The 55,118-nt window shown below is 57.9% G+C and carries 57 protein-coding genes and 3 tRNA genes (1 of these 60 running past the window's edge); 22 read left to right on the top strand and 38 right to left on the bottom strand.

Translation table 11 applies throughout. The features are described 5' to 3' along the window. Positions 1-498: the 5' portion of a 2-oxo-hept-4-ene-1,7-dioate hydratase gene (gene hpaH / locus ACFFFR_RS05670; RefSeq protein WP_377458594.1), read on the bottom strand. It extends 288 nt beyond the left edge of the window; 498 of the gene's 786 nt are visible here — the first part of the coding sequence; its start codon is at positions 496-498; its stop codon lies off the left edge, out of view. A 264-nt stretch (positions 499-762) separates the two neighbouring features. Between hpaH and gdhA the strand changes: the two genes are divergently transcribed. Further along, the gene (gene gdhA, locus ACFFFR_RS05665) at positions 763-2,109 is read left to right on the top strand and encodes an NADP-specific glutamate dehydrogenase (RefSeq protein WP_377458593.1); all 1,347 of its coding nucleotides are present in this window, start codon (positions 763-765) and stop codon (positions 2,107-2,109) included. A gap of 26 nt (positions 2,110-2,135) precedes the next feature. Here gdhA and ACFFFR_RS05660 read toward each other — a convergent pair whose 3' ends face one another. The 4 genes from ACFFFR_RS05660 to ACFFFR_RS05645 form a co-directional block, all read right to left on the bottom strand. Further along, positions 2,136-2,591 (bottom strand): acyl-CoA thioesterase, encoded by a 456-nt coding sequence (locus tag ACFFFR_RS05660; protein WP_377458591.1) that lies wholly within the window; start codon positions 2,589-2,591, stop codon positions 2,136-2,138. Continuing rightward, positions 2,588-3,703 (bottom strand): App1 family protein phosphatidate phosphatase, encoded by a 1,116-nt coding sequence (locus ACFFFR_RS05655; RefSeq protein WP_377458590.1) that lies wholly within the window; start codon positions 3,701-3,703, stop codon positions 2,588-2,590. Before ACFFFR_RS05655 ends, ACFFFR_RS05660 begins: the two co-directional genes overlap by 4 nt. A gap of 87 nt (positions 3,704-3,790) precedes the next feature. Beyond that, entirely contained in the window at positions 3,791-5,221 is a 1,431-nt protein-coding gene (locus ACFFFR_RS05650) for an MFS transporter (RefSeq protein WP_377458588.1), read from the bottom strand. After that, entirely contained in the window at positions 5,218-5,739 is a 522-nt protein-coding gene (locus ACFFFR_RS05645; protein ID WP_377458587.1) for a MarR family winged helix-turn-helix transcriptional regulator, read from the bottom strand. The genes ACFFFR_RS05650 and ACFFFR_RS05645 overlap by 4 nt, the downstream gene beginning before the upstream one ends. A 152-nt stretch (positions 5,740-5,891) precedes the next feature. Between ACFFFR_RS05645 and ACFFFR_RS05640 the strand changes: the two genes are divergently transcribed. Next, positions 5,892-6,785, top strand: coding sequence for an inositol monophosphatase family protein (locus tag ACFFFR_RS05640; protein WP_377458586.1), 894 nt, complete (start codon positions 5,892-5,894; stop codon positions 6,783-6,785). An 85-nt stretch (positions 6,786-6,870) separates the two neighbouring features. Further along, complete coding sequence (locus ACFFFR_RS05635) at positions 6,871-7,305, top strand: pyridoxamine 5'-phosphate oxidase family protein (RefSeq protein ID WP_377458639.1); 435 nt, start codon at positions 6,871-6,873, stop codon at positions 7,303-7,305. A 12-nt stretch (positions 7,306-7,317) separates the two neighbouring features. Here the strand turns inward: ACFFFR_RS05635 and ACFFFR_RS05630 are convergent, their stop codons facing one another. After that, entirely contained in the window at positions 7,318-7,728 is a 411-nt protein-coding gene (locus ACFFFR_RS05630; RefSeq protein ID WP_377458584.1) for a DUF202 domain-containing protein, read from the bottom strand. Beyond that, positions 7,725-8,120 (bottom strand): YidH family protein, encoded by a 396-nt coding sequence (locus ACFFFR_RS05625; RefSeq protein WP_377458583.1) that lies wholly within the window; start codon positions 8,118-8,120, stop codon positions 7,725-7,727. The genes ACFFFR_RS05630 and ACFFFR_RS05625 overlap by 4 nt, the downstream gene beginning before the upstream one ends. 89 nt (positions 8,121-8,209) lie before the next feature. On the opposite strand from ACFFFR_RS05625, the gene ACFFFR_RS05620 reads away from it, so the two are divergent. Then, a complete protein-coding gene (locus tag ACFFFR_RS05620; RefSeq protein ID WP_377458581.1) occupies positions 8,210-9,307 on the top strand; it encodes a VIT1/CCC1 transporter family protein in 1,098 nt (365 codons plus the stop codon). Positions 9,308-9,522: 215 nt separating this feature from the next. Here ACFFFR_RS05620 and ACFFFR_RS05615 read toward each other — a convergent pair whose 3' ends face one another. The 8 genes from ACFFFR_RS05615 to ACFFFR_RS05580 all read right to left on the bottom strand — a co-directional run bounded on the left by ACFFFR_RS05615 (position 9,523) and on the right by ACFFFR_RS05580 (position 17,990). Next, on the bottom strand, positions 9,523-10,680 hold the full coding sequence (locus ACFFFR_RS05615; RefSeq protein WP_377458579.1) for an LOG family protein: 1,158 nt from the start codon (positions 10,678-10,680) through the stop codon (positions 9,523-9,525). Between the two features lie 131 nt (positions 10,681-10,811). Further along, the gene (locus tag ACFFFR_RS05610; protein WP_377458578.1) at positions 10,812-12,287 is read right to left on the bottom strand and encodes an aspartate ammonia-lyase; all 1,476 of its coding nucleotides are present in this window, start codon (positions 12,285-12,287) and stop codon (positions 10,812-10,814) included. A 199-nt stretch (positions 12,288-12,486) separates the two neighbouring features. Continuing rightward, on the bottom strand, positions 12,487-13,653 hold the full coding sequence (locus ACFFFR_RS05605) for a M20 family metallopeptidase (RefSeq protein WP_377458577.1): 1,167 nt from the start codon (positions 13,651-13,653) through the stop codon (positions 12,487-12,489). Positions 13,654-13,690: 37 nt separating this feature from the next. Then, a complete protein-coding gene (locus ACFFFR_RS05600) occupies positions 13,691-14,368 on the bottom strand; it encodes a DUF1028 domain-containing protein (RefSeq protein ID WP_377458575.1) in 678 nt (225 codons plus the stop codon). A gap of 71 nt (positions 14,369-14,439) precedes the next feature. After that, on the bottom strand, positions 14,440-14,850 hold the full coding sequence (locus tag ACFFFR_RS05595) for a RidA family protein (RefSeq protein WP_377458573.1): 411 nt from the start codon (positions 14,848-14,850) through the stop codon (positions 14,440-14,442). Next, positions 14,851-16,305, bottom strand: coding sequence for a 4-hydroxyphenylacetate 3-hydroxylase family protein (locus ACFFFR_RS05590; RefSeq protein WP_377458572.1), 1,455 nt, complete (start codon positions 16,303-16,305; stop codon positions 14,851-14,853). Positions 16,306-16,342: 37 nt separating this feature from the next. Continuing rightward, positions 16,343-16,924, bottom strand: a complete 582-nt coding sequence (locus ACFFFR_RS05585; protein ID WP_377458570.1) for a flavin reductase family protein — start codon at positions 16,922-16,924, stop codon at positions 16,343-16,345. 145 nt (positions 16,925-17,069) lie between these two features. Continuing rightward, entirely contained in the window at positions 17,070-17,990 is a 921-nt protein-coding gene (locus tag ACFFFR_RS05580) for a LysR family transcriptional regulator (RefSeq protein WP_377458568.1), read from the bottom strand. A 143-nt stretch (positions 17,991-18,133) separates the two neighbouring features. Between ACFFFR_RS05580 and ACFFFR_RS05575 the strand changes: the two genes are divergently transcribed. Further along, positions 18,134-19,294 (top strand): M20 family metallopeptidase, encoded by a 1,161-nt coding sequence (locus ACFFFR_RS05575; protein WP_377458567.1) that lies wholly within the window; start codon positions 18,134-18,136, stop codon positions 19,292-19,294. A gap of 104 nt (positions 19,295-19,398) precedes the next feature. Here ACFFFR_RS05575 and sucD read toward each other — a convergent pair whose 3' ends face one another. The 4 genes from sucD to ACFFFR_RS05555 all read right to left on the bottom strand — a co-directional run bounded on the left by sucD (position 19,399) and on the right by ACFFFR_RS05555 (position 24,697). Next, a complete protein-coding gene (gene sucD / locus ACFFFR_RS05570) occupies positions 19,399-20,313 on the bottom strand; it encodes a succinate--CoA ligase subunit alpha (protein WP_377458565.1) in 915 nt (304 codons plus the stop codon). A 15-nt stretch (positions 20,314-20,328) separates the two neighbouring features. Continuing rightward, on the bottom strand, positions 20,329-21,492 hold the full coding sequence (sucC, locus tag ACFFFR_RS05565; RefSeq protein WP_377458564.1) for an ADP-forming succinate--CoA ligase subunit beta: 1,164 nt from the start codon (positions 21,490-21,492) through the stop codon (positions 20,329-20,331). Positions 21,493-21,653: 161 nt separating this feature from the next. Beyond that, complete coding sequence (gene pcrA / locus ACFFFR_RS05560; RefSeq protein ID WP_377458562.1) at positions 21,654-24,119, bottom strand: DNA helicase PcrA; 2,466 nt, start codon at positions 24,117-24,119, stop codon at positions 21,654-21,656. A 38-nt stretch (positions 24,120-24,157) separates the two neighbouring features. Continuing rightward, a complete protein-coding gene (locus ACFFFR_RS05555; RefSeq protein ID WP_377458561.1) occupies positions 24,158-24,697 on the bottom strand; it encodes a DUF1697 domain-containing protein in 540 nt (179 codons plus the stop codon). A gap of 81 nt (positions 24,698-24,778) precedes the next feature. Here ACFFFR_RS05555 and ACFFFR_RS05550 point away from each other — a divergent pair, with 81 nt between their 5' ends. From ACFFFR_RS05550 to ACFFFR_RS05535, 4 genes are all read left to right on the top strand, one after another. Then, positions 24,779-25,474: a hypothetical protein gene (locus ACFFFR_RS05550; RefSeq protein WP_377458559.1), complete on the top strand. Its 696-nt coding sequence runs from the start codon at positions 24,779-24,781 to the stop codon at positions 25,472-25,474. Then, positions 25,471-25,746, top strand: coding sequence for a hypothetical protein (locus ACFFFR_RS05545; RefSeq protein ID WP_377458557.1), 276 nt, complete (start codon positions 25,471-25,473; stop codon positions 25,744-25,746). The genes ACFFFR_RS05550 and ACFFFR_RS05545 overlap by 4 nt, the downstream gene beginning before the upstream one ends. Positions 25,747-25,777: 31 nt before the next feature. Beyond that, positions 25,778-25,853, top strand: a tRNA-Arg gene (locus tag ACFFFR_RS05540). A 123-nt stretch (positions 25,854-25,976) separates the two neighbouring features. Beyond that, positions 25,977-27,239 carry a hypothetical protein gene (locus tag ACFFFR_RS05535; RefSeq protein ID WP_377458555.1) on the top strand — a complete coding sequence of 421 codons (1,263 nt, stop codon included), beginning with the start codon at positions 25,977-25,979 and terminating at the stop codon, positions 27,237-27,239. Positions 27,240-27,245: 6 nt separating this feature from the next. On the opposite strand, the gene ACFFFR_RS05530 is transcribed toward ACFFFR_RS05535, so the two are convergent. Then, positions 27,246-28,451 carry a CapA family protein gene (locus tag ACFFFR_RS05530; RefSeq protein ID WP_377458553.1) on the bottom strand — a complete coding sequence of 402 codons (1,206 nt, stop codon included), beginning with the start codon at positions 28,449-28,451 and terminating at the stop codon, positions 27,246-27,248. Between the two features lie 74 nt (positions 28,452-28,525). Between ACFFFR_RS05530 and ACFFFR_RS05525 the strand changes: the two genes are divergently transcribed. Beyond that, positions 28,526-29,416, top strand: coding sequence for a siderophore-interacting protein (locus ACFFFR_RS05525; protein ID WP_377458551.1), 891 nt, complete (start codon positions 28,526-28,528; stop codon positions 29,414-29,416). An 8-nt stretch (positions 29,417-29,424) separates the two neighbouring features. Here ACFFFR_RS05525 and fdhD read toward each other — a convergent pair whose 3' ends face one another. The 8 genes from fdhD to ACFFFR_RS05485 all read right to left on the bottom strand — a co-directional run bounded on the left by fdhD (position 29,425) and on the right by ACFFFR_RS05485 (position 36,438). Next, positions 29,425-30,255: a formate dehydrogenase accessory sulfurtransferase FdhD gene (fdhD, locus tag ACFFFR_RS05520; protein ID WP_377458550.1), complete on the bottom strand. Its 831-nt coding sequence runs from the start codon at positions 30,253-30,255 to the stop codon at positions 29,425-29,427. Positions 30,256-30,258: 3 nt separating this feature from the next. Next, entirely contained in the window at positions 30,259-31,518 is a 1,260-nt protein-coding gene (locus ACFFFR_RS05515; protein WP_377458549.1) for a molybdopterin molybdotransferase MoeA, read from the bottom strand. Further along, positions 31,518-31,805 carry a DUF6457 domain-containing protein gene (locus ACFFFR_RS05510; RefSeq protein ID WP_377458547.1) on the bottom strand — a complete coding sequence of 96 codons (288 nt, stop codon included), beginning with the start codon at positions 31,803-31,805 and terminating at the stop codon, positions 31,518-31,520. Before ACFFFR_RS05510 ends, ACFFFR_RS05515 begins: the two co-directional genes overlap by 1 nt. 36 nt (positions 31,806-31,841) lie before the next feature. Continuing rightward, positions 31,842-32,507, bottom strand: coding sequence for a molybdenum cofactor guanylyltransferase (mobA, locus tag ACFFFR_RS05505; protein WP_377458545.1), 666 nt, complete (start codon positions 32,505-32,507; stop codon positions 31,842-31,844). Positions 32,508-32,517: 10 nt separating this feature from the next. Further along, positions 32,518-33,021 (bottom strand): HNH endonuclease, encoded by a 504-nt coding sequence (locus ACFFFR_RS05500; RefSeq protein WP_377458544.1) that lies wholly within the window; start codon positions 33,019-33,021, stop codon positions 32,518-32,520. A 204-nt stretch (positions 33,022-33,225) separates the two neighbouring features. Then, the gene (locus ACFFFR_RS05495; RefSeq protein ID WP_377458638.1) at positions 33,226-34,092 is read right to left on the bottom strand and encodes a C40 family peptidase; all 867 of its coding nucleotides are present in this window, start codon (positions 34,090-34,092) and stop codon (positions 33,226-33,228) included. 485 nt (positions 34,093-34,577) lie between these two features. Continuing rightward, the gene (locus tag ACFFFR_RS05490; RefSeq protein WP_377458542.1) at positions 34,578-35,540 is read right to left on the bottom strand and encodes a M23 family metallopeptidase; all 963 of its coding nucleotides are present in this window, start codon (positions 35,538-35,540) and stop codon (positions 34,578-34,580) included. A 196-nt stretch (positions 35,541-35,736) separates the two neighbouring features. Continuing rightward, positions 35,737-36,438: an iron-dependent transcriptional repressor DtxR gene (locus ACFFFR_RS05485; protein ID WP_377458540.1), complete on the bottom strand. Its 702-nt coding sequence runs from the start codon at positions 36,436-36,438 to the stop codon at positions 35,737-35,739. Positions 36,439-36,646: 208 nt separating this feature from the next. Here ACFFFR_RS05485 and serC point away from each other — a divergent pair, with 208 nt between their 5' ends. Continuing rightward, entirely contained in the window at positions 36,647-37,777 is a 1,131-nt protein-coding gene (gene serC / locus ACFFFR_RS05480) for a phosphoserine transaminase (RefSeq protein ID WP_377458538.1), read from the top strand. Between the two features lie 84 nt (positions 37,778-37,861). Here the strand turns inward: serC and ACFFFR_RS05475 are convergent, their stop codons facing one another. Both ACFFFR_RS05475 and ACFFFR_RS05470 read right to left on the bottom strand, forming a co-directional pair. Beyond that, positions 37,862-38,308 (bottom strand): DUF3027 domain-containing protein, encoded by a 447-nt coding sequence (locus tag ACFFFR_RS05475; protein ID WP_377458536.1) that lies wholly within the window; start codon positions 38,306-38,308, stop codon positions 37,862-37,864. Next, positions 38,292-38,675, bottom strand: coding sequence for a cold-shock protein (locus ACFFFR_RS05470; RefSeq protein WP_377458534.1), 384 nt, complete (start codon positions 38,673-38,675; stop codon positions 38,292-38,294). The genes ACFFFR_RS05475 and ACFFFR_RS05470 overlap by 17 nt, the downstream gene beginning before the upstream one ends. Before the next feature lie 121 nt (positions 38,676-38,796). On the opposite strand from ACFFFR_RS05470, the gene ACFFFR_RS05465 reads away from it, so the two are divergent. The 4 genes from ACFFFR_RS05465 (at position 38,797) to ACFFFR_RS05450 (ending at position 41,941) form a co-directional block, all read left to right on the top strand. Then, positions 38,797-39,042, top strand: a complete 246-nt coding sequence (locus tag ACFFFR_RS05465) for a cell division protein CrgA (RefSeq protein WP_377458532.1) — start codon at positions 38,797-38,799, stop codon at positions 39,040-39,042. Positions 39,043-39,120: 78 nt separating this feature from the next. Beyond that, complete coding sequence (locus tag ACFFFR_RS05460; protein ID WP_377458531.1) at positions 39,121-39,831, top strand: response regulator transcription factor; 711 nt, start codon at positions 39,121-39,123, stop codon at positions 39,829-39,831. 15 nt (positions 39,832-39,846) lie between these two features. After that, on the top strand, positions 39,847-41,496 hold the full coding sequence (locus tag ACFFFR_RS05455; RefSeq protein WP_377458529.1) for a sensor histidine kinase: 1,650 nt from the start codon (positions 39,847-39,849) through the stop codon (positions 41,494-41,496). 154 nt (positions 41,497-41,650) lie between these two features. Then, a complete protein-coding gene (locus ACFFFR_RS05450; protein ID WP_377458528.1) occupies positions 41,651-41,941 on the top strand; it encodes a WXG100 family type VII secretion target in 291 nt (96 codons plus the stop codon). An 82-nt stretch (positions 41,942-42,023) separates the two neighbouring features. Here the strand turns inward: ACFFFR_RS05450 and phnE are convergent, their stop codons facing one another. The 3 genes from phnE to ACFFFR_RS05435 are packed head-to-tail and all read right to left on the bottom strand — an operon-like array spanning position 42,024 to position 44,565. Then, positions 42,024-42,857 (bottom strand): phosphonate ABC transporter, permease protein PhnE, encoded by an 834-nt coding sequence (gene phnE / locus ACFFFR_RS05445; RefSeq protein WP_377458526.1) that lies wholly within the window; start codon positions 42,855-42,857, stop codon positions 42,024-42,026. Beyond that, positions 42,854-43,645, bottom strand: coding sequence for a phosphonate ABC transporter ATP-binding protein (gene phnC / locus ACFFFR_RS05440; protein ID WP_377458524.1), 792 nt, complete (start codon positions 43,643-43,645; stop codon positions 42,854-42,856). The genes phnE and phnC overlap by 4 nt, the downstream gene beginning before the upstream one ends. Next, on the bottom strand, positions 43,642-44,565 hold the full coding sequence (locus ACFFFR_RS05435; RefSeq protein ID WP_377458522.1) for a PhnD/SsuA/transferrin family substrate-binding protein: 924 nt from the start codon (positions 44,563-44,565) through the stop codon (positions 43,642-43,644). The genes phnC and ACFFFR_RS05435 overlap by 4 nt, the downstream gene beginning before the upstream one ends. A gap of 142 nt (positions 44,566-44,707) precedes the next feature. Here ACFFFR_RS05435 and ACFFFR_RS05430 point away from each other — a divergent pair, with 142 nt between their 5' ends. Continuing rightward, a complete protein-coding gene (locus ACFFFR_RS05430) occupies positions 44,708-45,613 on the top strand; it encodes a DUF4031 domain-containing protein (protein ID WP_377458521.1) in 906 nt (301 codons plus the stop codon). Positions 45,614-45,726: 113 nt separating this feature from the next. Here the strand turns inward: ACFFFR_RS05430 and groL are convergent, their stop codons facing one another. The 3 genes from groL to ACFFFR_RS05415 form a co-directional block, all read right to left on the bottom strand. After that, entirely contained in the window at positions 45,727-47,364 is a 1,638-nt protein-coding gene (gene groL, locus ACFFFR_RS05425) for a chaperonin GroEL (RefSeq protein WP_377458520.1), read from the bottom strand. A gap of 287 nt (positions 47,365-47,651) precedes the next feature. Continuing rightward, positions 47,652-48,359: a LytR C-terminal domain-containing protein gene (locus ACFFFR_RS05420; protein ID WP_377458518.1), complete on the bottom strand. Its 708-nt coding sequence runs from the start codon at positions 48,357-48,359 to the stop codon at positions 47,652-47,654. 89 nt (positions 48,360-48,448) lie between these two features. Beyond that, positions 48,449-48,697: a DUF3263 domain-containing protein gene (locus ACFFFR_RS05415; RefSeq protein ID WP_377458517.1), complete on the bottom strand. Its 249-nt coding sequence runs from the start codon at positions 48,695-48,697 to the stop codon at positions 48,449-48,451. A gap of 148 nt (positions 48,698-48,845) precedes the next feature. On the opposite strand from ACFFFR_RS05415, the gene ACFFFR_RS05410 reads away from it, so the two are divergent. Continuing rightward, the gene (locus tag ACFFFR_RS05410) at positions 48,846-49,538 is read left to right on the top strand and encodes a uracil-DNA glycosylase (protein ID WP_377458636.1); all 693 of its coding nucleotides are present in this window, start codon (positions 48,846-48,848) and stop codon (positions 49,536-49,538) included. An 85-nt stretch (positions 49,539-49,623) separates the two neighbouring features. Here the strand turns inward: ACFFFR_RS05410 and ACFFFR_RS05405 are convergent, their stop codons facing one another. Further along, positions 49,624-50,211 (bottom strand): helix-turn-helix transcriptional regulator, encoded by a 588-nt coding sequence (locus ACFFFR_RS05405; RefSeq protein WP_377458515.1) that lies wholly within the window; start codon positions 50,209-50,211, stop codon positions 49,624-49,626. Positions 50,212-50,325: 114 nt separating this feature from the next. Here ACFFFR_RS05405 and ACFFFR_RS05400 point away from each other — a divergent pair, with 114 nt between their 5' ends. The 3 genes from ACFFFR_RS05400 to ACFFFR_RS05390 all read left to right on the top strand — a co-directional run bounded on the left by ACFFFR_RS05400 (position 50,326) and on the right by ACFFFR_RS05390 (position 53,071). Beyond that, positions 50,326-51,426, top strand: a complete 1,101-nt coding sequence (locus tag ACFFFR_RS05400) for an aromatic ring-hydroxylating dioxygenase subunit alpha (protein WP_377458513.1) — start codon at positions 50,326-50,328, stop codon at positions 51,424-51,426. Positions 51,427-51,437: 11 nt separating this feature from the next. Continuing rightward, positions 51,438-52,424: a PDR/VanB family oxidoreductase gene (locus tag ACFFFR_RS05395; RefSeq protein WP_377458511.1), complete on the top strand. Its 987-nt coding sequence runs from the start codon at positions 51,438-51,440 to the stop codon at positions 52,422-52,424. A 176-nt stretch (positions 52,425-52,600) separates the two neighbouring features. Continuing rightward, positions 52,601-53,071: a DUF3237 domain-containing protein gene (locus tag ACFFFR_RS05390; protein WP_377458509.1), complete on the top strand. Its 471-nt coding sequence runs from the start codon at positions 52,601-52,603 to the stop codon at positions 53,069-53,071. A gap of 20 nt (positions 53,072-53,091) precedes the next feature. On the opposite strand, the gene ACFFFR_RS05385 is transcribed toward ACFFFR_RS05390, so the two are convergent. Then, positions 53,092-53,165, bottom strand: a tRNA-Val gene (locus ACFFFR_RS05385). Between the two features lie 119 nt (positions 53,166-53,284). Between ACFFFR_RS05385 and ACFFFR_RS05380 the strand changes: the two genes are divergently transcribed. Continuing rightward, positions 53,285-53,358: transfer RNA gene (locus tag ACFFFR_RS05380), tRNA-Thr, on the top strand. Positions 53,359-53,466: 108 nt separating this feature from the next. After that, positions 53,467-55,020: a vWA domain-containing protein gene (locus ACFFFR_RS05375; protein ID WP_377458507.1), complete on the top strand. Its 1,554-nt coding sequence runs from the start codon at positions 53,467-53,469 to the stop codon at positions 55,018-55,020. Positions 55,021-55,118 lie beyond the last annotated feature (98 nt).

The raw sequence follows: 55,118 nt of genomic DNA, 5'->3' as shown, positions 1-55,118 counted from the left end.
GACCATGACGCCCATGGCGGCGTTGTCGGAGATGGTGTCGATGATGGAGCGGCCTTCCATCTCAATCCGGGAGTCGAGGATTTCTAGGGCTGGTACCACGTATTCGGTGGCGCGCAGCACGTCAAAGATGGTGCAGTTAGGCCCGGCGAGTTCGTCTTTGAGCACGAATGCCAGTTCCATCTCAACGCGCGGGTGCGTGTAGGCGTCCCATTCCAGGGTGCACCCGGTCTCGAAGACCATGTCATCGAAGATGACCCCGTAGTCCGGTTCAGTGATGCCCGTGGCGTCCTGCATGGCCTTGGAGGTCAAACCGATTTTGTGGCCAACTTTTTTGCGGCCCGCTTCGATCTGACGCTCGGCCCAGATCTTTTGGATGGCGTAAGAGTCCTCTACCACCATGCCCTCGTACCGGGCGGTGAGCAGCGGGACGGGGGTACGGCTGCGGCCGGCCTCGTGTAATTCATCTGCAATAGCGACGTGGACCCTGTGGTCAAGCATCGTGACTATTTCCTCTCTTCTCCCTTGAGATCACGCGATCACCCGAGAAATCAAGGCACCCCGGGTGGCACGCACTTATATCCTACGCATGATGCAACAGATTTGCGCATGGCTGGCGCGTGCGTAGTAAAGTGGAACCATCGACTTAGAGCCGCAGCGGCGCGGATGGGTTCGCAAATTCTGTTGACCCTACGCACCAGTAGCGGCTTTCTTTTTGCCGTAGCTGGGCGACCAAACCGGCTATAGCCATGTGGAGGAGATTTTATGGACGCACGTCTGGCAAGACTTCGTGAGGAAGTTTTCCGCCGTAACCCGGGTGAGAGCGAGTTCCACCAGGCGGTTACCGAAGTCTTCGAATCTCTGGATCCCGTGGTTAACAAGTACCCGGAATACGCCGAGGCCGGGATCCTCTCCCGCATGTGCGAGCCGGAACGGCAGATCATTTTCCGTGTCCCGTGGATGGATGATCAGGGTCAGGTCCACATCAACCGTGGTTTCCGCGTCGAGTTCAACTCCGCGCTGGGCCCTTATAAGGGTGGGCTTCGGTTCCACCCGTCGGTGTATTTGGGCACCATCAAGTTCCTCGGTTTTGAACAGATCTTCAAGAACTCCCTGACCGGTATGCCCATCGGTGGCGCCAAGGGTGGTTCTGACTTTGACCCGGCTGGGCGCTCCCAGAACGAGGTCATGCGTTTCTGCCAGTCCTTCATGACGGAGCTGTACCGCCACATCGGCGAGTACACCGACGTTCCGGCCGGTGACATCGGCGTGGGTGGCCGCGAGATTGGCTACCTGTTCGGCCAATACAAGCGCATCACCAACCGTTACGAGTCCGGGGTACTCACCGGTAAGGGCGTCTCTTGGGGCGGTTCCTTGGTGCGCCCGGAAGCCACCGGTTACGGTGCGGTGATCTTCACCGAGCAGATGCTCAAGACCCGTGGCCTGTCCATGGACGGGCAGACCGTTGTGGTCTCCGGTTCCGGCAACGTGGCGATCAACGCCATCGATAAGGCTCAGGAGCTGGGAGCCAAAGTGGTCACGGCTTCGGACTCTTCCGGTTACGTCTACGACGAGGCCGGCATCGACGTGGAAACCTTGCGTCAGATTAAGGAAGTCGAGCGCGGCCGCATCAGCGAGTACGCGGTCCGTCGCGGCTCGTCCGTGAAGTTCGTTCCTGCCGGCGACGGTAAGGTCTGGGACGTGGATGCCACGGTTGCACTGCCGTGCGCCACCCAGAATGAGCTGAACCGCGATGATGCCAAGCACCTGATCAACTCCGGTCTGGTGGCGCTGGCTGAAGGCGCAAACATGCCGTGCACCGCCGACGCCATCGCCGCATTCCAGCAGGCTGGGGTGCTGTTCGGCCCGGGTAAGGCAGCCAACGCCGGTGGCGTGGCCACCTCCGCACTGGAGATGCAGCAGAACGCCTCCCGCGATGCGTGGAGCTTCGAGCATACCGCCGAGCGTCTGCACGAGATCATGACGGACATTCACGACCGTTGCTACGAAACCGCTGACGAGTTCGGTATGCCGGGCAACTACGTTGCCGGTGCGAACATCGCCGGCTTCGTGAAGGTTGCCGACGCCATGATGGCCTTGGGCGTCGTCTAAAGAATTACTGCGGCAACGGGAACGGCTTACACCAGATAAGGTGCGAGCAGTTTCCGCTGTTGTGCGTTAATGCGCTGGGGGCGACCCTCGTGCACGAATGCCAGCGTGGTGCTAGCGCGCACACATTCTTCGCCGGTGACGGCATCGGTGAAGGAATATCCCAGCACGACGGAGGCCCCAGAGAGTTTCTGCACCCACACGCGAACCGGGGTCGGTTCGTTCCGGTATTCCAACGGTCTGCGGTAACGAACCCGATGCTCGACAACTAAGACTTGGGTGCCCTCGGGGACGGCTCCGAACAGGTCGATCTCGGCTTCGATCCCAGCCGCACCCGTTCCTCCGGGCACACCTAGGGCAGCGATACGGGCTTCTTCCATCAACCGCACGATGTTCACGTTGTTGATGTGACCGTAGGCGTCCATGTCCGCCCAGCGCAGCGGGACGGTGACCTGCAGACCGACGTTCTTCTCGTCTTGGCTCACAGCTTCGGACCTGCCGTACGGGGCTGTTCCCTACTCGGGCTCTGATCCATGCTTGGTTCCAACACCGGATCCTGCTCGTCAACCGGAAGCAGTCCCAGCTCGATGAGTTGCTCGGACAGACGGGCACCATCGGGTGCGTAGGCCCACGGTGCCTCGGTCTGGAAAGCAGCTGCCAAGTCGGTACGCCCACCGGCGAGGACCGCTTCGGAAGGGGTCAGCTGGCGGATGATGATGGCCTTGACGTTATCCGGGTAGCGCTGGGCGAACTCCGAGTAGATTTCCGGGTCATGCTGACCGTCGTCACCAATCAAGAGCCAGCGAATGTTCGGGAACTCAACGGCGAGACGCTTCAGCTGCCGGATCTTGTGTTCGCGACCCGAGCGGAACCAACGTTCCTCCGTCGGCCCCCAATCGGTGAGCAGCAGGGCCCCATATGGGTAGAGGTGTCTGCGCAAGAACCGGCTGAGCGTTTGCGCGACGTTCCAAGAACCCGTGGATAGGTACAGCATGGGCGCGTGATCATCTTGGGCGTGCAGCAGGCGCTGGGTCATCACGGCCATTCCCGGGGTGGCTGAACGAGCATGTTCATCCAGCACGAAGGAGTTCCACGCGGCCAGCATGGGGCGTGGCAGCGCAGTCACGAGCACCGTGTCATCGATGTCGCAGACGATACCGCTTTGGGTGCCGTCGGCCACGATGTACACATCGGTGTGTGAGGTGACTTGGTCTTTGCTGATGAGCTCGACGCGATGCCATCCCGGTTCCATCTGTACCTTGACGCGCATGTCAATGATGCCGCCACGATCGGCTTTGAGTTGGTACGACTGACCGTTGATGATGGCCGTCACCGTGGTGAAAGGAGCAGTCGGAGAGGTGAAGTTCCGCCAGCCACGCACGCCGTCGGCGACAAGCTGGGCACGCCAGCGTCCATCTTCGAACCAGCCGTCCTTGGCCATGACTACGCGGGCAAAGATGCGCACCCATTGTTGTGAACCGTAGCCGGTAAAGGACAGAACGGTCTCGAGTAGACCCTTCTTTTGGGCGGATTTGTACCGCCACGCATGCCAGGAGTCCTCAATTTTCGCCGCGACATTAGATTTTTGCTGCACCATGGCATTTATTCTGCCCTATTGAGGTCACTGAACCTATTGTTGAGCAAGCAGTTTCGCCCATGGACAACGCCCCAAAAACTACGGGGTCTAGACGGTACGCCGGAGTGGGACTTCCTTGATAGCCCACGTGGCGAACATCCCGGGCAGCGTGATGAGCATTGTGATGAAGAACAGGGTGCCGGTGCCTTCGGCGTAGAGGGTGCGGGCCGAGGCTGTGCCGACGGCGACGCCGGCGACCTGCATGGCCATGACCGCGCCGAGGACAACGTTTCCGGTGGCACCGCCTAGGGTGCGGAAGAACGCGATCGCGGCGGAGGCCGCCCCAATTTCGGTGACCTTGACGGTGTTTTGAACCGCCAACATGAAGTTCTGGATGACCATGCCCAACCCGAGACCTTGCAATCCGATCAGTACACCGATGAGCCACAGTGGGGTGGCCTCGTCGATGAAAGAGAGGGCCAGTGAGGTGGCCGGCAGCAATGCGGTACCGATCACGAGGAAGATCTTCCAGCGACCGTACTTGGTAATGAGCATTCCCGCGCCAGTGGAGCCGGCGAGGTTGCTGAAGATCATCGGCAAGAGCATCAGCCCCGAAGCCGTGGGGGAAAATCCGCGCCCCAACTGAAAGTACTGCCCCAGGTAGGCGGGGATGCCGAACATGGTCACGGCCACCGACGCAGAAGCGATGACGGCCAGCAACGTGGTGCGCGAGGTGAGCATCTTCAGGTTCATGACCGGCTCTACAGCCCGGCTTTCAACGAAGATAAACAGAATGACGGCAACCAGCACAACGCCCAGCAGTATGAAGGTCTGCCATGACAGGAAAGGAAAGAAGTCCGGGTTGTTGACGAACGATACCCAGATCAAGAAGGTTGAGGCTGCCGTCGTCAACAAGAATGCGCCGAGATAGTCCAGCTGGACCTGCCGCCTCACGACGGGCAGTTTCAGGGTCCGAGCGATCACGATCATGGCGATGAGCGCGAACGGGATGCCGATGAAGAAGGTCCACCGCCAGCCGAATGCATCCACAACCAGACCGCCGATGAGCGGACCAGCCGCGGTTGCGGTCGCCATGGTGGCACCCATGTAGCCCGCGTACCGGCCGCGATTTCTCGGTGCGATGATCGTGCCCATGATGGCCATGGACAAGGCGGCGAGTCCACCCATGCCCAGACCCTGGATCACTCTGGCACCAATGAGCATGGCCATGCTGGTGGCGAAGAAGGCCACGATGGAGGCAATCATGAAGATGACAATGGAGATCTGGATGAGCCGCTTCTTGTCCATCAGGTCGGCCAGTTTGCCCCAGATGGGCGTGGAGGCTGCGTTGGCCAGCAAAGCCGCCGTCAGCACCCACGAGTATTCAGTCTGGTTTCCGTCGAGTTCGGTGATGATGACCGGAAGCGCTGTCATGACCACGTTCAACGCGAGCATGGACGCAAAGAAGGCTGCCAAGATGCCGCTGAGGGCACGCAGGACATCTTTGTGGCTCATCGGTTCTTCACTCTGCACGGTCATGCGTCCTCCTCTTCCTGTTGCATTGGCTGCGGGTGGGATGTGGGTTGGTCGAGAATGTCTTCCTGAAACAGCAGTACCTGGTCGCGGACTCGTTCCAGATATGTGCGAGCTTGTTCAAGGTCGGCCGTTGACCAGTCGGCAAAGATGCGGTTGAACAACGCACGCCGACGGTCAACTAGGGCTTGGATGACCCGTTCACCGTGCTCGGTGGTGCGGATCAATTGCGCTCGAGCATCCTCAGGATCGGGCGCCCGCTCAATGAGCTGCTCATCTTCTAGCTCGACAATTTGTCGGCTACACGGCCCCGGTCCAATCGCCAGATACTGCACCAGTTCGCGGGCGCGGATGGGTTGGTTGCGATAAATCATGCCCAACATGATCTGCAGGTGATGCGGCGGATCCTCCTGGCTGGAGTGGGTGCGGAAGAGAAAGCCTGTCGTCCGCTGCAGGGAGAACAGGGAGGAGAGCAGATCAGATGCGGGTTCCAAAGGTCCTGGCTCAGTTTTCTGCTCTGACATGCTCACTCCTTTTATCGACCCTAAGTTGACGAATAGTTGCTTGGGGCAACTATTCCCTGATGGATACTTTATAGGTGAAATGTCACCGACGCCAGCCAAGCACCGCACTGGGCCGACGTAGAGTCACGCGCGCGACGCATATACTGGCGATCATGAGCGCCGACCGCATTGAGCATTCCGTTCGAACACGACTTTTTCTGCTGACGACCTTTGAGGAAGTAGCCGCGACGATTCGCCAGCAGTTCCGCGGGGACGTCACCGCTCGACACAAAACAAATCCGCACGATGTTGTGACTGATCTAGACCAGCAGGTTCAACGCGATCTCGAGCGCAGACTTACGCACTATTTGCCGGGCTCAGCTGTCTTCGCGGAAGAAGACTTTCAAAATGTCCCCATCTCCGCGCTGAGTGGCGCGTTCTCTGAGGCCGTGAACGAAGATCAGGCCGTATGGATTGTTGATCCGATCGACGGGACCAGCAATTTTGTGCACGGGTTTCCTTTTTTCGCGATCTCCGTGGCGCTGTGGCAACACGGCGAGCTCGCCGCTGCCGTCGTGCTAAATCCGATCAGCCAGGAAGCATTCTCCGCTGACCTCACGCGGGCCTACCGGCACAGCCCAGAGTCTGCTGAGCAGGTCTTAGCCTCCTCGCCAGGACGCGAACAAGCCCGCGCCGCCCTGTCCACATCGCATCCTGCCGCTGAAGTCTTGAATGAGGACGCAACCAAACAGCTTGCGATTTTCGCAGACCTGGTGACCGGGTTCGCGACGGTGCGCCGTCCGATCTGTGCCTCTTTGGAGCTGTGTTATGTCGCTGCCGGCTACTCCGATGCAACCCTAGCGGTTGATTCAAGGCCGTGGGACGCCGCGGCCGGAGCGCTCATCGCTCAACAGGCGGGAGCGACGTTGCACCCGTATTGGTATGGCCCGGCACTACCCCAGCCTGCTTTCGCGGCACCGTGCTATATCGCTTCAGCGAAGCCTTATCCCCTGCTGCAAGAAGCTGCCGAGCGGATCGCTTTGTTGCGCGCTGAGGCCGAAATGTGACACCGGAAAATCAGTCTGCAGCGGAACCTGCAGCGACCGCGTTGATTACGGTGACGGAACGCATAAGAATAAAAGTATGGCCGAGATGATGTTTGAACACGCTGAAAACGAACCGATCCTAGTACTCAATGATGAGCAATGCTGGAAGCTGTTGGAGCACACCAAGCATGGACGCTTGGTGCTCACCGCTGCCGGTGAAGCAGACATCTTCCCTATCAATTACAAGGCGTCCGAAGGCGCGATCTACTTCCGCTCGGGCGCCGGCACTAAGGTTGCCGAGCTCACGGTCAACGATCAGGTGCTTTTTGAAACCGACGGGATTCTCTCTGACCAAGCATGGTCCGTTATTGTCCGTGGTACCGCTGAAGTACTTGAGACCGCATCGGACATCGAACACGCTCGCAAGCTGGGGATCTCCCCGTGGGTTCCGACGGTCAAAGACTTCTACGTGAAGATCACTCCGACCTCGGTCTCTGGCCGCCACTTCCAGTTTGGTCAGCACCCCGAAGCCGAGATCTAAACAGGCACAGTCTCAGGCGTACAAGAGTGTGAAGACCATGATGGCGAGCACACTTAGCGCCATCGCGACGATGAGGCCCGTCAGCGCAACGACGGCCCAGACGTCGGCATGCACTCGCTCAACGGCAATGCCCAAACCCTGTTTTTGGTAGCGAACCCGCTGGGTCGCGTAAATGGCTCCGGCGGTCAGCATCGCGGTACCTAGCGGGATGAGCACCCACGCCCCGTGGTAGGGCCACCAGCGCAAGTACAGGCAGCTGACGACTGCCAGGGCCATCATGGTGCGACCCCAGCTCATGACGGTGCGTTCCGGCTGCAGGCCGGGATCCCGGTGTGGGCGGTGGCTTGAACGGTGTTGATATAGCCGGTACTGGTAGGCCAACACCCGGCGCATGCGGCGCGAGCGTTGAGTCATGTTGGTCATGAGAACCAGCCAAAGAGGAACATCAGGAAGCCGAGGATTGCACCGGCTAGGGCCAGAGTGATCAGCGGGACGAGCACCGGCAGTGGCAGAGCCCTGCGGTGGCGCAGCGCGCGTTCCACTTGGAGCCATCGCATGGCCGAAACGATGGCCATCATCAACGCGAGAATGGCCAGCGCGGCACCCAAGAACAGGCGCATGCTCGGGCTGAGCAAATGCTCGGTGAAGCCCTCGATGGCGATCGCGCCGGCAACCAGCGCCAGCGAGGTTCTGATCCAAGCCAAGAAGGTACGTTCGTTGGCCAAGGTGAAGCGTGGATCCGGCTCATCGCCGCCGGCCAGCAGCCGTCGAGCCATCTTCGACCGTTCAGGTTGCTGCTGAGCTTGCGCGGCCATACCTTACTCCTTCATCCCGTTGAACACTTGCTTAGTTTAGGCCACCGCTGGCAACAAGATAAACTGGTTTCCGGCCAGTGGAGAAAGGGTTGTCTGTGACCACGTCAAGCGCGCCGAGCAAGGACCAAATCAAGCGTTGGCGCCGGTATCTTGCCGATGAGATCGCCGAGGGACAGCTCTATCAAGAACTCGCGACCCGCAAGACGGGTGAAGAGCGGCAAATCCTGCTGGGCTTGGCCGAGGCTGAAAAGCGTCACCAACTGCATTGGCGGACCCTGCTCGGCGATCACGCCGAACCGATGCCCAGGCCTTCGTTTTACCGCACGTTACTGCGCTGGCTAGCTAAGATTTTTGGTTCTGTCTTCGTGCTGGCGCTGGCTCAGCGTGCCGAATCCGACACCCCTTACGTCAAGGAAACTGACGCAACCCGCCGGATGGCCGCTGACGAAGCCATCCACGAAGAAGTCATTCGTGGACTGGCCGCCCGCGAACGCGAGCGCCTCTCCGGGAACTTCCGTGCCGCCATCTTCGGCGCCAACGACGGCCTCGTGTCCAACCTCGCTCTCGTTCTGGGTATTGGTGCGACCGGTGTTTCCCAGTCGATTGTCCTGTTCTCAGGCATTGCAGGCTTGCTCGCCGGTGCTATGTCGATGGCCGCCGGAGAGTTCGTCTCGGTCCGGAGCCAAGACGAGCTCCTTGACGCGGCTAAACCCACCCAGGTCACGCTGACAGCGGCCCGGCATGTGGACCTGAACGAAAACGAGCTCTTCTTGGTCTACAAGGCCCGTGGCATGAGCGATGAGGATGCCCGGCATCGCGCGCTGGAGCGGATTGGGGTCTTCAATTGCGACTGTAATCCGACTCTTTCTTTAGACCCTGCCGAAGAACACGTTGATGAGGCGGAGTCCCGTGACAACGCTCGTGGCGCGGCGATCTCCAGCTTCCTGTTTTTCTCCGCCGGTGCGATCATCCCGGTGTTGCCCTACATCTTTGGTCTCAATGGACTGCCAGCTATTATCTGGGCCACCGTTCTTGTGGGGCTCGCGCTTCTGGTCACCGGCGGGATCGTCGGCGTGCTTTCCGGAGCTTCCCCGTTCTCTCGGGCCCTGCGTCAGCTTGCCATCGGCTGGGGCGCTGCCGCAGTGACATACATCCTAGGACTGCTCTTCGGCACCGTGCTCGGCTAGCCAGCGTCTTGGAGCGTCACAATTTAGCCAAAACCGGTCGAATGCAATAATTTCGATTCATCACCTTGCCGACCTGCTTGGTCGGGCCCCTTAGCAGGAAAGCGAGTCGCGCTCATGACCGGATTCATCATGTAAACGTTGATGGGAATCTTGGGCATCGTCTGGACCGTTCGCGGGATAAAAGAGATCAAATCGCTGCGGGGTAAGAAAAACTCCTAGCTCCTAGCGTCTCTTTCTAGCGCCCTGCTCGAGCGACGTTGGTGGCGGCGCACCAGTGAGAGTGCAGATTCCGCATCATCGACGAGATGCACATAGTCTTCCATCGGTGTGTCTTTAGCCAACGCTGTGAGTAGCTGCCAGACGGGGTACCGCTGTCTCCAGTACTCACTGCCCACCAAGATCATGGGCGCCAACTTGCTTGTCGGTGCATAGTAGTTCTCGCAGGCGTCTTGGAAGATCTCTTGGATGGTGCCGGCTGCCCCTGGCAGGAAGACAATCCCTCCGCCACATTTTTCCAGCAAGATCGCTTCCCGAATCGCGTTGGTGAAGTACTTGGCGATCGTGTTCGCAAAGACGTTAGGTGGTTCGTGCCCGTAAGCCCAGGTGGGAATACCGAGGCTACGGTTTTCTCCGCTCTGCGGGTACGCCTGTCGCAGTCGCATGGCGTTTCTGGCCCACAGCGTAGGGTTGTCGAACTCGCCGGAGAAGTCTGAGAGTGCCGCCCGGAGTTCTTCTGGAGAAAGTCTGTAAAGGTACGCGCCGAGGTTAGCTGCCTCCATGCTGCCCGGTCCCCCGCCGGTGGCGACGGTGAACCCGGCGTTGGCCAGCAGGTGGCCGAGTTCGGCTGCGAAGGCGTAGTTCTCGCTTCCTCGCACGGAGCTGTGCCCGCCCATGACTCCTACGAGGCGACGATTCTCCGGGTGTGCACGTTCGAGCGCGATATTGATGGCGTGATCGTGCAGGCTGACCGCGAGCGCTGCATTCGCACTCTCCGGGTGATCTTCGGTGCTCCACGCATAGATTTGGGTGTCGGGGACGTGCTCGTATTCTCTGTCGTGGATACCCTCGAAGAGTTCTTCAGCCGTATACAGCTGGGACCGGTAGGGGTCAAAGGGGAAGGCCGGCAGTTTCGGAAAGACGAGGGCTCCGGCTGCTCGGAGCGATTCGTCGTAGCCTGCCGGAAGCTGACACTCCGCAAACAAGGCACCTCGAGGGTCGAGCGCATCCAGTTCGGGCGCTTTTTCACGCAAGTCGACTTTGAGGATGTGCACCCCGGCGAGCTTGTCATCGAGGAGCCGGTCGAGCAGGGTTTCGAACTCCGAAAGAGACTCAACGTGCTGGATGTGTTGGGCTCGGTGAACAGGACGGACCATAATGTCAGCCTAAAACATCCGCGCCATGATCTTGGCGATTTACTCGGTAGCGCGACATCGGTGAAAACAGGTGGCGGGCCCGTCCCTACCCGAGACGGACCCGCCACTATGTCGGCTTGAAGGAGCGAGTGCTAGTTGTTCACTTTGATCACCGGCAGGGATGAGGTGTCCATGCCGGGCTCGCGCGTCTCGCTGGACTCGAGCGGCTGGTTGCTGACGAGCCGGTCGGGATGGGCCAGAATGTCGTCGACTTCGGCGCGGGACAGGTAACCGAGCTCAATAGCCACCGTTGGCACATCCTTACCGGTTGCGCGAGCCTCTTTGGCTACGTGGGTTGCCCGCTCGTACCCGATGAATGGCACTAGGGCGGTCGCCAACCCAACGGACTGGGTGACTTTGCGCATCAGGTTTTCACGGTTCGCGCCGATACCGCGCACCGTCTTGTCGGCCAGGGTGACCGCTGCTGCCGTGAGCTGGTGGACGGACTCGAAGAGCCCCTTGGCCATGACTGGTTCGAAAGCGTTGAGTTGGAGCTGGCCGGCTTCGGCCGCCATCGTCACCGTCACGTCGTTACCGATCACGGCATAGGCCACCTGGTTGACCATTTCCGGGATCACCGGGTTGACCTTACCGGGCATGATGGAGGAACCAGCTTGAACCGGCGGCAGGGTGATGTCCGCCAGCCCAGCTTGTGGGCCGGAGGAGAGCAGGCGCAGATCGTGAGCAATCTTGGACAGCTTCACGGCGATCCGTTTGAGGACGGAGGAGTACTGGACTAGGGCGCCCACGTCCTGAGTGGCCTCAACCAAGTTGTGGGCACATTCGACGGGAACACCGGATAGATGGGCCAGCTCCGCTACCGCAGTCTCTGCGAATTTCGGGTGCGCGTTCAGGCCGGTGCCGATCGCGGTACCACCGAGGTTGACCTCGGTCAGCAGCGTCATGGTGTGCCGCAGCAGGCGCTCGTCTTCGGCCAGCATGATAGCGAAAGCCTTGAACTCTTGGCCCAATGTCATGGGCACTGCTTCCTGCATCTGCGTCCGGCCCAACTTGATGTAGTCCTGGAACTCAGCTGCCTTCTGGTTGAACGCGTCTTCTAGGTAAGCCAGTGCGTTGAGTAGTCGTGAGCTACCCAAGTAAAGACCGACGCGCAATGCGGTTGGGTAAGCATCATTAGTGGACTGGCCCAAGTTCACGTGGTCGTTCGGGTGCAGGAAGCCATACTCACCCTTTTCGTGGCCCATGATCTCCAGGCCAAGGTTGGCGACGACTTCGTTGGCGTTCATATTTGAGGAGGTTCCGGCGCCACCTTGGATCAGGTCGATCACGAACTGATCGTGCAGTTCTCCATCGCAAATCCGTTGGCAGGCAATTTCAATGGCGGAGGCACGCTCGGCGCTGAGCAGCCCTAGCTGGTGGTTGGCACGGGCCGAGGCCGCTTTGACGTAGGCCAGCCCGTTCACCAAGTCTTCGTAGTGTCCGATAGGCACACCGGTGATGGGAAAGTTCTGCACTGCGCGCAGGGAGTGCACCCCGTAGTACGCATCTGCTGGGACTTCTGCCGGCCCCAAAAGGTCGGATTCGATGCGCGTTTTTTGGTCAGTCATGATCGCTTCTGATTTTCCTGAAGTAAGTAGCAAGTTTCTGTCCTGTCAAGCTTAGCTGTCATGGAACCCCGACTTTTAGGGTTCGAGCATAAGGTTTACTAACCCATCCATGGGGTTTCGTTTTCTCTTGTCTGCAGGTTTCTTAACTGAATCAGGGAGGCATTCCACCTCCCTGATTCGTTTCCTCGTCTCGTCGGCTTTACCGGCTCATGAGCCTTTGACGAACGGCATCGTTCGTAGCGACGTCAACGCAGGTCATCGCCATGGCCTTGGCGGCGTCGGTCAGGGCTTGATCTGCTGCGGACGTGATGCAGTGAGCAGCAAACTCTTTCTGATGGTTTACCGCAGTTCCCGAGTCGATTCCAATGTAGGGGTGGATCGAGGGGATCTCGTAGGACACATTTCCCATATCTGTTGAGGCCCGGCTCATACGGGTCATGGGATCGGCGGGATCGGCAAATACGCGGCCGATTGATTCTGCGTTGTCGATATAGAACCGAAGCATGTCCTCATCGGTCCGGAAATCTGAGTATGGCTCAGATTCCTCCTCGATCTTCAGCTCGCAACCGCTGGCCAACGCTCCGGCCTCGAAGCAATTGTGCACTCGTTCAACGGTACGGTCGAGCTCTTCCATCGAATTTGCCCGAACGTACCAGCGGCCCTCCGTGTTCTCGGGAATGGCGTTCGGCGCTTCCCCGCAGACAGTCATGACCCCGTGAACACGAATGTGATCGGCTAGTTGTTGACGCAAGAGTCCAATTGAGACCTGAGCGATGGTAAACGCATCGGCAGCGTTTTGCCCTTGGTCAGGATAGGCCGCAGCATGCGAGGCTTTACCCTTGTATTTCACGTTGTGGTGAACCACCGCATACGGGTTCGCACGAGCAACATCCCGGGGTCCAGGGTGCACCATCATTGCGCAGTGCAGGCCATCGAATCCGTTCTTCTTGAGCAGCTCTATTTTTCCGCCGCCGCCTTCTTCTGCCGGTGTACCAATTAGGGTGACGGTCGCATCCAGCTCATCGGCGATTCTTCCCAGCGCTAGTCCGGCACCAACCGAGGATGCAGCGATGATGTTATGCCCACAGGCATGGCCCAATCCTGGAAGTGCGTCATACTCAACGCAGACGCCAAGGTTTAATGAGCCTTTCCCTTTGGCCGCCTTGAAAGCGGTAGGAAACCCGCAATAGTCACGCTCTACCGCGAAACCCTGTTCTTCCAAGAGCTGGCAGATTTGTTCTGCGGATTTGTATTCTTGCCACGCGATTTCAGGGTTTGCATGCAGCCAATGGGACAGATCAATCAGCAGTGCGGCATCTTGATCGACCGCGTCAATCACGGTTTGCTTTAGCGGATGTTGTTCCACGTACCCCTCCCCTGTGGCAGGTTTCTCAGCTGTTCGATCACTCATCGCCAGGCACCCCGTAGGAGGGAGCGTCAGTAGGATCAACAGCACGCGTCTTATAGGCCGCCTTCTCAGTTTTCCATTGTTCCCACAGTTCCTCTAACGCACCGATGGGGTCAGTCTCGTGCCAGTCAACCCGTAAATCAGTCACGGCCCATGGATATTCTTCAAGAACCTTGATGCCAACTGAATGTACTGGACCTTCTTCTCCTCCAGCATCCAACCCTGCTCGAATACCAGCTAAGAGTTTTTCTTCGAGAAAATCACTCGAGCACTCGTTGAATGCACGCATCATCGCTTCAGGAACAGTTACCGTTGATAGCAAATTCCCGGCTGCAACAGCGTGCTCACCTTCTACCACGTTGTGGGTGCCTAACGTTCCTGCTCCGGAAAAATGGGCTGTCCTTCCCCGAGTATCAACTACCGTCAGTTGTCGATACTCAATGTGCGGAGTCCCATTTGTGACCTTTTGGATTGCCTCTTCCGGAGTACTCCCGTTTTCAAGAGCATCCAATAGTTTTTGACCAAGCTGGGGGTCTGTAACATTCTGGCTTGCTGCTGCGCCTACGCCACTCCTCAAGTGAATACATCTAGCTGCAACACATGGGCTGGAGGAAGTTACTACCATGCCGACTGCTCCGGATGTCGGATCGTGCGCAATGAGTGAGAAAGTCATGTGGATCTCCTAAACAAAGTGGTGCGATGGGCGCCCTATCCCAGCTCAAAAGCCGGGATAGGGCAGCAGGTTTACTCTGGGATGACAGCGGTCGCATCGATTTCAACGACCCATTCAGGCCTAGCTAGTCCATCCACGATGAGGCCGGTAGAACAAGGAAAAACACCTTTGAGATACTTTCCCATTTCCTGATAGACCGGTTCTCGATAGCGAGGATCGGTAAGATAAACGACAATCTTGACGATGTCCTCAAGCTTGCTCCCCGCCTCTTCAAGGAGCATCTTGATGTTCTCCATCGCCTGTTGGGTCTGTCGACGGACGTCTCCGACTCCCACCGATTCGCGGGTTTCGAGGTCCTGGCCGATTTGGCCACGCATGTAGATGGTGTTTCCTGCTCGAACTGCTTGGCACAAATCGTTGTCGAGGTTTTGCTCCGGATAGGTTTCTTTGGTGTTAAAGGGCCGGATTCTGATGTGTTCCATTTAGCGACCTCCGTTCACTTTGTCTGAGAGCTCGGCAGCATCTTTGACTAGGTCCAGGGGGCCTTCCCAATCGAAATTCCGGTAAACAGCCGCGGCTTGAGCATACGGGGGTGACTGCGCGAAGAGCTGGAAAGTCAGTCGGTGGCCTGCATAGTCGGAATTCAACAAGTCACGCGCAAAGGCCAGTAGCTTTCGACGGTCATCGGCAACCCAGTTTTCGTTAATGGAATAGAACTTATCCAGCCATTGCCCCGCTTCTGGATTGTCAAAGGTTGCCTTGTCCGGGGTAATGCAGATCTGTCCTCCACAAAGCTCACGTGCCACGTGCATCATTTGAGGCAGGTTGTTAAGGGCAAAGACACGACCTGTCATGAGCAGTGACTGGTTAGGCATCAACAATCCGCCTGGTGATTCATGGGCGTTCAGGATAGCTGCAGAAAGGTGCGCATTGATGCCCTCACGGTAACTAGCCAGCTGGGCAAGTTTTTCCTGGACGGCGGGGTTGTTCTCCAATCCGGTCTGTTTTACGTTCCAGAGTGCTGAGCCGATCATCAGATCTGCCATATGCAGGGTTCGTTGCACAAACGGGAGTGCAGAGTAGCGGTGCAAAGTCTGACGAATGAACGCGGCAGCCTTGGTGTGCTGATAAAAGAGCACGTCTTCCCATGGAATTTCTACGTTGTCGAAGACAACCAGTGACTCAACTTCGTCGACACGATTGGAAAGCGGATAGTCCTCTGCAGGTGCTTTACCTGCGAATCCGTTACGGCTGATAAATTTCAGACCCGGGGAGGAAAGGTCGACCACAAAGCCAACTGCATAGTCGGACAACGTGTCGTTGCCCCAGTTCGCAATTGTTGGCTTGGTGAAAGCCTGATTCGCGTAGGCAGCAGCCGTCTCGTACTTCGCGCCGCGAACCACGATGCCGTTGTCAGTTTCTTTCACGACATGCAGCAGCATGTCAGGGTCTTGTTCCTGAGGCGGTTTGCTTCGGTCGCCCTTAGGGTCGGTATTTGCCGAAATGTGGAAAGTATCAGCGGTGATAGTCCGATTGATGTGACGCCGAATATTATCTGAAAAGCGCGGGTCTACCTCGTTGAGGATGTCTTGTCCGTCAAACAGTGACCACATCTCGCCAATCGTTTCATCACCGACTCGCGTGACAACGCCACGTACAGCTTTTTGAACCTCTTCGGCTGATTTTCGTTTATCCCACCAGTCTTGTTGCGTTTTTGGCAGTTTGTTCGCGATTGCTTGCGTTTCGCCTTGATCATCTTGATAGGTCATCACGTCTTTGTGAGCCTGATCGTGAGCCATGTCGTAGATCTTCGCTCTCGCATCTACGACCGGCTTGAACATGGGGTGTGTGGTGACGTCATCGACTTTTTCGCCGTCAATCCAGATCTCTCGACCATCGCGGATCGATTCCCGGTATTCATCGCCTGTACGGATCATTATTTAAAACCTTCTCTCGGGGTAAGAAAAACTAGCGCTAAAGGTAAGTTGGTCCGGAGCCTGGGTAATCAGCGAACTCAGAAGGTGGCACTGGCTGCGGCTTGCCGTACCGTCGCTTGTGATAAACCAGAGGATCTTGCGGCTCCGCAGCTACCCACGTGACTTTGCCGATATAGATGTTGTGGGTGCCATAGGGAATGACCTGATCTGGCACACAGTCAAACACGGCGAGTGCGTCCACCAACTTTGGCGACTGCGAAGGAGCCTCATCCCAAACACCGCAAGTCCAATCCCAGCGATCCTTCCCTGGCCAAGGACGGCCGGCGAAAGTGTCTGCAACGTGATCGTGCTGTCGACCCAACACGTTGATGGCGAAAACACCATTCTCTTCGATTGCAGAAGCGATCGGACTGCGCTGGTTGATGCACACTAATGAAGACATTGGATCGGCGGAGAGTGAAGACATCGCTGATACGGTCTGTCCAAATTTTCCGCTCGGGCCGTTCGTGGTCACGATGGTGACCGCTGTCGCAGCTCCACCCATGGCGCGGACAAATTGATCTTGCAGGGATAGGGAGTCCCAGTCGGTCGCGGGTCGATTTTCAGTAGTCATAGTCATCGTGGACCTCTCTTTCATGACTCGTTGTCGCGGTGTGATGCAATTCATACCACCAAGAAACAGACCATTCTGTCCAACAGATAATTCTGACTTTTTGGTTCAGTTATTTCGAAACCTTAGGGAAAAGCCCTCAAGGCCCAAGTCCTCACTGAAACGACCTAGCAACTTCTTTGCACTCATTAATGAACGCCCTAACACGGCGGGTGAGCTTCAGCCGGGAAATATACACAACATCGATATCGAGACCGTCAAAGCTCTCGGCCAATTCTGCCGTCGCGTATTCCAAGCCCTCGTAACTGGCCTGTGACGCAGTCCTTTGAGAGAGCAGTGAATACCCTAGGCCTCGAGCAACCAAAGACCGGACCATCGCGTAGCTGGTGGTCCTAAAGCGCACATTGGGACTCAGCCCACGCTCCTTGAATAGGGCAAGAAAATAATCTCCCGCTGGAGCTAGATCAAAAAGAACAAGCGGCTCATCAACCATCTCAGCCAATGAAACTGCCTCTTGCCCGGATTTCTCATGTCCTTTAGGCAGCAGCAAATAAGGAGGGCTGGAGGACAATGGCTCCCTTGAAAACTCCGACGAGGACGGGATGGACCCTCGATCCTCATAGTGGTACATGATGGCTACGTCGATCCGCCCACTCCGCAGTTCATCCTCCAGCGTCTGGTTCGATCCCTCCACGAATGTAATCTCAACCTTTGGATGCTTGGCCAGGAACTCATCGATAACTGCTGGAAGAAGCACAGGCGCCACCGTTGAGTAGCAACCGACACGCAACCTACCTTGCAAATCACCCTCGGCCGAGCGGGCCGTATCGCGCAGCTCATCCACGGTCCCCAAAACACGTTTCGCCTCGAGGACAACGGTCTCTCCAGCTGCTGTGAGCGATAGTCCGCGGGCATGCCTGATAAAGAGTTGCGTACCTAATGCAGACTCTAGGTCTGAGAGTGCAGTCGATACTGCAGATTGCGACAAGAAGAGCTGATTCGCTGCCCCAGTAACGCTTCCTTTCTCTGCAGCGACAACTAGATATTCCAAGTGCTTGAGAGTTACTTCGGCCATCACTTTTTCCGATAGATCAGTTAGATATCATCTGTTTTACACAAATATAGGGAGTGGGCGATAGTTTTATCAATCGTTTCAAATCAAAAATCCATTGGTTTTCTCAACTATTTGAGCCAATACACCCGACGAAGTGAGGCAAAGTGACAAAGCGACAGGATGACCTCGATCTACTCTTCGAGACCCTCTCTATCGATTCAACTTGGGGCAGCGAAACGCCGCTGGCCGAGTATATGGCCGCACGTCTCAAAGAATGGGGTGCCGATGAGGTTGAACTTGTGGAATCTATGCCTGGCCGTCACTCCGTCGGTGCACGGATAAGGGGAACAGGCGGCGGAAAATCTCTGATCCTCAATGGTCACCTAGACATCTACGAGGTATCTCCAGACTGGACCAAAGATCCTTTCGGTCCTGTTGTTGAAGACGGAAAGATCTATGGTGCTGGCATCGCCGATATGAAAGCAGCAACGACAGCTGGACTCGCAGTGTTCCGGGACATACTTTCCTCAGGCGAGCGCCCCGCAGGGGATGTCATTTTCCAAGGCGTTGCATGCCACTTCGAAGGCGGGGTTGGAACCCAGTCACTTCTTGACGCGGGCTACACCGGAGATGCCGGCATTTGCGGTGAGCCCACAGACAACACCATTGGTTGCGTACACCGTGGCGCTGCATACCTAAAGGTCACGACATTCGGCAAGCAGGCACACACCTCCGCAAAACATCTCGGGCTCAACGCAATAGAGACCATGGAACCGATTTTGGTCGGCATGAGAGAGTTCGAGGGAACAATGCCGTACGAACCTCACCCAGAATTACCAGGGGGCCCAAACCTGAATATCGGAACTATTCGCGGTGGGACCAAACACAATCAAGTTCCTGACCGTTGTGAGATGACCTGCGACATTCGACTTCTCCCGAGTCAAGACCCGTATGCGGTGCGGGAACAAGCCGAACAAATGATTGCTGAGCTGAAGAAGTCTGATCCCCGTATTGAAGCGAAAGTAGAATTCAGCGAGCATTGGCTTTCCGGCCCACGCTTCCCTTATGAAATCAGCCAAGATGCCGATATCTCCCGGGCGGTGAAGAATGCAGTTGAAGCTAGCGGTAGCCAGGCCGTCTTCAAGGGAATTCCATTTTGGACCGACATGGTCCCGCTAGGAAAAGCGGGCATTCCCGCTGTCAACATAGGACCCGGGACCCCGCCCTACAGCTGGTCTGATGAATGGGTGGAAGAGGAAAAATACCATGAAATCATCAGTATCTACCGCAATGCGGTCGACCACTGGTGTAATCAGAAGGCCTAGTTCACCACCAATGGTGTGAACCCATCTCGAAACGAGAAGAGGCGCTGCCTGCAACCTTGTGGTTGCGGACAGCGCCTCTTTTGTGGCGTTGAGTCAGGGAACGCTTAGCGGCCCATGATTTCGCGCATCAGGCGGGCGGCCTCGGATGGGGTCTTGCCCACCTTCACGCCGGCGGCCTCGAGGGCTTCTTGCTTGGCGGCTGCGGTTCCGGAGGAACCGGAAACGATCGCACCGGCGTGACCCATGGTCTTGCCTTCTGGTGCGGTGAAGCCGGCCACGTAGCCAACGACTGGCTTGGTGACGTTGGCCTTGATGTACTCTGCGGCGCGCTCTTCAGCGTCACCACCGATTTCACCGATCATGACGATGGCTTCGGTTGCTGGGTCAGCTTCGAAGGCGGCCAGTGCGTCGATGTGGGTGGTGCCGATGACAGGGTCGCCACCGATACCGATTGCGGTGGAGAATCCGATGTCACGCAGTTCGAACATCATCTGGTAGGTCAGGGTACCGGACTTGGAAACCAGGCCGATCGGGCCGGTGCCGGTGATGTTGGCTGGGGTAATGCCAGCCAGTGCCTCGCCTGGGGTGATGATGCCTGGGCAGTTTGGACCGATGATGCGGGTGACGGGGTTGCCGTCGGCGTCGGTCTTGGACTGGGACAGCGCGAAGAACTCGGCGGTGTCCTGTACCGGGATGCCTTCGGTGATGACCACCAGCAGGCCGATGCCGGCCTCGATGGCTTCAACGGCGGCGTCCTTGGCGAACTTCGGTGGTACGAACACGACGGAGACGTCGGCACCGGTCTTCTCCATGGCTTCTGCTACGGAGCCGAAGACTGGCAGTTCCACATCGGCGCCGTTCTTGTCCACGTGGGAGACGGTGGTGCCGGCCTTGCGGGCGTTCACGCCGCCGACGATGTTGGTGCCGGCCTTGAGCATCAGCGCGGTGTGCTTGGTACCTTCGCCACCGGTAATGCCCTGAACGATGACTTTGGAATCCTTGTTAAGGTAAATCGACATTGTGGTGTTGCGTCCTTACTTGTTGGCCAGTTCGGCAGCCTTGTCGGCGCCTTCGTCCATGGTGGTGGCCAAGGTGACCAGTGGGTGGTTAGCCTGCTCGAGGATCTGGCGGCCGGCGTCGACGTTGTTACCGTCGAGGCGGACAACCAGTGGCTTGGAAGCGGTGTCCCCGAGGATCTCCAGCGCCTTGACGATGCCGTTGGCGACGGCGTCGCAGGAGGTAATACCACCGAAGACGTTCACGAAGACGGAACGCACATCTGGGTCATTCAGGATGACGTCCAGGCCTGCTGCCATGACTTCAGCGGAGGCACCGCCACCGATGTCGAGGAAGTTGGCTGGTTTGACGTTGCCGTGGTTTTCACCGGCGTAGGCAACAACGTCAAGGGTGGACATGACCAGACCGGCACCGTTACCGATGATGCCGACTTGGCCGTCGAGCTTGACGTAGTTCAGGTCCTGCTCTTTAGCCTTGGCTTCCAGCGGGTCCTCGGTGTCTGGGTCGACCAGTTCGGCGTGGCCTGGCTGGCGGAACTCGGCGTTGTCGTCGAGGGAGACCTTGCCGTCGAGGGCTAGGATCTTGCCGTCGCCGGTCTTCACCAGTGGGTTGACCTCTACCAGGGTGGCGTCTTCCTTGACGAAGACTTCACCCAAGGTGACGAGGACGTCGGCCACGGCGTCCTGCAGCTCTGCAGGGAACTTGGCGGCTTGAACGATTTCTTTGGCTTTGGCTGCGCTGATGCCTTCGTTGGGATCAACGGCGACCTTGGCCAGATCATCTGGGCGCTCTTCGGCGAGCTGCTCGATGTCCATACCGCCCTCGACCGAGCACATGGCCAAGTAGTTGCGGTTTGCGCGGTCCAGCAGGACCGAGAAGTAGTATTCTTCAGCGATGTCTGCGCCTTGGGCGATCATCACTTTTTTGACGGTATGGCCCTTAATGTCCATACCCAGGATTGCTTTGGCGTGTTCGTATGCCTCGTCAGCGGTCTTGGCTACCTTCACACCGCCGGCTTTACCGCGGCCGCCCACTTTGACCTGGGCTTTGACGACGGTGACGCCGCCAATCTTTTCTGCTGCGGCTTTTGCTTCTTCCGGGGTTTCGGCCACGATACCTGCGAGCACGGGTACACCGTGTGCCTCGAAGAGATCGCGTGCCTGGTATTCATACAGGTCCACGGGGTTAGTGTCCTTTACGTCAAGGTCGTTTTGTTGTGGGGCACCCTAAAGTGCTTCCTGTTCTACACTACGCCGTTCCGGGGGCGAGCAACACTTCTTTACCGACCTTCTGGTCAGTTTTGCCCGTGGTTTGCCGCAGATGTTGGCAACATCACGTTCTCTTAGGCGTCGATCTTCTCCAATGGTGCGTAGCGCAGCAGCAGCCGCTTCTCCGCCTGACCGTCGTCGAAGACCACTTTGGCCACAGTTTTGTCCCCGGTGTTCTCCAAACCTTGGACGGTTCCGACACCGAAGGCAGCATGGGAGACCCGGTCCCCCACGGCCAGCACCGGGATTTCCTTCTTGGGCTGGACTCGGCCCTTTTTGACGGTGCGTTCGGTGGCCTCTGCACTGGTGGCAGTGGTGGTGCGCCGGGTCCACGTGTCGATGCCGTTATTGAAGCGTTCCTTGGTGATGGATCCCCAGCTTCCGGCGGAGCCTGCGCGCAGACCGGAGCCTTCCCGTTCCCACTCGATGAGGTCTTCGGGGATTTCTTCAAGGAACTGGCTTGGCGGGTTGTATTGGTGTTGTCCCCACATGGAGCGGGTCTCCGAGCGGGTGACGAACAGGCGTTGCTCGGCACGGGTCAGGCCGACGTAGGCGAGTCTGCGTTCTTCGGCCAGTTCTGCCGGGTCGGTCATGGAGCGAGAATGCGGGAAGATCCCGTGTTCCATACCGGTCAAGAAGACGGCCGGGAATTCCAGTCCTTTAGCGGTGTGCAGGGTCATCAGCGTCACCATGCCTTGCTCCTCTGCCATCGCCTGACCTTTGGCATCCGTGGCGGTGGGTAGCTGGTCGGCGTCGGCTACGAGCGCCACCTGTTCGAGGAAGTCGTCGAGGCTGCCTTCTGGGTTGGTGGTTTCAAACTCGCGGACCACCGCGACGAGTTCGCCCAGGTTGTCGGCTCGCGACTCATCTTGGATGTCGGAGCTTTGCTGCAGCGCAGTCAGCATGCCGGTCTGTTCGAGGACTGCCTCTAAAACGGTGGCTGGCTTTTCTGATTTGGCGATTTCTGCCAAATCATCCATCAGCTGGACGAACTTGTTGATGGAGTTCAATGAGCGTGACGCGAGCGCGGGGGCGTTCTCCGCGTCGCGCAAGGCGGTGAAGAAGGTGCTTTGGTTGCGTTCGGCGTGGGCGGCAACGGAGCCTTCAGCACGGTCCCCGATACCGCGTTTGGGTTCGTTGAGGATTCGGCGCAGGTTCACATCGTCGTCCGGGTTTGCTAGCACGCGCAGGTAGGCCAGCGCGTCCTTGATTTCCTTGCGGTCGTAGAAGCGGGTACCGCCGATAACCCGGTATGGGATGCCCTTGGTGATGAGTCTTTCTTCCAGTGCACGGGATTGGGCGTTGGTGCGGTAGAAGACGGCGAAATCGGCCGGGCGCATCCCGTGCTTGTCGTAGAGCTCATCGATTTTGGTGGCGATCCATTCGGCTTCGCCAGTTTCCGTTTCGGCTGCGTAGCCAATGATCTTGGCGCCGGCACCGGAGTCGGTCCACAGGTTTTTCTCCTGCCGGTCCGGGTTCTTCTCGATCACCGCGTTGGCGGCGGAGAGGATGTTCTGGGTGGAGCGGTAGTTCTGCTCCAGTTTGATGGTGACCGCGTTCGGGTAGTCGGTCGCGAAGTCGACGATGTTGCGGATATCCGCGCCGCGGAAGGCGTAGATGGACTGGTCAGAGTCACCCACGACGGTGAGCTGGCCCGGTTCGGTCTGTACATGGTGCTGCTCGGTGGCGGCTGGCCCGTACGGGTTGTCGGTGCAGAGCAGGTGAATCAACTTGTACTGGGCATGGTTGGTGTCCTGGTACTCGTCGACTAGCACATGCCGGAAACGTCGCCGGTAGTTGTCCAGGACGGCTGGGAACGCGTCGAAAATGTTGACCACGTGGGCGATGAGGTCGTCAAAGTCCAGAGCGTTGGCAAGGTTTAGCCGGCGGGTGTATTCGCGAAACACCTCGGAGACGGCTTGGTCAATCGGGTTGTTCGGGTTGGCCCTGCCGGAGAAATCATCGGCATCGATGAGTTCGTTCTTCAGCGCGGAGATCCGGTTTTGCAGGGCCTTGGGGGTGATGCGCTTGGTGTCGATCTCGTAGGTTTTAGCGATCGAGGTGATCAGGCGCAGCGTGTCAGCCGAGTCGTAGATGGTGAAGTTGGACTTCAGCCCCACCGCTGCAGCTTCGCGCCGCAGGATGCGCACGCAAGAAGAGTGGAACGTCGAAACCCACATGCGTGCGGCTGCCGGACCAATGAGCAATTCAAGACGCTCACGCATTTCTGCCGCGGCCTTGTTGGTGAAGGTGATCGCCAGAATCTCGTGCGGGCGCGCTTGACCGGTCGCCAACAGGTAGGCGATGCGGTGGGTGAGCACCCGCGTTTTGCCGGAACCGGCACCGGCCACGATCAGCAGCGGCTGCCCCTCGTGGACGACCGCTTGGCGCTGTTGTTCGTTCAGCCCTTCCAATAACGCTCCCGGGTTCTGTCCCACGGGGGTTTGGTCCGAAGCGGTGAAGGCCTCCGGAAGTGGCGCTTCAGCCACGGCGGCGGTAAAGGCGGAGAACAGTGAAGGCAACGCGGTTTCGTTAGTCATGACCCCACTAGTCTAGCCGTTGCCGGGGACGCTGTAGCTTAGATGCGGGCCAGTTCCACAAGCTTGGTCAGCGTGTTCCGGTTACGGGTGGTGGCGCTCACGCCCAACAATTTCTCCAGCCTGTTATTCGACAAGCTCGAGCGCGCCATTGACTCTGGCACATGCAGGTAGAACCCGTGTGGGGCCTGTGCAATTTCGTACTCACCAAAGTCTGTTTCCAACACGGCCTCGATACGATCAGGGTCAGCCTCGGCTTCAACGAAGGTATAGAACACCCGATCGGGTTGCGCTTGATCAAAAGGCTGCTGATCTAACATTGCCTGAATCTGTTCAACGTTCGTGACGATCACCACCAGATCAGGGCCAATGTGCTCACGGATGAGCTCGCGGACTTCAGCGGCGAGCATGCCGGAAGAAAGATCTGTGTCCAATAGAACGTTGCCAGTGCTGATCCACGTGCGAACGTTGGTGAAGTTGGCTTGAGACAAGACTTCGCGCAGCTGCTGCATCGGCACCTTATTCTTACCGGTGGGCATGACCCCGCGCAGCAGAACAACGTGACGACGAAGCTGATTCATGAACACTATTGTCTGCGCGGCCGGTTTGGGCTGGCAAGGCTTACGAGGGCGATAATGAGTAAGAGAGCAACGGAGGTCTTGATGGCAAAGTCTGCCAAGCGAAACAAAAAGCGGTCAGCATCCCAACAGAAGTCTGCACCGGTCCAGGGTCACGACCCACAACAGCGCGGTAGCCTGCCCCAGCAGATGCGTACGGCCCGCGAGCAAATTGATGCCGAATCAAGCTCGAACCCTTGGCTGCTCATTTCCGCTCTTGTTGCCACCGCCCTGTTCATGTTCGTCTACTACCACCTGATGGCGCTGCAGCAGATGTCCCAGCTGGCGGACGGGATCGCCATGTTGGATCAGCGGTTCTTTGGGTACGGCACTGAAGCGGTCCGTGAGCTCTCCGCGGCCATGGATGAGAAAGCCTTGGGCCAGTTGAATTGGACCCATAAGACCGCCGGTGTTATTTTCCCCATAGTTTTCGGTATCGCGGCCGCTTCGGTGATTGCCATGGTGGTGCCCAGCGGTGGACGCAAGACCGTCTTCACCGGTACGCCGGCGCGGGTTACCTTGTGGAGCATGATCGGGATTTTCGTCATCGTGGACATTGCGGAGAATATTCTCATCGAAGCAATTCTGCGGAATCCCGACAGCGAATTGGTCGGCATCTCAGCGGCTTTGACAGTGGGAAGATGGGTGCTGCTGGTTCTTGTTGTGGGGTACTCTGTTATTGCGTTCGGTGCCAGTAAGGTACGGAACTTTTCGCAGACCGCAGGAGGGGCACAATCATGATTCAGGATGCCGCATCGGTGCAATCGAATGGCAATGTTCAGCGCGAAGTCGAAGTTGCAGCAGCGCAGGCCGAAGACGCTCAGTATGAGCTGGATGAGGCTGAAACTGAACTGCGTTCAAAGATTCGTGATGCCATTGATTCCGGTGTCAGCCCAGCTGAACTCATTCATAGTGGCACCGTTGAGTGTGACACCGTGGTGGAGGCCGTTGGCGAGCGCGCTGTCGAAGAGCTAGACCGTGACGATCACCCCAACGATCGTGCCCGCCACTAAAACCAACTAATGCGCCGGTTCGCCGGCAAATGCCCTCGTAGCTCAGTGGATAGAGCACGGCTCTCCTAAAGCCGGTGTCGGAGGTTCGATTCCTCTCGGGGGCACCATTTTTTCTTGTCCGGGTTCAGCTCCTGATTTCGGCTCTGCAAGCAGGTTCTACGATGAGGGACAATCATTGGTGCCGATTCGTTTGCACTGAGCAAGTTTGGTTATGCAACCGGAGGTGAACCATGGACAAATACGTCATGCGGTTACTTGATGACGGAGTGGACGAGTGTTTTGCTGCTGATTCGCTCCCGGTATCTCTGCTGGAACAGCATGCGATTGCCCGTCGTCTGCGCCTCTTCGCCAACCTGCTCCCTTATGTGGCGGAAGAAGTCGGGGCTGAGTTGGTCGTACTGACCATAGAAACGGTGCTGGCCCGTCTCAAGGACGTAGCAACGCTGCCAACACGCCCCGTTGATGCGCTCTTGCACACTGGTGAAACGTACCTGCAATTACACCGTGAATATGCGGTTCAGGCAGGCCGAAAGATTGAAGACGTAGTTTATTGGCTAGCGCTTGATGCCGGCGAAGGGCAGCCACTTCCGCTACTGCCGGACCCACGCGCCTACCTGTCGTTACTGGGTGATAGCGGAGCCCAGCTCTTGCTGAACGAGTTATCCAGCAGTTACTCTCCTGTGGGAAAAGAAGCGCACGAAGAGTTGCTTTCGGAGCCCTCAACCCGGATCCGATACATGCAAATGCGCTTGCTCAGCTTCGCAACTGTAAATCCCTCCCTCCGTGAAATGGCACAAGCTTACAGCGCCCATGGACCGCTGATGGCGTACATGATCGTGACACTCTTGCAGTTCGGCAGGACAGAGCTAGCCCGAGAGCTCCATCAGCATGCGACCTTCTCGAGTTCCTCTTTGGATACTCAGTTGGTGGAACTGATGTGGAACGCACTGCTAAACCACGGGAGTTCGGCTCCTCCTGGAGGAACCCCAAACTCGTTTCACGTCCTGTTCCAGACCACATTGCTCTTTGAGCAGTGGCCTTCTGCGGTCGTTGCTAGACAGCTTCGCCACAGGTCCGGACCGTTGTGGCAGGTTTACTTCCAACCTCACATCGAAGGAATTTTAGCCAGCCACCCCGACCAACTCATGCGCTACTACATGCACGAGCACGACTATCAGCGCGCTTGGGAATGGTCTCAAGAGCATGGTTGGGATCCCACCGGTAGGAATGCCGAAGTGTGGTTGGAGCTCCTGTCTCGGGTGGCACCATCCCTACCTGAGGAGGCGCTCCGGACGATAGAGCAGAAAGTGGCTGCACTCATCGAGTTACAAACCGCTCGCAGTTATGATCTGGCTTGTCGTTACCTGCAGTTGTACCGTGCACTGACCAACGCGGGTAACGGCCACGATTTTCAGCGCTGGATCAGCGAGCTTCGCACGAGATACGCAAGACGCACCCAATTTCTGGCAGCACTGGATATGGCCGGGCTCTGAGCAACTCTACTTTTCGATGATGTCAGTGATCTGTAGCGCGTTGACTGCTTCTGCCGTCCGAGACCTAGCAAGCTCAAGACGCTCCTGGTCCGCATCAGCAATGTAATGACCGTTTTCTAATGCCTTATTGACCTGCAGTAATCGAGCAGGCGGGGCTCCGTCTTCGCTGAGCAGCCCAGAACGAGTCACCAGTGTCGGATAGTAGGCGGCTTGGTCCAAGCTAAAGGAGCCATCTTCATCCTCGGTGAAGCGTATTTCGGCCGTGACACCTTCGTAGCCTCGTGGCTCGTCAGTCATATGCTGGGCCACCATGTTCCCCAGCCCGTAGATCACAAGTTTTCCGTTGATCCGGTCCCATGGCTGCACGACGTGCACGTGGTGCCCGTAGATCATGTCGATGGCCGGCGAGTCTGCCAAGGCTGTTGCGGCGTCGATCTGCTGCTGATTGGGCATCGTCTCGTATTCGTCACCAGCATGAACCGCAGCCAAAACGATGTCCGCCCCGTCTTCCTTAGCAGCTTCGGCTTTACTGATCATGGCCGGCACGTCAAGCAGATCGACCGCATACTCTTCACCGGGCGGGGTTGTGTAGCCATTCAGCCCGTAGGTTCCGATCACCACGCTAACCTTCACGCCCTCTTCTGTCGTAAAGATGTAGGGCGTCTTGGCGTCCGCAGCACCAGTGTAGGTGCCAACCACGTCAACTCCAGCGGCTTCAAAAGACTCCACGGTGTGCCGCAGTCCTTCCATACCCCGGTCCAATGAATGGTTCGAAGCGGTAGTGCACATGTCCCAGCCGACGGCACTGACACCTTCGGCCACAGCGTCGGGTGCACCGAATGCTGGATAGCCAGAAGGCTCTTCACCGGGCGGGGCAAACGGCACTTCCTCGTGACAGATCGCTAGATCAGCTTCTTGAATCAGTGGTTTGACGTCCTCAAACAGGGGAGCAAAATCGTAGCCTTGGTCCCCTGCGTTGGCGGCATCTTGTTCAGCACCCCGATAGAGCGAAGGATGCCAGAGGAGGTCCCCGGACAGCACGATCGTTGCTGATCGTGGACTCTCAGTTGTCTCACTGGCCGAAGCAGTTGGGATTGGCTTTTCTTCTGCGACCACCCCGCAGCCAACCGTCGAGACCAGAAGTAACGTGGCGGCGAGCATGCCGAGAATTCGACGTATTTGTGAAGGCTGGGCTGCAGAAGTTCTGCGCATAGAGTTGGAGCCTCTCCCCTACTGTGAGATAGATAATTGCGATTGACTGGAATTTAGATAGGCTAGCCTCAGTTGTGACCGAACAGGTTCCGGACCGACCACCGGAGCGAGATGACAGGACCCTGATGCAGCAAGCTAATCCGAGACAAAAGCCAGTTCGACAACAGGCGGTGTTGACGGTCCGCTCCGTGCAGGAACTTGGCCCACAGCTTGTCCGCATCGTCGCGGGTGGTCCCGGCTTCGCTCAATACAACGACAAAGAAGCCACGGACAAGTATGTCAAGCTTTTGTTCGCAGATCCCAAGTATGACTTGGTTCCGCCTTACGACATGGAACGCCTCCGGGCGGAGGAACCGGAGAAGTTACCGGTCCGGCGTACCTACACGGTGCGTGCCGTGGATACCGAAGCGCAAGAATTGACTCTTGACTTCGTCACGCACGGCGATGCCGGTGGAGTGGCTGCGCCATGGGCAAAGCAGGCTCAGCCCGGTGACACAATTGTTCTCACTGGTGCCGGCGGCGCCTACCAGCCGGAGCCCGAAACCGCATTTCACGTGCTCGCCGGAGATCTAGCCACAGTGCCAGCAATTGCGGCGTCGCTGGAAGCCATGGACCGGGCAGCCCAGGGCGTGGTCTTCGTGATGACTGACACCGCTGAGGACGAGCTGAGCGAACTCACCGATGCCGCACCTGCCGGAGTCACTGTGACTTGGCTGCGTCCAGACGGAGAAAACGCGTTGCTGGATCAGCTAAAGCGAGTTCAGTGGCCGGCGGACCTGTCAGGAGTGCAGGCATTCGTGCACGGTGAACGGGAACAGATGAAGCAAATCCGCAGGTACCTGTTTAATGACCTAGGTTTGGAACGCTCTCAGCTCTCGCTGTCCGCTTACTGGGCGGCGGGTCGTGTCGAGGACGAGTTCCAGGCTGAAAAGAAGACACCAATCGGTAAAATCTTCGACGACTAAGACATTTCTTAGCTGTGTGGGGTGACCCGTTCGGGGTGTGTGTACAGATTAATCGAGTCGCCGCGAGAGAACCCCGCCAGAGTCAGGTTTGCTCGCTCCGCTAGATCCCTTGCCAAGGAAGACGGGGCGGACACTGCACTGAGGATGGGGATTCCTGCCATCCATGCTTTCTGCACGAGTTCAAAAGAGGCTCGTCCGGACACTTGTAGTACGGTGTGGCTCAAAGGAAGATCTCCGGCTCGGAGGGCGGCTCCGACTACCTTGTCAACGGCGTTGTGCCGTCCCACATCCTCTTTGAGATCAAGTAGATTGCCATCAAAATCAAAGATGCCAGCCGCATGCACTCCCCCTGTTTTGCTAAACAGGGACTGCGCGTCTCGTAGTTTGTCAGGTAGCGCTAGCAGTGTCTCCAGCTCGATTGTTTGTTTTGGCGCAGGCAGCAGGAACTGGCCTGTTTTCTCGACCGCATCGATGGATGCTGTGCCGCAGATCCCGCAGGCTGATGTCGTGTAAACATTCCGTTCGATTGCTGTATCGGGCAGGGGAACTCCGGGTGCCAGCTTCGCTTCCACCACGTTGAAGGTTTGCCGTCCCTGCTCGTCTGTTCCGGCACAGTATCGCAGCGTTTCAAGCTGGTCAGCGTGGAAGATCACGCCTTCGGAGACGAGAAAGCCTGCCACGAGGTCAAAGTCATCTCCGGGGGTTCGCATCGTAATGGTGAACGCTTTTCCATTGAGCTGGATTTCCAGCGGTTCTTCTACCGCCAGCTGGTCTTCACGCTGTGAGAATTTGTCATTGCGATAGCGTGTCACTCGGACGCGTTGCGTGAGTCGCCCCATGGGTTATGCACCTCTCTGCGGGTCGAAGTTTGCCCACGGCAGGGGCAATAGTGGGATGAGGTCACCGGGGTTTGTTTCTTCTGAGACGACAGCAAAATACTGGGCACCTAACAGGCCACGCAACATGGCAGAACCGTAGAAGGTTGAGGCTTGTATGACGCCTTGTTGATCGCGAGCAGGCATCAATCGCGGTCCCTTCTTGGTCTGGCAGGTCTCCCCTGCCACCCCGTGGTGTTCGGTCAGTTGCCCTACGCCGGAGAGCGCAGCCAACAATGGCATGCCTACGGTCGCGAAGCCGGCCAGCGCAGCCAACGGATTCCCGGGCAGTCCCACGACAAAGGTCCCGCCCCGGCCCGCGAGACGTTGCTGTTCCGTGGCGGGGAGCTGGGCTAGCACCGTCGGGTGGCCCGGTCGCATGGAGATTTCTGGGACTAAGATCTGTGCGCCTTCTTGTGCCAATGCGCGGCGTAAATAATCGGCGCTGGAGAACCCGGTGCCACCAGTGGTGATTAGTACATCGACTTCGGAAGCGGCCCGGACGAGTTCCGCGCTCATCGAGTCCAGATCATCATCGATTCGGGCTTGGTAAATTGTCTCGGCGGGGATGCGCTGGGAACCATGCCGTAGCTCGCACATGAGTTGGGCAAAGTACGGGCTGAACGCGTCTCTGACTTCGCCGGGGCCAGGCAGTCCTTCCGTGATGACTTCATCGCCGGTAAAGACGAACCCGATGCGCGGTTTGGGATAGCACTCCAGGTAGTCGACTCCGGCGACGGCTGCCGCGGCAAGCTCTGCCGGCCCGATGAGTGTTCGGGCGGTCAGAATTCGTTGCCCAGCGACGACTTCCGCCCCTGCGCCCCGGATGTTTGCCTCCGGCTCTAAGTCCCGCGTCTGGGTGTGGTTGGGCAACAGGTATATAAGGCCGTCCTCGATGCGTGTATGTTCGATACGCAAGACGCTGGTGGCGGTCTCTGGTACGGCTGAACCGGTGAGGATGCCTGCGGCTTCCCCCGCTGCTAGTTCGAGGTTTCCGTCGCGGCGGCCCTCACTGACCAGTTTCCATGGGCCCGTGAAAGATTCTGGGGTGTTGATGGCGTAGCCGTCCATCGCGGCGGAGACGTAATGGGAGACAGCGATCAGCGCGGAGGTGTCCTTGGCCAAGACGTGACCGTAGGCTTCTGTAAGCGGTTTCTGGGCTGTCGGCAGCGGGTGTTGGGCTGCGGCAATGTCCCGAGACCGCGTCCACGAATTGTCAGTGGGCATTAATCCTGTCCCTCAGGGTGCTCCTCTTGCCATCGCGCCAGTGCACGCTCAATCACTCGCAAGCCAGAATCAAAGGCAAGTTCGTATGGGGCTTGCCCGGTCGCTTCTGCTACCCCGACTACGTAGCCCAAAATATATGAGCTAACGGGTGCTCCGGGGCGCACTACCCCGTGAGCGACAGCGGCGGACATGTTCAGGACCTTGTCAATGTTCACCTCGGTCTCAGGGATTTCGAGGTCGCGCAGCAACTCTGCTGCCCATGCATCAAGTTCTCTGGGATAGCTCATAGCTTCCTATCCTATCGTTGGCTTCTTTCGCGCCCGTTAGGCCTCTTTATCGGGCAGCTTTGCCTTCGCAGCACGAGCGTCGGCCGGGGTGTCGATGTCCATGAGCAACGCTGGTGCCAACACCGGGCGGTGGACGCTTCCTGCCTCAATCGCATCGAACAATTCGCGCATGGATGCATCGACAAGGCCGATAAACGGTTTGGCAGCCAGAATATTCCCCAGCGCTTCGGCGCTGATCACGGCTGCCATATTCTGGTCACGGCCTGACTCATCCTGAGGCAGTACCAGCTTTGTTCCTGGGGGCGCGTTGTGCCACTCCTGCAGTAGCGCGGGGACCAGCTCTTCTAGGCGTGGCAAGTCCACTCCCAAGAGCAATACCGGCAAGGCTGAGGCTTCTACGGAAGCGTGGCCGAGAGGATTCTTACCTAAGTCTGCACCGGCCGTGAGTTTTTCCCATCCTGCTGCAATTGCTGCGGCGGGCCCTGCGTATTGCGGTCGCTCCCAAACGTGCTGGATGGGGGCCGCACCAGAGCGTGTCATGAGTTCGGTCGGTGGCCCAACCATCACTCGACCGGCCGCCCGGTCGGTAGCATCCACAGCTGCTTGGGCTAGGGTGCGGCCACCGATGCTGATGTGGTCTTTGCGTCGGTTGCCGAGGCGGCTACCGCGTCCGCCGGTAAGAATAATCGCCAGATAGGTCATACCTAGCAGATTAGCGCGTTTTCTCCCAGTAACCGAGATAGGGCTGCCACTCCACAGCGGGTCGGTCGAAGTCTTTCAACCACCGATATTGCTGGGTAGGTGGCCCAGGCGTGAAAGAGAGGGTCCAGCCCAGTTGATTGAGTGATTTGTTGCCCTTGCGGTGGTTACAACGGGAGCAGCAGGCCACCAAGTTGAACCAATCAGAAGGACCGCCTTGTGAGCGCGGCACGATGTGATCAATCGTCTCGGCATGCTGACCGCAATAGGCGCATTCGTAACGATCCCGCCGCAACACCGCTAGACGGCTCGCGGTCCGTACCCGAGGCGCTGGTGGACGAATGTAGCGGTTGAGGATGATGACAGCCGGGCGCTGGTAGGAGTCTGAAACAGTTCGGATGACGTCATCGCTTTCGGAGAGGACGGTCGCTTTTTCATTGAGAACTAAAACGAGCGCTCGGCGATAGCTCACCACGGCCAGTGGTTCATATCCAGCGTTCAATACGAGTGTTCTCATTTAGACCTCATCCTCTTCAGAACTCCATTTATACGTGTAACACGTCACAATGAGCTTTGGCTAGAGTTTTGGGTGAACGCTGGGTGTCTTCTCAGCGGCTAACTGGCGGAAGAAGACGCATCCCCGTAGGTCACGTTAAATGACTTTGGGCCCGCCCATCTTTTCGATGGACGAGCCCAAAAACTTGTGATCGCAGCTAGCGCGTTAGCCTACGTAGCGGTAGTAGCCCACGATTGGGTTACGGTTCACGCTCTGCACGATGGTGCCAACCGATGGGTTCTGAGCACCGATGGCCTTGCCGCCGCCAACGTAGACGACAACGTGGCCGCCGCCGTTCTGGATGACCAGGTCACCAGGGGCTGGGGAGGAAACACGCTGGAACTTGCTGGAGCCCATGATGCCCCAGGTGGTGCGTGGGATGGAGATACCGTTCTGGGCGTAGACCCATGCGGTGAAGCCGGAGCAGTCCCAGCCGCTTGGGGTACCGCCACCGAGAACGTATGGGGAACCAACACCGGCGTATGCGCTGGCAACGATGCCGGATGCGCCAGCTGGCGCCTTGGCTTCAGCCTTTGGCTTCGGGGTGGAAGCTGCGGCAACCTGAGTCTGAGACTGCTGCTGTGGGCGAGCCTGCTCGGTGGCCTGCTGCTGCTGTGGAGCCTGAGTGGTCTGGTTCTGGGTGTTGGTCTCTGCTGCTGGAGCTTCTTCTTCCTGAGCTGGTTCAGGCTGCTCTTCAACAACTGGCTCTGGACGTGGCTCAGAGGTGGTGGAGACCTCATCACGCTTGACCTTGTTCTTCTTGGCCGTAGCGGTGATCTTGATTGGCTTGCTGCCGGAAACGCGATCCAGAGCAATGGTGGTTGGCTTATCAACAGTCAGGGCTTCGCGGGAAGCATCCTGGGCTGGGGCGCCCTGAGCTGGAAGACCAAAAGTGAGGACAACACCGGAAGCTGCTGCGAGGACCGCGGCCTGACGGCCAATGGTGCCGGCGTTAGCGCTGACCGCTTTGGAAAGACCCTGGAGCGGGTTGCTGCGAACAGGAGTCGCGCGGTGGCGTGCGGCTGCGTCGATCTTAGTCACTGAAGTTTGTACCTTTCGTTTCGCCTACATGAATGAGTGGCGGTTCTTTTCTTCTGCCATTCAGTTATGTCCCTGCCGTCCTACGTTGCGAACGGATCCCGTCTAATTGCCGGCAAGGTTCGGCTCTCAATTAGCGGGTGGGTTTCTCTCGGTCTCCCGGGAGCACTTGAACAACATTAGCGGAAGGTCACGGTATTGTCACATTCAGATAACAGCGGGTCGTTATCAATCACTATTTCCGCGTAAATAAAGGGAACTTGGGGCGTTATCAAGCCGTTACCGATGGTTATCAAGGCCTGTTTTCGGCACTTCAGTCCCAAAAAAGTCTTAATTTTCAGGGTTTTCACAGATTTGAGAGACAAAAACCCAGCTTTCGCGCTTAAAAAGTAACGTCACCGTGACATAACTCACATGATGAGTCGTCACGATGACGTTTTTTCCAGAGACCTAAGTGACCTTCTGGATGGAATCTTGTTTTATTCGGCTGGCAACCAGTCGCGTGGGTCGACTGGGGTGCCGTCGACGATGACTTCGAAGTGCAGGTGGCAGCCGGTGGAGTTACCGGTTGAACCGCCAAGCGCCACTAGGTCGCCGCGCTTGACCTGATCCCCAACCTGAACCTTGTTGACTGTGTTGTGGTTGTAGGTCGTGACCAAGCCGTTTCCGTGATCAACGCTGACGCGGTTGCCAGAGTGTCCGGCCCACTCAGACTGGGTCACAACGCCGGCTGCTGCTGCATAAACCTCAGTACCGCATGCGTAGCCATAATCTTGACCGATGTGGGTAACGGTGCCGCCGCTGCCCCATGGGTCAGGGCGCAGCCCGAACCGAGAGGTGATGCGAACGTTCTTGACCGGGTGCGCTAGGGCTCCGGCGCTTCCCTCAACTTCGGTCTGTCCAGATGAGGCCACCATGAGGCGGTTGAGCGCATCGTCCTTGTTCTCAGATTTGGTGTAGGAAACGCGCTCCATCTGGGCGCCTGCATCCTTCGGAACTACGATGCGTTCACCCACGGCTGCGGAGACTCGAGTGTCAGCGCTTTCGGGGGTGTCTGCTTTGGCTTTGGTGGCTTCTGCAGCGTCACTTCCCTGACCGGGATTGACTGCAGCGAAGATGAGTCCGGCTGCGGCTGCCACTGCGGCAGCGCGCTGGGCGGTTGACGATTGAATGACCTGGCTGGCACGGTTGGTCCGCTTCCGGCGGTCCTGCAAACCAATGACGGTGTCGAAGTCGTGTTCGGCAGCAGCTACTTCAGTGGTAGCGGCTGGTTTGCGGAACGCATCGAGCTCAACGACTGGCGCAGTGGTGGCACTCAGCGGAGCAGCAGCTTCAGTTTTCGGAGCAGGGACCTGTGCCAAGGGCAGGACATAGACGCCGCTGTAATCGAACCCCGCGACAGATACGCGTGGGAGTTGGCGCCGCTGAGCATGCACAGGCATTGACCAGTAAACCTTTCGGAAAGAATGTATGGATCGACGCCATCTGCGCAACAACTATGGTTCAGAACATAACGCTTATGTAACGTCGACGTTCAAAAGCTTAGCCGAAGAGCCCCAAAAATAACAATTCCGTTATAAACCCTGTGGATACAGCGAAGTTAGAGCCCGATTGTGGAGAAATCGGGTGGGAAGGCTTTTATTTCGGCTCGCAGCCGAAGATGTGCTCGGCAACTTCTGCGGGAATTTCCAGAATGCCGTTCACCCCGTCTACTTCCACAGCGACGTATTCACCGACAAGGGTGATGGAAGCGTGCTCGCCGGGCATGATGCGGCCTTCCTCAAGCTGGGTGAGCAGCTCGGGATCGGTTTGCACCGCCTCGGCTAAACGCTTGATCCAGAATCGGACCGGACCGTCCCCGTGGTTGCAGGCTGCAGAAACCATGGATTGCAGATCCCCGACACCGGTTTCCGCTTTTTCACCACCGAAAGCTTCAAGGCCCGGGATGGGGTTGCCGTAAGGAGATTTCTCTGGACGCTCGAGAAGTTCGAACAGGCGCTGTTCTACAGCTTCACTCATGACGTGTTCCCAGCGGCAGGCCTCTTCGTGGACCTGCGGCCAGTCCAAGCCAATAACGTCCGCGAGCAGGCGCTCGGCAAGACGGTGCTTGCGCATCACTCGGGTAGCCAGATCACGCCCAGCTTCGGTCAGTTCCAATTGCCGATCCGCCGACACAATCAACAGACCGTCTCGTTCCATGCGGGCAACCGTCTGGGAGACCGTAGGGCCGGAGTGCCCCAATCGTTCAGCGATGCGGGCACGCAGCGGCACGATGCCTTCTTCTTCCAACTCCAAAACAGTCCGAAGATACATCTCTGTTGTATCGATGAGATCAGTCACTCGTGCCTCCGCTACGTTCTTACACAGTGATCTTACCCTTGAATGCTCCCGGGCTAAGGCGTCATATTCGACGACTGTAGCTACCTTACGCCCACGCCCCAGCCCAATCTAAGGCACAATTAAGACCGTACCCACCTCGTAAGCAGGCTGCAGCAGCCTGTCAGTTAAGCGTGGAAGCCGTTCGTGAAGAACTTGTTGAGGAGAAGTAATGACCGAAGCGCAGATCCGAATCGACGAATCACTGCTACCGCAGGATGGTCGATTTGGTGCCGGTCCGTCCAAAGTCCGTGAAGCTCAAGTACAGGCCCTATCCGATGCCGGAAAAACGCTGCTTGGTACCTCCCACCGCCAAGCCCCGGTAAAGAACCTTGTCGGTTCTGTGCGTGAAGGACTCATGCAGTTCTTCAACGCCCCGGATGATTACGAAGTCATCCTGGGTGTAGGTGGTTCAACTTGTTTCTGGGATACAGCAACCTTTGGGTTGGTCGAGCAGAAAGCTCAGCACCTCTCCTTTGGTGAGTTTGGCTCGAAGTTCGCCAAGGCCACCAACGATGCCCCTTTCCTTGGCCCTTCCTCGATCATTACCTCTGACTACGGGACTCGCCCGGAGCCACAGCCAGAGTTCGGCATTGACGTCTACGCGTGGCCGCAGAACGAAACGTCTACCGGCGTCATTGCGCCGGTAGAACGCGTCCACGGTGCCTCCGATGGCTCGCTGATTTTGGTCGATGCGACTTCAGCCGCCGGCGGTATGCATGTCGACCTGACCCAGACAGACGTTTACTACTTTGCCCCGCAGAAGAACTTCGCCTCCGACGGTGGGCTCTGGCTGGGCATGTTCTCCCCCGCCGCGATCGCGCGCGTGGAGAAGATTAACTCCTCCGGCCGTTGGATCCCCGACTTCCTGAATCTTCAGACCGCGGTAGACAACTCCCGGAAGAATCAGACCTACAACACCCCGGCGCTGGCCACCTTGGTGACCCTGGATGCTCAGATCAAGTGGCTGAACGAAAACGGTGGCATGAGCTGGGCTGCGCAACGTACCGCTGACTCATCCTCCCGCGTCTACTCCTGGGCCGCAGGCACCGATTACGCCACCCCGTACGTGGAAAAGGAAGATGAGCGCTCCCCGGTCATCTGCACCATCGACTTCGATGACTCCATCGATGCCGCAGTGGTTGCCAAGACCCTGCGCGCCCACGGTGTGGTCGATGTGGAACCTTACCGCAAGCTAGGCCGTAACCAGCTGCGGATCGCAACCTTTACCGCGATCGAACCAGACGATGTGACTGCGCTGACCAAGTGCATCGACTCGGTCGTTGAGCAACTGCGCGGCTAATACACCAGCACAAACAAACGCCAGGGCGGGGAAGATTCTGCATGAATCTTCCCCGCCCTGGCGTTTGCGTTCAAAAGAAGACGGTCAGTCTTCGTCTGGTGAAGAGTTCTCTTGTTTCTCTTCGGCCGCCTGTTCGGTGTCCTCGGCCCCGTCCTGTTCAGACTGCTCGGCCTGCTCCTGTTTGCGCTCTTCTTCGCTGACACGCTCAGACCACGGTACCCAAGGTGGTGCGAGCAGCGAATCGTCACCGGAGACGAGACCCAACTCGCAGACCGTTACCTGCTTGGAGCGGCTAGCGCGGGCCACCGTGCTGAACCAGTGCCAGCCCTTATATCCGGGCAAGAGGCACACGAAGCGGTGGGTGACCAACCGGTCGTCGTCCGCGGCGGCACCGACGTGTTCGCCGACCTGGTCATCGTCTGCGATTTCCGCGAGCGCGGCGCGGGCGATCTCGATTTCCCCGGCCAGCTGCGGATCCAGTTTAGGTTTGCGTCTACGCAGCGGGGTCTCTGATTTAGGCGTCGATGTCATCGGCCACCCGCCGCAGAACTTGGGCAATCTTCTTGGCTTGTGAACCTTGCGGATACTTTCCGCGGCGCAAGCCGTTAGAGGTGTTATCGAGCAACTTAATGAGGTCCTCGACCACGACCGCCATCTCCCGGGCCGGGCGACGTTGCGCCTTCGCAACGGACGGTGCGGCCTCGATAATGGTGGCGCCTAAGGCTTGCAGTCCTCGTCGACCGTCAAGTACCCCAAATTCCATGCGGGTGCCGGCCTTGACGTCTTTCACGCCCTCCGGCAGCGCACGAACCGGCAGGAACACTTCCTGACCTTCATCGCTAACCAAGAAGCCAAACCCTTTATCAGGGTCAAACCATTTGACACGACCCACTGGCACTTTGTTTTACCTCTTTTTCTTACCGGAACTTGCCCCTAGTTTACCCCGGGGTGGCCAACCTCATGCCGAGATTGCGCTCTAGGCGGCATTGTGTGCGGAAGCGGAAACTAAACTGGTCACTATGCACTCCGAGCACTCCCAAAAGCAGTACAAAGTTCCGACCTGGCTCCGCACACTGACGTGGGTTGCCGTGGCCATCACCGTCATCTGCCTGCTGGCCCTGATCTGGATCCTGATCGCCTACTTCACCGAGGCAACCATCCCGCCAGTGCTCTACGCTCTCGGCCTCTTTGGCTTGCCCATGAGCTTTGCCCTCATGTTGTCCGCACTCATCGTTGCCTCCATCCAGCGGCGTCGGGCCAGCTAGAACAGTCTAATTCGCGACAGATCCAGCCAGCAGGCTCCCAGCTAACCTCCAGTTTTCCGACAGATAATAGTCATTGTGATGAGTAAAACCCCTGAAGCAAAACTGTTAGTTGTTGATGACGAGCCGAACATTCGCGAGCTGCTCTCCACCTCCCTGCGCTTTGCCGGGTTCGAGGTTGTTGCCGCAGCCAACGGGCGTGAAGCCCTAGCGGCGGCAGAGGAAAGCCAGCCCGACTTGGCGGTGCTGGATGTCATGCTGCCGGACATGGATGGCTTCACCGTCACCCGTCGACTGCGCGCCACCGGCAAGCACTTCCCCGTCCTGTTTCTCACGGCACGGGATGACACCGCAGACAAGGTCACCGGTCTGACCGTCGGTGGCGACGACTACGTCACCAAGCCGTTCTCCCTCGATGAGGTCGTCGCGCGCATCCGTGCGGTACTGCGCCGGACCCAAGCCCAGGACTTCGAAGATGAAGCCCTGATCCGGGTTGACGATCTTGAGATGGACGATGACGCACATGAGGTGCGCCGCAACGGCGAACTGATTGATCTCTCGCCCACCGAATTCAAGCTGTTGCGCTACCTGATGTTGAACCCCAACCGGGTGCTGTCCAAGTCGCAGATCTTGGACCACGTATGGGAGTACGACTTCAACGGGGATGCCTCCATCGTGGAGTCCTACATCTCCTACTTGCGGCGCAAGATCGACTCATTGCCCGATGTGGTCCCCATGATCCAGACCAAACGCGGAGTCGGGTACATGTTGCGCACCGCAGACAAACGGTAGCTAGACTTTTCTTTCATGACCCGGTTCTTCAGCACCATCAGACAAAGCTGGCGTTCGCTCTCCCTGCGCACCCAGCTGGTGGTGATGATGAGCGCCCTGCTGCTGGCCACCATCGTGGTCACCACGGCGCTGGCCGCAACCCTGTTCCGTTCTGAACTCATCACCAGAATGGACGAAGACCTGCACGCCAACCGCAACAACGTCTCGGTGTACCTGACCTCGATGGGTTCAGACACCTCCGTGTACTACAACCCGCAGTCCATCCTGCGTTTCTACGGGGTCCTGCTGACGAACGACGGCGAACTCACCAGCGCCACCACGCAGGTCTCCTCCGAACAGGACGCACCACAGATCCCCGCCTGGGATGAACACGAAGTCGCCCAACACGCGAACCGCTCGTTCACCGTAGCCGGCACCAAGGAACACTCTGCCGGCTGGCGCGTACGCATGTACCGGCTGGAGTCCGGAACCGGATCCGTGGCGATTGCGCTACCCATGAACCAGATCACCACCCCGGTGGAACGAGCCACCACACTGGTGGCCACCGTGGGCCTCATGGCCACCGTGACCGCATCGATGATCGCCTACATGCTGGCGACCAGAGCCTTCCAACCGCTGTTGCGCGTGGAAAAAACTGCCGCCAAGATCGCGGCAGGCGACCTGTCCCAACGCGTAGACTTGGGCCCCCCAGACACTGAAGTCGGTCGGCTTTCGCGCTCCCTGAACGCCATGCTCTCCCACGTGGAAGGCGCCTTCCGGGCCAAAGAAGAGTCCGAGAACAGAATGCGCCAGTTCGTTCAAGACGCCTCCCACGAACTACGAACCCCGCTGGTCACCATCCGTGGCTTCTCGGAGTTGTACGGCAAGGGCGGCATTACCTCCGCCGAAGACACCTCGGTGGCGATGGCCCGAATCAACTCTGAGGCAACCCGCATGAGCCAGCTGGTCGAGGACCTGTTAACCCTCGCCCGGCTCGATGAGCAACGCCGCCTAGACATTCAGCCGTTGGACCTACTGGTCCTTGCCAACGATGCGGTCTTGGACGCCAAGGTTAGCGCCCCTACCCGACGAGTCACCCTCATCGGACTCGATGGCGGCATCCCCCGGTCAGCCACCGTCCAAGGCGATGAGGGCAAACTGCGCCAAGTCATCGCCAACCTCATGTCGAACGCGCTGCGTTACACCCCGGAAGGCACGGATCTTGAAATCGCGGTCGGTGTCGAACCGGTCATCGAAGGCCACCAGAACGCCGTCGTAGAGATTATCGACCACGGCGAAGGCATCTCTGACGAAGACGCCAACCGGATCTTCCAACGCTTCTACCGCGCGGACTCATCCCGTCAGTCGGAAACCGGCGGAACCGGACTTGGTTTGGCCATCGTGGCGGGCATTGTCGCCCAACACGACGGTTCCGTCACGGTCCGGCCCACGGAAGGTGGCGGCGCCACCATGGCGGTGAAGATTCCGCACGCCCCGGACGCGGACCTGGAACATGATGCGCTCGAACTCCCCCAGTTCAGCGCCACCGATGAGACCCGCGCCCAAGTCGAAGTCGAACCTGAACAACCACCCGCAGCCACCAAGAAAGCGCGTACCGGCCCACTTGGTCTGTTCCGCGGTGGCAAGAAAAACCCGAAACGTCCTAACGGGAAAAACTCCGCCTAACACTTCCGCAGACGCCGTCCTCCACAGACCACCTAGCTTGTGAAATTGCTCTTTCTCACGTCGCTACCCGGTCCGCGTTGACTCCACCGAAGCGGATACTTGGCCTCGTGCTCGTATCACCGGCACATCCGCTTCGACAGCAAAGGAAGAGACCATGACCAGTTTTCAGGTTGATGCCGCGGATCTGCAGAGCAAATCCGCCGCCGTACAGGGCTCCATCAGCAGATTGCAGACCGAGGTCAACACCATGGACGCGAACCTACGCCTCCTGAAAGACTCCTGGCGGGGCCAAGCCGCCAACAACTTCATGTCCGTGCTGAGCCAATGGCGAGCAACCCAAGCAAAAGTCGAAGAGTCGTTGGGGAGCATCCGTACCGCATTGGCGTCGGCCTCCAAACAGTACGCCGAAGCCGAACGCGCCAACGCGGCCATGTTCAAGTTTTAAGACAGCAAACTGGGCGTGGGCTACAGCGAAAGATTCTTTCTGTAGCCCACGCCCAGTCCGCTAGTAGCGCGCGAGAGAGAGATTAGAGTCCGCGGCCGAAACCAACGTCGGCGAGCATTCGCTTGCGGACTTCGGAGCTGAGCCGTTCGGCCAAGAGGACAACGACCAAGATCATGATGATGATCGTAAAGGCGGTATCGAACTGACGCAGCTGGAACGCCACATTGAGCTCGACACCGATACCTCCGGCGCCCACTAGGCCGAGCACGACGGCACCTCGAACCGACTTCTCCAGGCAGTACAGGCTGGTGCCGGAAAAGGACGGAAACACGACCGGCAGAATAGCGGTCGCCACGACCGGCACACCCCTAGCCCCCGTCGAACGGATGGCGTCGATCGGTCCCCGCTCGACCTCCTCAACCCGTTCGGCAAAGAAACGTCCAGCAAATCCGAGAACATCTACGGCGATAGCCAGAATTCCTGCCAAGGGCCCCAGCCCGACGGACACCACGAAAATCATGGCCCAGACCAAATCTGGGATGGAGCGAAAGGCACTCAACACCAGACGCAACGTCGCCGAGATGGCCGGATGCGGTGAGGTGTTTCGTGCGGCCAAGAGAGAGACCGGCACACTGAGCAAGACACCCAGCATGGTGCCGATCAAGGCCATCTCCAGCGTTTCAAGGATCGCTTCACCCAGTTGCGGCGCACGCTCCAGGTTCGGTGGGAAGCCTCTGGTGATGAAGTTCCACGAACGTTCTGGTGCCAGCGAGATCCGCTCAAAATCCAAGTCCAGCCGCAACAAGCCATTCAGCGTCAGAAGCCCGATGAGCAGGAGCACCACGATCGTGGAGGCACGTGGGCGCTTGAATCGCTGGGGTGGTTCAGTTGTGGTTTTATCCTGAAGCAGGCTCACGACTCGCTCCCCCTTCCGACTGATGCTGTCTGGATCGTGTAAATGTCTTGGAGCTGTTCGTCTGCCACCAAATCCATGTGGGTGTCGAGATCGATCTTGCCTTCGCGCAATGCCACCATGCGTCCGCCGTACTCTCGCGCCAGATTCAACTGGTGCAGGGTGCAGACCAAGGTGAGGTTCTGTTCGGAGCAGATCTCCCAGAGCAGGTCCATGACTTCCCGACCCGCGTGCGGGTCCAGTGCGGCCACCGGTTCGTCGGCGAGCACGATCTTGGGTTGTTGCATCAACATCCGGGCAATGGCCACGCGTTGCCGCTGCCCACCGGAGAGCGCTGAGGCGCGCCGGTCGGCGATTTCCGCCAAGTCGACCCGTGCCAGAGCATCCATAGCTTCGGCACGAATCTCGGCGGATGCTGTAGCTGCGTACCAATTTCTGATGCTGGGGGCACGGCCGAGCGATCCGTGGATAACGTTGGTCAGCACACTGAGTTGGTCAATCAAGTTGATGTTCTGGAACACCACACCGACGTGTTTGCGCAGTCGTGCCAGCTCCGTCTTTGAACATTTCATGACATCTACTTGGTTGACATGGATGGTGCCCTCCGTTGGTTCGACCAACCGTGTCAGGCACTTGAGCAACGTCGATTTGCCGGAGCCGTTGGCTCCAAGCAGCACGACGTTCTCCCCGGCGTCTATCGTGAGACTGACCTTGTCCAGAGCCCGGTGAGCACCAAAATCTTTGGTCAGCCCTTGTACATCAATGACGGTTTCTGCGGTGGGGCGGCTCACTGCTCGTCCTCGTCAGGCAGGTCGGCGTAGCGCTCGAAACCTGCTGCCTCAAAGGCGGTACGGGTTGGGTTGTAGTCCTCGTCCTTGGCCGGAACGAATTCGGACTCCAAGTACTTGTCGTTCTCGCCAGTTTTCACGATGGCTTCCAGAAGCACGTCTTGGTTCTCGGTGAGGGTATCCTGCAGCCAGGATGCGCATTCATCACCGAGAGCTTTACCGGCAACAAACAGGTCGTTCGGTAGATCCGGGCCTTCCTCCAGCACGAAGACTGAGCCTTCACCCATCTCTTCTTCGACTTCTTCGAAGTCTTTCAGGCCGGTGCCCAGTGCGTCCCCTTCACCGGAGGCGAATGCCTCCATGCGGGTTGAGTCCAGCGGCACCACGTCAACATCAACATCAGGTTTCAGCCCGGCGTTCACAAGCATTTCCAGTGGGCCTAGGTGGCCGGAGGTTGAACCGACCTCTTTGGTGATCACGGTCTTGCCCTTCAGGTCAGAGACCTCTTCAATCCCGTCGTCACTCTTAGCGATCAAGATCGCGCGGTAATCCGGGCGGGTTACCCCGACAACGGGGATGGCGTCGGCTTCCTGCTTCAGCACCACGTATTCGGCCGGACCGGTCAACAATAGATCGATCTCATCGAATTCCAACGCAGTCGCAGCTGCGGTCCGGGAGGAGATCGGATAGAACTCAACGTTCTTCCCGGTGGCTTCCTCAAGGGCTACTCGGAAGTCTTCGAATTCGAGCACAAGAGTCTCAAGTCCTTCAACCCCGGTGTCGGAGAATCGAAGTGTGTCCGGGCAAGAACCCGCTCCGGCCTGCTGGCCTTCAGGAACAGCGGTGTCAACGGGCGTGGAACAACCTGCTAACAGCAGGGATGCGGCAAAGGTCAGTGCAAGTGCGCGGTTGAAACGTGACATGGTGATGCTCTCCTCAAAGCGAGACAGGATTTATGCAGGTACTTCCAGCCAATCGACTCAAGGAACGTAGAACTCAATGCACCATGAGGAGAAGGTTAAGCTGCGGTAAAGAATCTTGTGGGCGGACGAATAAACTGTGAACATGGCGCTTTTCATCGATCCACCGCAGTGGCCTGCCCATGGCACGGTCTTTTCGCATCTCATTTCCGATGAGAGTGTGGACGAGTTGCACGCCTTCGCCGAGGCTGTCGGACTGTCCCGTCGCGCTTTCGATGGGGACCACTACGATGTTCCCGCCCACCGGTACCCGACTGTGGTTGCCTTAGGCGCTCGGGAAGTGACTGCCGGAGAGCTAGTCCGTAGACTTACCGACTCTGGTTTGCGAATTCGTGCGGCCCACCGTCCCAGCAAGGTGCAGCGTGTGCTGAAGTCCCGGTTTGGTCGCTTATTTCCCGTTGAAGCGCTGTCGTCAGCGTCGGTGATCCGCGATGACTTGTTGTATCGTTGGGCCGAACCCCACCGCAGCTACCATGATCAGACCCATCTGTTGGCCGTTCTAAACACCATTGACTTTTTGGAGCGGCACGGCGAGAGTAGCGGGGCCTACCCGCGAGCGCTCCGGTTGGCTGCGTGGTTCCACGATGCGGTCTATCTCGTTGACGGGGCCGCCGGTGAAGCGGAGGAGGCCTCCGCGCAGTTGGCGGAGAGGACCTTGTCAGAGTTTGGTCTCACTGATTCTGAGGTGGAAGAAACGGCGCGCTTGGTTCGGTTGACCACCCACCATCGGCCGGAAAATGATGATGAGGCTGGCGCGCTGTTCAGCGATGCTGACTTGGAGGTCCTAGGTCGAGCACCGGCCCTGTATGAACGCTACCGGCTGGGCATCATGAGCGAGTACGGTCACTTGGATGCAGAGATCTTCACTCGTGGTCGAGCTGCGGTGCTGCGCACACTACTGGAGCAAGATCCGCTGTACAACACGCGCACCGGGCGGGACCGTTGGGAAACCCAAGCCAAACGTAATTTGGCCGAAGAGCTGCAACGCTAAAAGCTTCAAGGTTAAAGACCGACGGCCACCAGCCGTCCCTTGCGAACAAGGGGTGCGGCTGGTGGCCGTTTAGGTTGAGCTCACGGAGCTAGCCGGTGAGCGGCTGGTGTGGCTTAGAAGCCGCCCATACCGCCCATGCCTGCCATCTCATCGGCGCCCATGGCTGGTGCGCCAGCTGGTTCTGGCTTGTCGGCGATGACTGCTTCGGTGGTCAAGAACAGGCCAGCGATGGAGGCGGCGTTCTGCAGAGCAGAGCGGGTCACCTTCACTGGGTCGTTCACGCCGGCTTCCAGCAGGTCTTCGTATTCACCGGTTGCAGCGTTCAGGCCCTGACCATCTGGCAGGTCCTTGACCTTGTCGGCGACAACGCCTGGCTCCATGCCGGCGTTTTCGGCGATCTGCTTCAGTGGGGCCTCGATAGCGACCTTGACGATGTTGGCGCCGGTGGCTTCGTCACCGTCGAGGTTCAGGTTCTCTAGGGCCTTCTTGCCAGCCTGGAGCAGGGCAACGCCACCGCCGGCGACGATGCCTTCTTCAACGGCAGCCTTCGCGTTGCGGACAGCGTCCTCAATGCGGTGCTTGCGTTCCTTCAGTTCGACTTCGGTTGCGGCACCGGCCTTGAGCACGGCGACACCACCGGCGAGCTTGGCCAGGCGTTCCTGCAGCTTCTCGCGGTCGTAGTCGGAGTCGGTGTGCTCGATTTCAGCGCGGATCTGAGCCACGCGGCCGGCGATCTCTTCAGCGTCGCCTGCACCTTCAACAATGGTGGTTTCGTCCTTGGTGACGACGACCTTGCGGGCGGTGCCCAGCATGTCGAGGGTCGCGTTCTCCAGCTTCAGGCCGACCTCTTCGGAGATGACCTGTCCGCCGGTGAGGATGGCGATGTCGGCCAGCATGGCCTTGCGGCGGTCACCGAAGCCCGGGGCCTTTACGGCAACGGACTTGAAGGTGCCGCGGATCTTGTTCACCACGAGGGTGGCCAGTGCTTCGCCTTCGATGTCTTCGGCGATGATCAGCAGCGGCTTGCCGGACTGCATGACCTTCTCCAGCACGGCGACCATGTCCTTGACGGAGGAGATCTTGGAGTTGGCGATCAGGATGTATGGGTCTTCGAGGACGGTTTCCTGGCGCTCTGCGTCGGTGACGAAGTAGCCGGAGATGTAGCCCTTGTCGAAGCGCATGCCTTCGGTCAGTTCCAGATCCAGGCCAAAGGTGTTCGACTCCTCGACGGTAATGACGCCTTCCTTGCCCACCTTGTCGAGGGCTTCGGCGATCAGTTCACCGATCTGGTTGTCGCCAGCGGAGATGGACGCGGTAGCGGCGATCTGTTCTTTGGTCTCAACGTCGCGGGCAGCGGCGAAGAGTTCTTCGGTGACAGCGGCTACAGCCTTGTCGATGCCGCGCTTCAGGGACAGTGGGTCTGCGCCGGCTGCGACGTTGCGCAGGCCTTCGCGGACCAGCGCCTGTGCCAGTACGGTGGCGGTGGTGGTGCCGTCGCCTGCGACATCGTCAGTCTTCTTGGCGACTTCCTTGACCAGCTCAGCGCCGATCTTCTCGTACGGGTCTTCCAGTTCGATTTCCTTGGCGATGGAGACACCGTCGTTGGTGATGGTGGGTGCGCCCCACTTCTTTTCCAACACGACGTTGCGCCCGCGTGGGCCAAGGGTGACTCGGACGGCGTCGGCCAGGGTGTTCAGGCCGCGCTCGAGGCCGCGACGGGCCTCTTCGTCAAATGCAATGGTCTTAGCCATGAAGGTGTGGGTCCTTTCTGGACTTCTTCCAGTTCTGCTTGGACCTTTTGCAGTGCCCGCGACGGACAGCCCCACGTGTGGGTCTTCACCACGAAAAGGTCGTTTCCCTCTCGAAGGCTAGTGGCTGCTATGTCTGCGTCTGACCGGCCCACAACTTTCAAAGCCGTTAGCAGTCACCACTTCGGAGTGCTAAGTCAAAAATTAGCACTCTGGACACGCGAGTGCAAGCTCTACTTTTGTGGGTAGAGGACCGATCGCCCAGCGCGTAAAGCAGGGGCACTTGGGAGTCACTGGTTGGACGCGAGGACCACGACAATTGCGGGGACTTGCCGCTGTTCGACGTTGCCGATTCCGAGCGAGTCCGCGACCGCTTGAGCGGTGTCTCGCTGGTCCTCGGAGGCGTAGTAAACGGTGCTAGTTGCTACCGCGAAACCTTGCCAGTTGGCTGTCACGGGCACCGTGAAGCCCTCATTGCGTAGCGTCTGGCCGGCCTGGGCCGCAGCGCCCGGGGCAGCCGCGGTGTTGTAGACCTCGACGTTCAGGCCGTAGTTCACATTGGCCGCTGGAGTGGATTCGGTTTCTTCTTCCGTTGGGCTTTGGGTTGGAGACTGCGTCGGTGACGTCTCAGGTTCCGTTTCGGTCTCTTCCGGGGACTGCTCTGGGCTCTGTTCGTCCGAAGTCTCTGTTTCCTCGGTAGGCCCGGTCTCTTGATCCGTTTGAGTTTGTTCGGTCTGTGTTTGCTCGGTTTCGGTCTGGTTACCGTTGTCGTTATCGGTACCGGTCAGGGTTGGCAAGATCAGGAAGGAGAAAGCGCCGATGATGAGGGCGAGCACCCCAGCGAAGATCACCCATTTGAGGCTGTTGCGCTGACGGACTTGGGGCACCGCCTTCCGATGAGTCCCGTAATAACGCGCGTCGTAGGGGATGTCATCGAATTCATCGTGTGGAAGGTCCTGTTGACCTTGATTGCGCTCAGCATCCTTGGGAGACGACAATGCCTGACCTTTTCCTTGGTGGTGCGAGTGTTACCCTGCAGAAAACTCTATCTGGTTTTGCGCAGATTCGTCGGGCAGAAAAGTCTAAGTTACCGAGCTGTGAAGGGATTCTGCCGGTTGCGGCGAAGCTGGTTGACCAAAATTGGGTCATGCGCCAACGCGGCCTCGGTGTCTAACAAGTGGTTCAGACGCTGGAAAAATTGAATGGCGCTGAGTTGAAACTCTTGCTGGATCGCCAGGTCCCGGGCGCCCTTATATTTATAGTCTCTACGCATGAAATCTAAGATCTGCCGATCTAGTTCGCTCAGCTGCGGTGGTTGCCGTCGTTCTTCACTCACAGTTTTCCCACCTGCCTTTCAATCTCAGATCTGCCAAACAAGCACCGTTCAGGCTACCGCAATTACTGCAGCGCAGAAAACCGCTAAGAATCTTCCTTACTTAACCCCGCTGAATTGAGAAGATGGACTGGTGAGCACTGAAGAGACTATGGACGAACTCAACACGTTGTTTCGGGACCCCCTCGAAGACGGGTGGGCTCGCGCCCTGGCTCCGTTGCGCGACGACTTTGCGCGCATTGGCGAACAACTCAAAGAACGGCGCAGTGCGGGTGAGACTATTCTTCCTGCACCTGAGAACATCTTGCGCGTTTTTCGGCAGCCCTTTGATGAGGTCAAGGTCTTGGTGTTGGGCCAGGATCCCTACCCCACGATCGGTCACCCTATTGGAATGTCTTTCGCCGTTGACAAGCATGTGCGTCCGCTGCCGAAGAGTCTGCAGAACATCTACCGAGAGTTGCATGATGATCTGGGCATCGTCCCGCCCGAGCATGGTGACCTCAGCGCGTGGGCTCAGCAGGGTGTCATGCTGTTAAACACAGTCTTGACCGTGCAAGCTGGAGCCCCGAAGTCACACCACGGTCTTGGTTGGGACGTCATCACTAAAGCCGCTGTGGTGGCACTTGCTGAACGGGACAAGCCCCTCGTCTCTATCTTGTGGGGAGCTGACGCCGGTAAATTTGAACCGCTGCTGGAGCAACACGGAGCACCCCACTTCGTTCGGAGTCCACACCCGTCGCCCCTGTCCGCGTACCGCGGTTTCTTTGGATCCAAACCATTCAGTCAGACCAATGCGTTACTAGCCGATCAGGGCGCTGGCCCCATTGACTGGTCGCTTTCGTAAGATACAGACTTCCGCCTTACGCCAGAGCGAGCATTCGCGTCCGTGCAACACGCTGAAGTTGCTGTCGCCATCCGTCAGCCACTTTCTAGTCGGAGTCGGCTGCCCCTATTTCACGCAACACGGCCTTAGCCCACGCGATTTCAGCCTCAGCGCGCTGGATGCGCCCCTGATAGGCAAGGACTTTAAAGCGAACGATCCGGTCGGCATCCGCGTCCGGAAACCTTTCCAGTCTACGCTTGATGACCGGCGAGACACGCCCTTCGATATCAGCGATCTGCCGAAGTGCCCGCTCAGCCTCACGCTTCTGATGGTCAATGTGCCGGTTGAGCATTCGCTCGAGGTCACCTGGGTCTGCCCATTCGCCGTAAGCCACCCGCAATTCAACGGGGTCGCGCTCCAGACCATACTCATGTTCCGATTCCTGCCAGCGACGCAGCTCTTCAATGCCACTAGAAGTCACTTGGTACTCGGTCTTCACTGCGCCTTTACTACCCCACGGAACGAGCTTGCCCTCGACCAGCCCCTCTTCTTCCATTTTGCGCAGCGCGGGATAAATCTGTGAGTCCTTGGCCTGCCAGAGATAACCGACGGACCCGGAGAATTGCTTCACGACGTCGTAGCCCGTCATCGGCCCGGATGACAGCAGCGCCAATAGGGCAGCACGCAGACTCATAGATTTTCCTCTCCAGAACTCTTGTCACAGCATACAAGCTGCAGTAATGTGTGTCTCACAACACAAACTAACTAACTACTTAGTTATTTACACCCTTAGCTATTCGAGGATGTTATGACACTGCAGGCAGAAACCATCACGACCGCAAAGATCTTTCCGCACCCACTCAATGCTTGGTACGTTGCGGCGTGGGATCACGAAGTAAACAGGACCCCACTAGCCCGGACTATCGCCAACAAGCCACTCGTCCTGTACCGCACCACGGACGGTAAACCCGTTGCACTCGCGGATGCCTGCTGGCACCGACTGGCCCCACTATCCAAGGGCAAACTCATGGGTCGTGACGAGATTCAATGCCCCTACCACGGCCTCCAATACAACTCAGCAGGCCGATGCACTCACATGCCGGCCCAAGAGACCTTGAACCCATCCGCCACAGTTCCGTCCTATCTCGTCGAAGAGCGCTACCGTTACGTCTGGGTTTGGCTTGGCGACCCAGAACTGGCGGATGCCGAGACCATTCCAGATATGAGTCAAATGAGCTCGACCGAGTGGGCCGGTGACGGCAAGACTATTCACGCGGATTGCAACTACCAGCTAGTGCTTGACAACCTCATGGATCTAACGCACGAAGAGTTCGTCCATTCGTCTTCCATTGGTCAGGACGAATTGTCTGACGCAGAATTCGAAACAACCCAGGATGGTAGAACTGTGACGGTCACACGGTGGATGAGAGACATCGACCCGCCGCCTTTCTGGCTAAAAAACATGCGCGACAAGTTTCCTGACTTCGAGGGCAAAGTTGATCGTTGGCAAATCATTCATTACACCTACCCGTCGACCATTTGCATTGACGTAGGCGTGGCGAAAGCCGGCACCGGCGCACCAGAAGGTGACCGCAGTCAGGGCGTGAACGGCTATGTTATGAATACCATTACCCCGGAATCCGATCGTTCCTGTCATTATTTTTGGGCTTTCATGCGCAACTATTGTCTCGATTCGCAGTTGATAACCACTCAACTGCGGGAAGGCGTCCACGGGGTATTCGGGGAGGACGAAGAAATGCTCAAGGCGCAGCAAGAGGCGATCGAGGCTAACCCCGATCACGAGTTCTACTCCCTCAACATTGATGCCGGTGGAATGTGGGTGCGCAGGATCCTTGAGAGAGCCCTCCAGGCCGAAGGCCGCGCCACTGTTGTGCCGCCGAAAGCATAGGAGAAACGCATATGAGCACCCTTCATGACAAAAGCTGGTTTGATGCCACCGTTGTCGCCACCACAATGGTGGCGGAGGAGATCAAACGAATCGAACTCGCGGTTCCTTTCGATGTTTCATGTAAAGCCGGCGAGCACATAGACGTTCTGCTGCCGGGAGCAGAACGACAGTTGAAGCGGTCCTATTCGATCGTGGATGCAGATAGGCAAGCAGGGACCGTTGCGCTAAGCGTATTCAGAACTCCGAACTCACGGGGCGGCTCAATAATGATGCACACCCTAGTTCCGGACAGTCGTCTCCGCGTGAGCTCACCTCAACAGGATTTCCCCTTGCGCATCGGGGCACGTAGATATGTTTTGCTTGCCGGTGGCATTGGCATCACAGCAATCTTGTCCATGGCAGATACGCTGCGGCGTGTTGGCGCCAATTATCACCTGATTTACGTCGGTCGACACCGAGCCGCGATGGCCTACCTAGATAGGGTCATAGCTGACCACGGCGAGAAGGCTACGATTTATGTCGATGCAGAAAACAAGCCGCTGAACGTCAAGCAGCTCGTCGCAGAAATCGATTCCGATACCGAGCTGTATATGTGTGGGCCCATCCGACTGATGGATGCTGTTCGAAGAACTTGGCACGATACCGACTTAGACATCACCAATCTGCGCTTTGAAACTTTCGGTAATTCAGGATGGTTTGAACCAGAACCGTTCACCGTCACGGTTCCTCGTCTGGGTTTGACCACCCAAGTGGAACAAGACGAATCCCTGCTAGAAGCCCTCGAACGGGCCGGGGCGGACATGATGTTTGACTGTCGCAAAGGCGAGTGTGGGTTATGCCAGGTCAAGATTCTGAGCCTCCAAGGTCGCATCGACCACCGTGATGTATTCTTCTCTGAAGCACAGAAAAATGAAGAGCTGCCTGCAACCTTGTGTTGTTGTGTTTCACGTGTGAGCGGGACCGATCTCTCACCTAACATCGAGTTAGATATCCCATAGCTTTTCCACGGAGCGCCGTACGCTCTGGTCAGACATGCAGGTCAGCGCTGCCACCCTGTTGTTAGTACCTATTCGACTGCATTCCATCACAAACGCTCCGGAAGGCTGACAAGGAAAACTACCGAATCCGAAATTCTCGACCCTCGCACCAGAAATACCTCTAATAGGAGCTTTTCATGTTTCACACTCCCCCGGCACCCGAATTGGAGTACTTGGCCCGGTTTCATGTTGAAGTTGCCACACCTGTTGAGGTGGGAAACACTCCCGACGGGTTTCGGCGCATCATTCCAATCACCGGTGGAACGGTCGATGGCCCCCACTTCCGCGGACGCATCTTGGACGCCGGGGCCGACTTTCAACTCGTCGCAAGCGACACTGTCGCCCTCTTGGATGCCCGGTACGTGGTGGAAACCAGCGACGGTGAACGACTGTATATCGTCAATGACGCGATCCGCAGCGCGAGTCTAGAAGACACCGCCGCGCTGCTAGCGGGCCAGCCTGTTCCCGCCGAACGCGTTTACTTCAAGTGTCACCCCAAGATCAGCACGGCAGCTGCACGCTATCAGTGGTTGAGCGAGCACTTGATCATCGGAAGTGGCGAGCGCAGGCCAGATGCCGTGATTCTAGATCTATGGGTCGTACGCTAAAGCAGGTTTAAACAAGAAAGTGGTTCCTACTGGACTCGAACCAGCGACCTTTCGCGTGTGAAGCGAACGCTCTAACCAACTGAGCTAAGGAACCGCGCTTGCGCAGATTTGATCTTAGCACCCCCGACACGACCGATAAAAATTCTCACCGACGGATCGGTTCGCTTATCCCTAGCTTGCTGGGTTAAGATAGAGAGGTTGCCAATGCAGCAAGCCTCCTTAGCTCAGCTGGCCAGAGCAGCTGTCTTGTAAACAGCAGGTCGCCGGTTCGAATCCGGCAGGGGGCTCTTTTTCTTTAAGTATCACGACATTTTCGCGTCTTGAACCCTCAATTACTTGCCGGTTACACCTCTTTGCGGCTTTACTTGAGTCAAATTCATAGATTGGGAATCGTCGTGCAAAGAAAACAGCAATTTATTCGAAAACTGGTCACAGCGGCGGGCCTACTGTCCCTGACGATAGGGCTTACCGGTGCAACGGCCACCGGTGAACCCGATCAGGACCAAGCTCCAAGCGAGAATGAGAAGTCTTCCGTCTTGCTGATCCTCGACGCTTCCGGGTCCATGAACCGCAAGGATCCCAGTGGGACTACCCGCCTTGAAGCCGCAAAAAAGGCACTCAACAACACGATTGATTCCCTTCCTGCCAACATCGACGTTGGACTACGGGTATACGGCGCAACCGTCAAAGATAAGAACGACGCTGATCCATCGAAACAGGCCTGCCAAGATTCCCAGTTGATTCACCCGATTGAGCAACTGGACCGGGCAAAACTCAAGGCCGCAGTCAACGACTTCGAAGCGGTCGGCCAAACCCCGATTTCACACGCACTTCTTGAAGGCGCCAAAGACCTTGGCGACGAAGGTAATCGACACATCATTCTGGTCTCAGATGGCGAAGAGAATTGTGTGCCTGATCCCTGTAAGGAAGTTGAATCCATTGCGGACAGCGGCATTTCGATGCGCATCGACGCGGTCGGCTTCGCCGTCAATGACAAGGCCCGCAATCAGCTCAGCTGTATCGCAGAGCTGACCGACGGTTCCTACTATGACGCAAAAGACGCAGATCAACTGGACTCCGCACTGCGTCGGTTGTCTGCTCGTGCTGCCCGTCCTTTCGCACTCCAAGGTGAGCCCGTCCAAGGCAGCCGTGAAGCACAGAGCGCACCCGAGCTGACTTCGGGCCAGTACCAGGACAAGGTCAGCGGCTCCAATCAGGGAGACACTGAAGTCTTCTACAAGATCAAGCGTCAGATACCTGACTCATCCCTCCACGTGAATGTGTTGGCTAAGTCGCCCAAACTTTCTGGATCAGTACTGGCAACCTCGGGGACTTGGAAAACAAGTTTGTCCACGCTGGAAGGAACCGAATGCGGTTACCAGTACGATGGCGGTTTAGATGTGTTGCGATTCGGCACGTTGGTTTCCCATACAGTTTCCACGTACGGGATGGATCCGCGGTTAAGTACGCCTGATTCCAAGATCGAAGAGTGCGCCAAAGCGGACGAGCTGATCTTGTCCATCAAACGCGGCAAGGGCGATAACGCCAACACTCTACCCACGGCCATTCGAGTGATAGAAGAACCGGTGCCGACGAACCTTGATGAACTGCCGGACGGAGTCAGTGAAGTGAGTTCGGGAGGCGACACGATCGACAAACCTAAGCCTTCAACTCCAAAGGACGTCATCGGTAGCGTGAGCTTTGAAGAAGCGGAAACGTTAGAGTCTGGCTCATATGTGACGGAAGTTGTCCCGGGAGAAACAGTCTTCTTCAAGACCCCCATTGACTGGGGACAATCGGCTGTGTTCGGGATCGATGGGTTAGCAGAGGACCCCGTTGACCCCAAGGAATTACACATAATCGAACAAATTCATATTAATGGAGATGTTCTCGCCCCGAACTACTCCAACATCGACTCCCACTCGAATACAGGCCGGGTGTCAACGTAGTGCCTCATGTCAATTTGATCGCGTAACTCGGGTTGTGCCTCATATAGATTGATCGCGTAGCTCTCGTTCAAGCGGTGTGGATCTTCACGCCACCGGTT

It is taken from the genome of Micrococcoides hystricis (assembly GCF_042434215.1).
GTDB lineage: Bacteria > Actinomycetota > Actinomycetes > Actinomycetales > Micrococcaceae > Micrococcoides > Micrococcoides hystricis.
This window is presented reverse-complemented; position numbering and strand designations above follow the sequence as displayed.

Excerpts from the sequence above, each read along its gene's own strand:
- ACFFFR_RS05595 (WP_377458573.1), bottom strand. The coding sequence starts at position 14,850 with ATGGAACACATCAGAATCCGGCCCTTTAACACCAAAGAAACCTATCCG.
- ACFFFR_RS05600 (WP_377458575.1), bottom strand. The coding sequence starts at position 14,368 with ATGACTTTCTCACTCATTGCGCACGATCCGACATCCGGAGCAGTCGGC.
- mobA (WP_377458545.1), bottom strand. The coding sequence starts at position 32,507 with ATGACCTATCTGGCGATTATTCTTACCGGCGGACGCGGTAGCCGCCTC.
- ACFFFR_RS05635 (WP_377458639.1), top strand. The coding sequence starts at position 6,871 with ATGATGTTTGAACACGCTGAAAACGAACCGATCCTAGTACTCAATGAT.
- ACFFFR_RS05490 (WP_377458542.1), bottom strand. The coding sequence starts at position 35,540 with ATGCCTGTGCATGCTCAGCGGCGCCAACTCCCACGCGTATCTGTCGCG.
- ACFFFR_RS05650 (WP_377458588.1), bottom strand. The coding sequence starts at position 5,221 with ATGACCGTGCAGAGTGAAGAACCGATGAGCCACAAAGATGTCCTGCGT.
- ACFFFR_RS05450 (WP_377458528.1), top strand. The coding sequence starts at position 41,651 with ATGACCAGTTTTCAGGTTGATGCCGCGGATCTGCAGAGCAAATCCGCC.
- ACFFFR_RS05640 (WP_377458586.1), top strand. The coding sequence starts at position 5,892 with ATGAGCGCCGACCGCATTGAGCATTCCGTTCGAACACGACTTTTTCTG.
- pcrA (WP_377458562.1), bottom strand. The coding sequence starts at position 24,119 with ATGACTAACGAAACCGCGTTGCCTTCACTGTTCTCCGCCTTTACCGCC.
- gdhA (WP_377458593.1), top strand. The coding sequence starts at position 763 with ATGGACGCACGTCTGGCAAGACTTCGTGAGGAAGTTTTCCGCCGTAAC.
- ACFFFR_RS05580 (WP_377458568.1), bottom strand. The coding sequence starts at position 17,990 with ATGGCCGAAGTAACTCTCAAGCACTTGGAATATCTAGTTGTCGCTGCA.
- ACFFFR_RS05500 (WP_377458544.1), bottom strand. The coding sequence starts at position 33,021 with ATGAGAACACTCGTATTGAACGCTGGATATGAACCACTGGCCGTGGTG.
- ACFFFR_RS05430 (WP_377458521.1), top strand. The coding sequence starts at position 44,708 with ATGGCGCTTTTCATCGATCCACCGCAGTGGCCTGCCCATGGCACGGTC.
- ACFFFR_RS05475 (WP_377458536.1), bottom strand. The coding sequence starts at position 38,308 with ATGACATCGACGCCTAAATCAGAGACCCCGCTGCGTAGACGCAAACCT.
- ACFFFR_RS05460 (WP_377458531.1), top strand. The coding sequence starts at position 39,121 with ATGAGTAAAACCCCTGAAGCAAAACTGTTAGTTGTTGATGACGAGCCG.
- ACFFFR_RS05615 (WP_377458579.1), bottom strand. The coding sequence starts at position 10,680 with ATGGTCCGTCCTGTTCACCGAGCCCAACACATCCAGCACGTTGAGTCT.
- ACFFFR_RS05645 (WP_377458587.1), bottom strand. The coding sequence starts at position 5,739 with ATGTCAGAGCAGAAAACTGAGCCAGGACCTTTGGAACCCGCATCTGAT.
- ACFFFR_RS05405 (WP_377458515.1), bottom strand. The coding sequence starts at position 50,211 with ATGAGTCTGCGTGCTGCCCTATTGGCGCTGCTGTCATCCGGGCCGATG.
- ACFFFR_RS05395 (WP_377458511.1), top strand. The coding sequence starts at position 51,438 with ATGAGCACCCTTCATGACAAAAGCTGGTTTGATGCCACCGTTGTCGCC.
- ACFFFR_RS05390 (WP_377458509.1), top strand. The coding sequence starts at position 52,601 with ATGTTTCACACTCCCCCGGCACCCGAATTGGAGTACTTGGCCCGGTTT.
- ACFFFR_RS05590 (WP_377458572.1), bottom strand. The coding sequence starts at position 16,305 with ATGATCCGTACAGGCGATGAATACCGGGAATCGATCCGCGATGGTCGA.
- ACFFFR_RS05630 (WP_377458584.1), bottom strand. The coding sequence starts at position 7,728 with ATGACCAACATGACTCAACGCTCGCGCCGCATGCGCCGGGTGTTGGCC.
- ACFFFR_RS05655 (WP_377458590.1), bottom strand. The coding sequence starts at position 3,703 with ATGGTGCAGCAAAAATCTAATGTCGCGGCGAAAATTGAGGACTCCTGG.
- sucD (WP_377458565.1), bottom strand. The coding sequence starts at position 20,313 with ATGTCGATTTACCTTAACAAGGATTCCAAAGTCATCGTTCAGGGCATT.
- ACFFFR_RS05455 (WP_377458529.1), top strand. The coding sequence starts at position 39,847 with ATGACCCGGTTCTTCAGCACCATCAGACAAAGCTGGCGTTCGCTCTCC.
- ACFFFR_RS05435 (WP_377458522.1), bottom strand. The coding sequence starts at position 44,565 with ATGTCACGTTTCAACCGCGCACTTGCACTGACCTTTGCCGCATCCCTG.
- ACFFFR_RS05465 (WP_377458532.1), top strand. The coding sequence starts at position 38,797 with ATGCACTCCGAGCACTCCCAAAAGCAGTACAAAGTTCCGACCTGGCTC.
- ACFFFR_RS05585 (WP_377458570.1), bottom strand. The coding sequence starts at position 16,924 with ATGACTATGACTACTGAAAATCGACCCGCGACCGACTGGGACTCCCTA.
- ACFFFR_RS05400 (WP_377458513.1), top strand. The coding sequence starts at position 50,326 with ATGACACTGCAGGCAGAAACCATCACGACCGCAAAGATCTTTCCGCAC.
- ACFFFR_RS05515 (WP_377458549.1), bottom strand. The coding sequence starts at position 31,518 with ATGCCCACTGACAATTCGTGGACGCGGTCTCGGGACATTGCCGCAGCC.
- ACFFFR_RS05410 (WP_377458636.1), top strand. The coding sequence starts at position 48,846 with ATGGACGAACTCAACACGTTGTTTCGGGACCCCCTCGAAGACGGGTGG.
- ACFFFR_RS05555 (WP_377458561.1), bottom strand. The coding sequence starts at position 24,697 with ATGAATCAGCTTCGTCGTCACGTTGTTCTGCTGCGCGGGGTCATGCCC.
- serC (WP_377458538.1), top strand. The coding sequence starts at position 36,647 with ATGACCGAAGCGCAGATCCGAATCGACGAATCACTGCTACCGCAGGAT.
- ACFFFR_RS05535 (WP_377458555.1), top strand. The coding sequence starts at position 25,977 with ATGGACAAATACGTCATGCGGTTACTTGATGACGGAGTGGACGAGTGT.
- ACFFFR_RS05530 (WP_377458553.1), bottom strand. The coding sequence starts at position 28,451 with ATGCGCAGAACTTCTGCAGCCCAGCCTTCACAAATACGTCGAATTCTC.
- fdhD (WP_377458550.1), bottom strand. The coding sequence starts at position 30,255 with ATGGGGCGACTCACGCAACGCGTCCGAGTGACACGCTATCGCAATGAC.
- ACFFFR_RS05625 (WP_377458583.1), bottom strand. The coding sequence starts at position 8,120 with ATGGCCGCGCAAGCTCAGCAGCAACCTGAACGGTCGAAGATGGCTCGA.
- ACFFFR_RS05550 (WP_377458559.1), top strand. The coding sequence starts at position 24,779 with ATGGCAAAGTCTGCCAAGCGAAACAAAAAGCGGTCAGCATCCCAACAG.
- ACFFFR_RS05510 (WP_377458547.1), bottom strand. The coding sequence starts at position 31,805 with ATGAGCTATCCCAGAGAACTTGATGCATGGGCAGCAGAGTTGCTGCGC.
- groL (WP_377458520.1), bottom strand. The coding sequence starts at position 47,364 with ATGGCTAAGACCATTGCATTTGACGAAGAGGCCCGTCGCGGCCTCGAG.
- ACFFFR_RS05610 (WP_377458578.1), bottom strand. The coding sequence starts at position 12,287 with ATGACTGACCAAAAAACGCGCATCGAATCCGACCTTTTGGGGCCGGCA.
- ACFFFR_RS05545 (WP_377458557.1), top strand. The coding sequence starts at position 25,471 with ATGATTCAGGATGCCGCATCGGTGCAATCGAATGGCAATGTTCAGCGC.